Below are 57,671 nucleotides of genomic sequence, written 5' to 3'. Positions count from 1 at the left end.
GTGATGCCGTTTGGATGATAACTTACTGTCGTGGTTAACCAAACTGAGACCAAATCGAGTTACTTTTTCCAGTATACCTCGTTGTGACGGATCATAGCTTGTAAATCAGTCACATAGTCTGAACCTCGCTCAGAATATTTTAGCAAGCCGTTGGTTAGCTCCGTCGCAGATTCAGTGGTTAACAAATCGTCGCCCTGAGTAGCCAGTTTTGCTCGAATCGCTCTTAAATCGGCATAAGCACGATTACGGTTCAAGTTCATGAAGTAACGATGAACCGATTCTTGGCTTGAAGAGAATGTAGCCACTTCATGCGAACTGCCTTCGTTACGTTGTAGCGGAACCAGACCACAACCTTTGGTGTAACACCAATGTCCGAAATAGTTGTTGGCTTTAGTAGCAAAGCGAGATGTACCCCAAGCCGATTCATTAGCAGCCTGTGTTAATACAAGCGCCTCTGGTAGTACGTTTACGCGACTAAGCATTTCCGTAAGCCAAGCTTGATCTAACCCTGAAGATGGCACTGGTAAGCTGTATAACTTCCCTAGCCTTTTCGCATACGACACGTCTTCTGAATCAATATTCGTAATGCCTGACTCAGAGATCTTGGTTAAAAACGCACGCTCTTTGGTAATTCGCTTGTTCTCGATGTTGATGCTAGGACGGAGGTAAGAAAAGAAGGTCTCTTTTTTCTCGTTCACATCTTCAATTGCAGCAAAATTTGGTCGATCTGAAGCTACGGTCAAATCACCAAACTCACTTGATGTATTTGAACTTTGGTCTGCCGAGCGTCGGCGCTCTTCTTCTTGGTAAATGTGAGGGCCAACCAGTGAGATAGAACCCACGATCGCCAGTGCAGTAACCTTTAGCGCAAGAGATTTACTTGCGCTGCCTTTGACATTATTACGCATCGAACACCTGAGGGTTTTTGTTTTTGTTTTTGTTACCATCGTTACTGCTGTTGTCGCCGTTGCTGCTGTCGTTATTATCGTCATCGTTATTTGGTCGATCTGACGCAATAACTTTTAACTTAATACCAAACATTTCGCGGTAAAGAATGCCTTTCACGTGGAAGAAGAATGGTAAAACGAAGATCAAGCCAATGCCGTACATCATCGCAGCGACGATAAACATCAGCATCACTAATAGATAAATAGATGCAACGGTGAAGATTTTCTTATTTACTGCTCGTAGTGAAAGCAACAGTGATTGCATTGGCGGAACTTTCTTATCACAAATCAATAGGATTGAATGGCTGAAAGCCAGTGAAAAGTAGATAGAAAGAAACGGTAATAGCATCCCAGCGATACCTTGCAGCATTAAACTGAACAAAGTCACCAAGATAACCGGTACGGTAAATTGTAAGCCTTTACCAATATGACGAGTTTTGGTGTGCAAACCTGCAGCGTGGCTCATTGCCATTAGGCTGATGCCCGCATAGATAGGTGCACTCACCACTTCATAGCTAAAGTTAGCGATGAAAATCGATTCAACGATTTGTGGGGTAAATGCCTCAGGGTCGATAACAGCATCTAAAATGACTGCAGGATCACCAAGTTGTAATTTCAATGCGATGTAAAAAATAGCCAGTTGCACGAACATCAATGCAACGATCGCAGGAGAAAACGAAAGAAAGTGACTTACCGTATGTTTCCATGCTTCTTGGAATACAGCCGTTGCTTTGAGCTCATAATCGCCGGAAAGTGCACGGTCGATACTACCGCCCAAATTAAAATCTTTTTCGATGTCGTTGTTCATATTGATACCTAGGTGTGTTCAATTGCTTGAAGCCACCTAACTTATTGATAAAAAATTACCTTCATTATACTCATATGTCGGACACAAACTAAAATATGAATCTGTAACAAGGCTTGCTTTTGCGTCTTAATGGTTAATAATTAGACACTTATTAAGGTGTAAACCCAATAAATAACAGTATGGTAAAGGATGTTTACTTTTACCTGCGAAATTTTTTATCTTCGAATGGTAAAAAATGCTTTGAATTCACGTTTTTGGTGATTATCATGCGCGCCTTAAAAGTGTATAGCAACAGGTCTCAAATAGAACCAAGGTGGAGAAAAACAGACGTTGAACGCTAAAAAATCAGTAGGAAAGCCAGTCGTACAGTTAACTGGCATTAGTAAAAGTTTCGATGGTAAGGAAGTCATCGGCAATCTTGATCTAAACGTAAATCATGGTGAGTTTCTCACGATATTAGGCCCGTCCGGTTGTGGTAAAACCACGGTACTAAGAATGATTGCAGGGTTTGAAACGGCAGATAGTGGTGAAATACTATTAGCCCAACAGAATGTAACCCAAGTTCCTGCTGAACAAAGGCATGTTAACACTGTATTCCAAAGCTATGCCCTATTCCCACATATGACCGTTTTCGACAATGTGGCATTTGGTTTACGCATGCAGAAAGTACCAAACACTGAGATTGAACCTCGTGTCATGGATGCTTTGAAAATGGTGCGCCTAGAACAAATGGCACAACGAAAGCCACACCAGCTATCCGGTGGCCAACAGCAACGTATCGCAATCGCTCGTGCTGTCGTTAATAAGCCTAAGGTTCTTTTGTTGGATGAGTCTCTATCTGCTCTTGATTACAAACTACGTAAACAGATGCAAATCGAACTTAAACAACTGCAACGCCAACTTGGTATCACGTTCATTTTTGTAACGCACGACCAAGAAGAAGCATTGTCCATGTCTGATCGTATTATTGTTATGCGTGATGGTGTGATTGAACAAGACGGAACACCAAGAGAAATCTACGAAGAGCCTAAGAACTTATTTGTTGCTCGTTTCATTGGTGAAATTAACGTATTCGAAGCGACAGCGAAATCTCGTCAAGATGAAAAGCGCATTGTTGCGACAATCGAAGGTGAAGAGTCAATTATCTATCACGATAAAGACGTAACACCGGGTCAAAAACTGCAAGTACTACTTCGCCCTGAAGATCTTCGTATCGAAGAAATTAAAGAGTCGGACCAAAGCGGTATTGTTGGCCACATTGTCGAGCGAACCTACAAAGGCATGACATTAGATTCAGTCGTAGAACTTGAATCAGGTATGCGTGTCATGGTTAGCGAATTCTTCAACGAAGATGACCCTGATGTTGATCACTCACTGGGCCAAAAAGTTGCAGTAACTTGGGTTGAGAGCTGGGAAGTGGTGTTAGAAGATGAGCAAGAAGTTTAATTTACAAAACGCGATTGTTGCTTTAATCACAGGTTGGTTAGTGCTGTTCGTGATGATTCCAAACATCATGATCATCGGTACTAGCTTCTTAACTCGTGATGAAGCGAACTTGATCGAGATGACTTTCACTCTCGACAACTACGTGCGTTTGGCTGACCCGCTGTATTTTAAAGTGTTGATGCACTCTTTCTATATGGCAATTGTCGCAACCCTACTTTGTTTAATTATTGGTTACCCGTTCGCTTACATCGTGGCAAAAATGCCAGCGAAGTGGCGTCCAATCATGTTGTTCCTAGTAATTGTACCATTCTGGACTAACTCTTTGATTCGTACTTACGGATTAAAAGTGGTTCTGGGTACTCAAGGTGTGTTGAACAAAGGCTTGTTGGCGTTAGACATTATCGATAAGCCACTTCGTATTATGTATTCCGAAACGGCAGTAATGATAGGTTTAGTGTATATCCTACTTCCGTTCATGATTTTGCCGTTGTACTCAGCGATCGAAAAGCTAGACGATACTTATTTAGAAGCGGCTAAAGATTTAGGAGCGAACAAACTTCAAACGCTATTGAAGGTTGTTTTACCGCTAACGATGCCAGGCATTATCGGCGGTTGTTTACTTGTATTGCTCCCTGCGCTTGGCATGTTCTACATTTCAGACTTGTTGGGCGGTGCCAAGAACCTATTGATCGGTAACGTCATTAAGAGCCAAGTACTCAATGCTCGTGATTGGCCGTTTGGCGCTGCAACCAGTATTGCGCTGACTACCGCCATGGCCGTGATGCTTTATGCCTACTACCGTGCAGGCAAGTTATTGAATAAGAAAGTGGAGCTAGACTAATGGGTCGCACAGTTAAGTTCAGCTTTATGGCGCTGGTATACGCTTTTCTATACCTACCTATTATCGTATTGATTGCGAACTCATTTAATGCCAATAAATTCGGTATGAAATGGGGTGGCTTTACCACCAAGTGGTATGACGCGCTGATTAACAACGACAGCCTAATGCAGGCTGCGTGGCACTCGATCAACGTAGCGGTGTTCTCAGCAACTGCCGCAACGATCGTCGGAAGTCTGACTGCTGTTGCCCTATTCCGTTACCAATTTAAAGGTAAAGGCATCGTCAATGGCATGTTATTCATCGTGATGATGTCACCAGATATCGTAATGGCGATTTCGCTTCTTGCGCTATTCTTGGTAATGGGTGTGCAACTTGGGTTCTTTACCCTACTTGCAGCGCACATTACTTTCTGTCTGCCGTTTGTTGTTGTCACGGTCTACAGTCGCTTGAATGGCTTTGATGTGAAGATGCTAGAAGCCGCAAAAGACTTAGGTGCAAGTGAATGGACGATTCTAAAACAGATCATCCTGCCTCTTGCTAAGCCAGCGGTTGCTGCGGGTTGGTTATTGAGCTTCACTCTGTCTTTGGACGATGTGATCATCAGCTCTTTTGTTACAGGGCCAACCTACGAAATCTTACCACTGAAGATTTACTCGATGGTTAAAGTCGGTATATCTCCAGAGGTCAATGCCCTAGCAACCGTGATGTTAGTGGTGTCGTTAATACTGGTGATTATTTCTCAGTTGTTAGCGAGAGAGAAAATCAAGTAAGTCTCCTACTCTTTACTGAGACGGACTTGATAAGATTCAAGTTTAACAAAAGTGTTAATCATAAACAGAATGGTAAATTGCCATTCTGTTTTTCTATCTACTGCCTTTAGGCAACGTTTAGTTTGGAGCTAACGTCAATGAAAAAATGGGCTACTCTATTAGCTGGTAGTGCATGTGCGCTTTCAATGTTATCTGCACCATCGTTTGCAAAAGATGACAAAGAATTGGTATTCATGAACTGGGGACCTTACATCAATAGTGAGATCTTAGAACAGTTTACTGATGAAACGGGCATCAAAGTGATTTACTCGACTTACGAGTCGAATGAAACTTTGTATGCAAAATTGAAAACGCACAATAAAGGTTACGACCTTGTGGTTCCTTCAACCTACTTCGTGTCTAAAATGCGCGACGAAGGCATGCTTCAAAAGATCGACAAAACTAAGCTAAACAATTTTGCCAATCTAGATACAAACTACCTAGATAAGCCATACGACCCGAATAACGACTACTCTATTCCACACGTAGTTGCTATTACTGGTTTGGCTGTTAACACAGACATGTACGATCCAGAAGATTTCCAAAGCTGGGCAGATTTATGGAAGCCAGAGCTTGAAGGTCAGCTAATGATGATGGACGACACGCGTGAAGTGTTCCACATCGCACTGCGTAAGTTAGGTTACTCAGGTAACACGACGAACGAGAACGAAATCGACGAAGCCTACGCTGAACTGCGTAAGTTGATGCCAAACGTTCTTGTGTTTAACTCAGATAACCCTGGCGCGCCATACATGTCTGGTGAAGTGGGTCTTGGTATGCTTTGGAACGGTTCTGCTGCTGCAGCGCAAAATGAAGGTCTGCCGATTAAACTGGTTTTTCCTAAAGAAGGCGGCATCGGTTGGGTTGATAACTTTGCTATCAGTTCTGGCGCAGTAAACGTAGAAGCGGCTCATAAGATGATCGACTTCCTACTTCGTCCAGAAATCGCAGAGCAAATTTCTCGTGACACCGGCTACCTAACGGCAGTTAAAGCGTCTAACGAGAAGTTCAAAGACAGCCCTGCTTTGTTCCCATCACAAGAAGACCTTGACCGTGTGGAATGGCAAGCTGCGGTTGGCGATAAGACAGTGAAGTACGAAGATTACTTCATGAAGCTTAAAGCCGGTCAGTAAGCGAGTTCGTTATCTAATTGCTCTGGTCAACAGAGGCTAATAAGTAACTGGTTTACTTAACAAGTCTAGTTAGGTAATCAACAAGTTAAAAATAAGAATATCAATGAATAGGCAGCTTAGGCTGCCTATTTTGTTATATCACTGCTATAATTTAGCGCGATTTTTAGAAATCCATTTACTTTGGGTTCAATACCCAGCTCCAAATCAAACAAATGAACGGAACAGTAATGAAAAAAACACTGTATACCGGCGCATTGTGTGCTGCTACTTTACTTTCTACACCCTCTTTCGCAGCTGACCAAGAACTGTATTTTTACAACTGGTCTGAATATATTCCAAATGAAGTACTAGAAGACTTCACAGAAGAGACTGGCATTAAAGTCTATTACTCAACTTATGAGTCTAACGAAAGCATGTACGCTAAGTTAAAAACTCAAGGCACGGGTTACGACTTAGTAGTTCCTTCTACTTACTTCGTTTCTAAGATGCGTAAAGAAGGCATGCTTCAAGAGCTTGATAAAACTAAGCTAAGCCACTTTGCAGATTTGGATACAAATTACTTAGATAAGCCATTTGACCCAAACAACAACTACTCGATCCCATACATCTGGGGCGCAACGGGTATTGGTATCAACTCAGATATGCTAGACAAGTCTTCAATTAAAAACTGGGGCGATCTGTGGGATACACAATGGGAAGGTCAACTGATGATGATGGATGACTCTCGTGAAGTTTTCCATATCGCACTGTCTAAACTGGGTTACTCTCCAAACACAACGAACCCTGAAGAAATCAAAGAAGCGTACGAAGAACTTCGTAAGCTGATGCCAAACGTATTGGTATTTAACTCAGATTTCCCAGCGAACCCTTACCTAGCGGGTGAAGTGTCTCTTGGTATGCTTTGGAATGGCTCTGCTTACATGGCACGCCAAGAAGGAGCAACGATTGACATTATCTGGCCAGAGAAAGGCACTATTTTCTGGATGGACAGCTTAGCGATTCCATCTGGCGCTAAAAATGTTGAAGCGGCACATAAGATGATCGACTTCCTTCTTCGTCCAGAAAATGCAGCGAAGATTGCGCTAGAGATCGGCTACCCAACTCCAGTTAAAACCGCTTACCCTCTTCTGCCTAAAGAATTTGCTGAAGACAAGAACATTTTCCCTCCACAATCAGTGATGGATAATGGCGTTTGGCAAGACGAAGTTGGTGAAGCGAGCGTTATTTATGACGAGTACTTCCAAAAGCTTAAAGTGAACAACTAAGTTATTGTTAGTTTTTCAGTACAATAAATGAATAAAGCGGCGTAAGCCGCTTTATTTTTATCTAAACTTTTTCAGATTCAGATTCAGATTCAGATTCAGATTCAGATTCAGACTCAGATATGCTTCCTCAACATTATGCCTAGGCCGTTAAAGACCCTTTCTCCGTGCACAACAATTCGTCGACTAGTTTCGGCACCTCGATACTCGCTTTGCCATAACGCTTCTCTTCAAACTCACTCTCAACCGCACTTGGCTCTAAGTTAATCTCTATAGTGTGTGCACCATGCATTCTAGCGTCATGCACAAACCCTGCGGCTGGATACACCACTCCGGACGTACCAATCGAGATAAACAAGTCAGCTTCTTCTAATGCAGAATAGATGTCTCCCATCCTTAGTGGCATTTCACCGAACCAGACAATGTGAGGGCGCATCTGAGCTGGGATCTGACAACAATGGCAAAGTTCACCGGTATGAATGTCGTCTTTGTGCTCTAGAACTTGGTTTGATTCACTGCAGCGTGCTTTAAGAAGCTCACCATGCATGTGAATAATATGACTACTCCCGCCTCTCTCATGCAGGTTGTCGATGTTTTGAGTGATAACGGTAACCTTACCATCAAGCTTGTCTTCAAGCTCTCCTAACGCCTTGTGGGCTGAATTTGGCTGGATGCTTTCGTTTTGCAGTCCGTGGCGACGTTTGTTGTAAAACGCTTGTACCAAGTCAGGATCTTTTGCAAAGCCTTCAGGTGTCGCGACATCTTCGATTTTATGGTTTTCCCATAATCCGTCTTGTGCTCGGAATGTTTGAATCCCCGACTCTGCAGAGATGCCAGCGCCAGTAAGAATTACGATATTTCGATATGGGAAATGCATATAACGTCCTTTTAGATATGTCACTTTGTAACAGCTTAGCACTGTTCAAATTCCAACAATAGTTTTAGGGATTAGACCATAGTCTTAGGCAACTGAATTCATTGGCTATTTGTGACATAACTCGCTTGATAGTTGTGCCCGTGCCTACGCAAACTCTCTGTTTTACCATTCATAGAAACAAAAAAGCGACCGAAGCCGCTTAGTTTTGTTTAACTGTTATGTACTCGATGAGTTTAAAACTCATCGTAGCAACCAGAGTTAGTCTTCGTTGATAGAAGAGATCTTATGGATTGAAAGATCCGCACCGTTGAATTCGTCTTCTTCACTTAATCGTAGGCCTGTTAGTTTGCTTAGCACGCCATAAACAATCAATGCGCCAATTAAAGCCACAGCAATACCAGCGAGTGTACCGACAATTTGAGAAGCAAAGCTTACGCCCCCTAGCCCCCAGAATGTTTGCGATCCGAAGATACCCGCAGCAATGCCACCCCAAGCGCCACATACGCCATGCAGAGGCCACACACCAAGTACATCATCGATCTGTGTTTTGTTTTGCATGTAAGTAAATAGGTAAACAAACAGCGCGCCTGCCACGCCGCCAGTCACTAACGCGCCTAATGGGTGCATTAAGTCTGAACCTGCGCAAATCGCTACTAAGCCAGCCAAAGGGCCGTTATGGATAAAACCTGGGTCATTCTTACCTGCAACAAGCGCCGCAAGAATACCGCCAACCATTGCCATCAGTGAGTTCATCGCCACTAGGCCGCTGATGCCATTTATCGCTTGAGCAGACATCACGTTAAAGCCAAACCAACCTACACATAAGATCCAAGAACCTAACGCTAAGAATGGAATGTTTGATGGTGCAAAGTTAGTGTGTTTACCCGCGCGGATGCGACCTTTACGCATACCAAGGAAGTAAACCGCAACCAATGCAATCCAACCGCCAACACCGTGAACCACAACTGAACCTGCGAAGTCATGGAACCCATAGCCAAACTGGCCTTCTAACCAATCTTGGAAGCCAAAATTACCATTCCAAATGATGCCTTCGAAAAATGGGTAGATGAAACCGACCGTAAACAGTGTTGCAATCAAGATTGGGTAGAAACGTGCACGTTCTGCGATACCACCGGATACAATCGCAGGGATTGCTGCGGCAAAGGTCATTAGGAAGAAAAACTTAACCAGCTCGTATCCATTCCCTTGTGACAAGGTTTCTGCGTCGGCAAAAAAGTGCGCGCCGTAAGCGACCCAATAACCGATAAAGAAGTAAGCAATGGCGGAGACTCCAAAGTCCGAGAGGATCTTAACCAACGCATTAACTTGGTTCTTCTTTCTAACTGTACCGACTTCCAAAAATGCAAAACCAGCATGCATTAAGAAGACCATGATCGAGCCTAGTAATAAAAACAGAGTATCCGAACTCTGCGTCAAGCTCTGTACTGCGCTATGAACTTGGTTAACCGTTTGACTCATTAAAGCTCTCTCCCTTAGCTTTGTCTCAATTGCACTAGAACCGTGCGAATTGATGTCGTAATTAATTAAAGACTCAACAGTAAACGCAAGATGCGTTCCAACTTGGTTACACAAAAAACGTGCAACAGAGTTTGATTTTAAGTTATTGATTCTTTGTGGTTAATTTCTTAGGTGCACTTTATTGGTTCTCAAGGAGAGAAAATATTCGATAACTGATTGCACCAATTGAGGGAATTGCACCATATTGATGCGGTCAATGTAGGGCATTAGATCAGTTACCTAGCGACCATACGACAAAAAGCCCAGTGAAATGAATCACTGGGCTTTTAATGTCTTTCGCTGATTAGAGTTAACTCATCGATAAAGGAGCTATTATCGAGTTTGGTAACCCAAACGACTTACATATAAACGCTTAAAGGTTTGGACCTGTTGTCGGGTTTTGCGGTAGGTTTTGACTTAAACGCTGCATGCCTTGATACATACGAATAAACCAAACCACAATCGCCACACCACCGAATAACATGCCTATATATGGAATGTAGTAAGCGATGTCATCGATAATATGGTTTTGATACCAGTAATCGTTCACACCAATTAACACGCCGTTAGAGGTCGCTACCGTGACGATAAGCACAACAAAGAACGTCAGGTTCAAGAAGAACGAGCGAATCAAGCCGTAGTAATGGGTATCCACGACTTCGCCGTCTTCGCCTTTATCTAAACGATAGCCCGCGTAGATAATGGCAATCACACCAGAGAGAAGACAAGTCAATGGTGTAAAGCAGCTTAGGATGTAAGCAATCCAAATACCCTTATGAGGTTTGTTCATTCTTATTCACCCCTTCCGTTTTCTCTGTTGCTACGTTAGCGCTTCGTTCAACGCCGTTTTTCTCTTGTTCCATCACTTCTTTGTACCAAAGGTCATGGTGTTCTTTAGCCCAGGTTTCATCGACTTCGCCTGTTACCATACCTTCTAGTGCGCCTTCCATACCGAACAAGCCAATATAAATGTGGAACACAAAACCACAGATAAGGATCAAAGCAGCAAGCATGTGAACTAAATTCGAAAGCTCCATATCACGTCGTGTTTGGCCAAAGATTGGGAAATCTAACACCAAGCCACTGATCGCAGCGACACTGCCCATAACGATAAGCAGCCAAAATAGCGCTTTCTCACCCGCGTTCGAAAACTCTGCAGATGGATGAGAACCTTTGTGTTTCCCTACCATACCACCCAGTTTCATGAACCACTGGATATCGACCATCTTGAAGATTGACTTGCGCCACCACTTGATAAGAACAGCCATCAACAGCACATAGAAAATCGGGCCGATGTAGTTGTGGTATTGCTTTGCCAATAGAACGATAAAGCCCCAAAGGTCAGTTGGAATGTACGGCTTTAAAAAGTGCTTGCCGTAAACCAACATCAAACCACTGAACGCGAGCGTTAAGAAAGTAAACGCCATGCTCCAGTGCAACGCACGATCCAGTCGAGACCAACGCTTGATCTTACGGCCAGTTCTTGGCGCACTCAGCATTAATGGGCCAATCACAACGTACATTAGAGTAACGAAAGCAATACTGCCAAAGATAGCGACGGCACCGGCTGGCGACATCCACTTCTCTTTCAATATGTACCACGTTTGACCCGGAGTACTGATCAACACACCGTGCTCAGCCGATTGAGATGTGGTGTAACCTTCCTCACCGTTTCTTACTTGTCGCCAAAAATCAGCGCCAGCAAGTTGTGTGATTTCTCTTTCAGCAGAGCTCGATTGAGTTTGTGATGAGTTCGTCTCAGATGCATGACTCAAAGGAGACAGCATTGTTAGTGCTGCCAACATCGGCAGCACAACAAGGAAGAGACGCTTAAACATTGTAAGCATATGTCTCTCCTAACTAGCTCTTCATCGCATCGTAAGAAAGGTCGTTGCCGTCTGTCCAACCAGCACCTTTCGCACCACGTTCTACAACACGCTGACGGAAGATATCAGAGACTTGTTCAGCATCACCTGCAAGCAGCGCTTTTGTTGAACAAAGCGAAGCACACATTGGTAGCTTGCCTTCAGCAATACGGTTCGCACCGTACTTCTGACGCTCTTCCACAGAACCAGGTTCTGTTTCAGGGCCGCCAGCACAGAAGGTACATTTGTCCATTTTACCGCGCTCACCAAAGGCTTCCTGTTTAGGGAATTGAGGTGCGCCAAACGGACAAGCAAACAAGCAGTAACCACAACCGATACATAGATCTTTATTGTGAAGTACGATGCCGTCTTCTGTATGTTCAAAACAGTCTGCTGGGCAAACTGCCATACAAGGGGCATCAGTACAGTGCATACATGCGACTGAGATAGAGTTTTCACCCGGCTCACCATCGTTCAGTGTCACAACGCGGCGACGTTGAATACCCCATTCCAGAGCATCATCATTTTCGTTCTTACATGCAGTGACACAACCGTTACATTCGATACAACGTTTGGTGTCACAAAGAAATTTCATTCTAGCCATTTTAAGACTCCTTACGCTTTACGAATATTACAAAGGGTTACTTTCGTTTCCTGCATCAACGTGACAGGGTCGTAACCATATGTGGTTGCTGTATTGGCTGCTTCGCCAATAACGTAAGGATCAGTGCCTTCTGGGTACTTAGAACGCAAATCTTCGCCTTCGAACTTACCACCGAAGTGGAACGGCAAGAACGCTAAACCCGGTTTAACACGACGAGTAACCATCGCTTTCACCTTGATACGGCCTTTCTCAGCACCTTCAACCCAAACATCATCGCCATCTTTGAAGCCAATGTCGTTTGCGTCTTTCGGGTTCACTTCAACAAACATCTCTTGTTGAAGTTCTGCTAGCCATGGGTTTGAACGTGTCTCTTCACCACCACCTTCGTACTCAACCAGACGACCAGAAGTCAAAATGATTGGGTATTCAGCAGATTTGTCTTGGTCTTGAATTGACTTGTACAACGTAGGAACACGGAAAATCGCTTCTTTATCGTCCCAAGTTGGGTAATCAGCAACAAGATCACGACGTGGCGTGTAAAGTGGCTCACGGTGTAGAGGTACGCGGTCTGGGAATGTCCAAACAATCGCACGCGCTTTCGCATTACCAAACGGGATACAACCATGCTTGATAGCCACACGTTGGATACCGCCAGAAACGTCAGTCTTCCAGTTTTTACCTTCCGCTGAAGCTTTCTCTTCTGCAGTTAGATCGTCCCACCAACCCAGTTGCTTCAGAAGTTTGTCACTGAATTCTGGGTAACCGTCTTTGATTTCGCTGCCTTTCGAGTAGCTGTCTTCCGCCAAAATACTTTGACCTTCGAACTCTACACCGAAACGAGTACGGAAGTTACCGCCGCCCTCTGCTACCGGTTTAGACGTATCGTAAAGGATATGCGTACCCGGGTGTTTCATTTCTGGGTTGCCCCAACATGGCCACGGCAGACCGTAAGTCTCACCATTTGCAGGGCCACCTTCTGCAGCAAGCGTTGTTTTGTGGAACGTGTGCCAGTTCTGTTGGTGTTCTTTCAAACGCTCAGGGCTTTGACCTGTGTAACCGATCGTCCACATACCCTTGTTGAATTCACGAGTAATGTCTTCGATAAGCGGCTCGTTGTTTTCAACACGGATGTTTTTGAACAGCTGATCAGAGAAACCAAGCTTCTTAGAAAGAAGGTACATGATTTCATGGTCAGGTTTAGATTCGAACAGAGGCTCAACCACTTTGTCACGCCACTGTAGAGAACGGTTTGATGCCGTTACACTGCCGTAGGTTTCAAATTGAGTTGTCGCAGGAAGCAAGTAAACGCCGTCAGTACGATCGTTCATTACTGCTGCAACTGTTGGGTATGGGTCAACGATAACCATCATATCCAGCTTCTGCATCGCCTTCTTCATCTCTGGACCACGAGTCTGAGAGTTCACCGCGTGACCCCAGTAGAACATGGCACGGATGTTTTCGCGCTGACGGATGTTGTCTTTGTTTTCAAGTACACCATCAACCCAACGAGATACAGGAATACCTGCACTGTTCATTGGTTTTTGACCGCCGTATGCGTTGTCGTCAAAGCGTCCCTTGACCCAATCAAAGTCAACTTCCCAGACTTTAGACCAGTGGCGCCAAGAACCTTCAGACAAGCCGTAGTAGCCTGGTAGTGTGTCAGACAGTACGCCAAGGTCCGTTGCGCCTTGTACGTTATCGTGTCCACGGAAAATGTTTGCACCGCCGCCTGATTTACCGATGTTACCGAGCGCTAGCTCAAGTACACAGTAAGCACGAGTGTTGTTGTTACCAGTAGTATGTTGAGTACCACCCATACACCAAACAATACAACCCGGACGGTTTTCAGAAAGTAGTTTCGCAGTTTGGTAAACGTCTTCTTCGCTTACACCAGTCACACGCTCAACTTCTGCTGGGTTCCATTTCGCCACTTCTTCACGGATTTCTTCCATGCCGAATACACGTTGGCGAATGAACTCTTTGTCTTCCCATTGGTTTCCAAATACATGCCATAAGATGCCCCAAATGAAGGCAACATCTGAACCCGGACGAAGAGAAACATAGTGATCAGATTTCGCAGCAGTACGCGTACGACGAGGATCCGCAACCACGATCTTACAGTTGTTCTTCTCTTTCGCGATCAGGATGTGTTGCATCGCAACCGGGTGAGCTTCTGCAGGGTTCGAGCCAATGAACAGCATCGACTTACAGTTGTGCATGTCATTGAACGAGTTTGTCATCGCACCGTAACCCCAAGTGTTTGCAACACCCGCTACTGTGGTTGAGTGACAAATACGCGCTTGGTGGTCAACGTTGTTTGTTCCCCACAAAGACGCCATCTTACGGAATGCGTAAGCTTGCTCGTTACTGTGTTTTGCACTACCTAGGAAGTAAACCGAATCAGGGCCAGACTCTTTACGAAGTTCTAGCGCCTTGTTACCGATCTCTTCAATCGCTTGTTCCCAAGAAAGCTTCTTCCACTTACCGCCTTCCAATTTCATTGGGTACTTAAGACGACGTTCACCGTGGCCATGCTCACGCAGTGCTGCACCTTTCGCACAGTGTCCACCAGCGTTAAATGGGTGATCGAAAGCAGGCTCTTGACCCGTCCATACACCATTTTGAACTTCAGCGTAGATACCACAACCTACAGAACAGTGAGAACAGATAGTACGTTTTACTTCTGTTTTCGCTTCTGGGTCGACCGATTTAGCCTGTGCTTTCTTCATCATGCCCGGTGCGAATAGACTTGCGCCTACAACCGCGCCACCAGCAGCAAGTGAAGTGTTTTTCATGAAGGCGCGACGAGACACACCTAGCTGATTGGTTTCTTTGCTCACACTATCGGAGCGTTTGACAAGTTTCATCCGTTATCTCCTAAAGTGTATCGTAGTAATCGCGAATATGTTGCGTTTCACGATAGCCCGTCTTCTTCACGTCTTTTTCAGGCATTTCAACCGTTTCTGAAGCGGTTGCCACTTTGGTTGTACCAGCGACAACGGCACCAGCAACGGCTGCAGTCGTTAAACCTTTGAGTAAGTCTCTACGGCTTGTATCTATTTCTTTATTATCTTTCATCATTGCTTCCTTACCTTGCGGTAGATCTTTTTGGAGGCTTCATGCCCCTCTATCGATATAATCGCGTACTGCTCGATTACTCGTAATCAGTGACGTTTTTCACATCAATCTTTAATTTGTGTTTACTGCTTTTTGTATTCACGCTGAAACGAACCTGCTCCAACGTTAAGAATGCTTCACATAGCTGAGCTGCAGATTTGTAGAAGTTTGCACTCTCTGCTGCTTCAAGCTGACGTGTAAAAGAGTTAAACCAAGGCCCGATATGTTTATTGAAAACGGCTTGTTGTAGCGCGTCTTCTTCATCGGTTAGCATCGCCATTACTTCACAAAGAGCCGCGATATGATCTTCAGGCTCTTTAACCTGCTCATCACGCTCAATGCCAAGCAATTCAAGATCGTGACGGATCTCAGCTAATGGTTTTTCCATCATCGATCCTGTTCTGTGCCAAGATCCAAATGGAACAATCTCTCCGCGGCCAATGCCAATGAAAAGATTCTGATATTCATCTTCTAGTGCTTCGCGGTTTGATTCGGTTGCTGCTTGTTGAATCGCAATCCAAGCCCTTTGCATTGCACTCTCAGACGCTTCAATATCCAGCGTCTTTAGAAAGTCGATCACCTCTTCAGAAGGTGCGCTACGAAACAATGCAGAAAGAACCAGATAGATTTCAGTTCTTAGTGTCTGTTCTTGATCTAAATGAGTATCCAAGTCCAACTCCTAGTATTTCAATTGTTTCAATGGGTCTTGAGCCATTGAATCGAACATGTCTACCACACGGCAGTCTTCACACATCGCAATACGATTAATTGCTGTCTCATCTGAGAAATGAGAGTGACCGCGTAACTTATTTTGTAGCATGTCAATCATAGACTGTGGTGCGAATGGCTTATGACAACGTAAACATTCCGCAGCTTTCTCTTCATGAATCACAACCGCTTGTTGACGCTCTTCTTTCACCCAATTCATACGAGGAGTCAGAGTAAGAACATTCTCAGGACAGGCCTTTTCACACAGACCACATTGAATACAGTCTTGTTCTACAAATTTAAGCGATGGAGACGCACCGTCGGTATGCAGAGCACGTGTTGGACACACAGCCACACAACTCATACACAAAGTACAATCTTTGCTTTCACACGAAACCGTGCCGTATGGCGCATTCGAAGGAAGCTCGACAATGTTTTCAACCGGAATACGAGATGAAGACATCGCATCAAGTGCTGTGAATAAACGTTGACGCTTATTGCCTTGAAGATCGCCAAGTGCAAGGTCGAACGAATCAACACATAGTGTCGGAGGGCCTTCGCGAAGCGATTCTAGGTAAAGGATATCGATGGTTTCTTTCGGAATACCAATCTGGTCAAGAAGCTCTTGAGCGATCCCGACTTCGTTATTCAGAACGCGAATGATGGTTTCTGGCATAAAGCGAGAAGCTGCAAACAGAACCTGAGTCGCGCCATTCACTAGAGCTGCAAACCACGTATCAATACCAATAGATGGTAGTTCTTCCACCACAATCGGAATCACGTTATCTGGCAGTGCTTTAAGTGCCATCACATTGTAGGTTTCATGACGTGAGCTACAGATAAGCACTATAGGATCAAGACCGCCCGCTTGCTCGTAATTCGCTAGCGTACGTTCAATGAATTTTTGGGTATCGTCAGGGTTTGGAAGCGCATAGGTAATTGCTTCTGTAGGACAGCTCGTTGCACAAGTACCCACGCCTTGACATAGATAAGGGTTAATCTCAATCTTGTGACCTGTCTTATCTGAACCTTCACTTGAAAGAGCACCAGCAGGACAAGCGTCAACACAACGCTCACAGCCTTTAACGCCACGAGAACTGTGTGCACATAGGTCAGTGTCTAGACGGAAGAACTTAGGCTTATCGAACGTGCCCATTAGCGTTGGAATCTCTTCTAACGCTTCAGCCAATTTTGGATAACCGCGCCCTACTGGGTAATAACCAGGAACAGGGACTTCTTCAGTCATGCAACTATTCAGGCAAAGGTCTAAAACCACATCGAAACAATCGTGATTAATAGCCACTTTTGCCAAGTTACTTGATGTACCTTTGCTTTCAATCAGAACTTCAAACGTGCCAAGGAAACCGGATACTTGAACCGAATTTGCGAAATACAGTTCTGGGTTAGTTCCCTTTTCTCCATCTGTAGAAAGTAAAGTTAGACTCGTCAGCTGAGGTAGTTGCGCAGCCGCACTCTCAATGATCTTTGTTGGACCAATGATGAGTGTATTTCCCCCGCTCTCATAACTTACTGTCGGTGGAATTAGGTTTGTTAACTCAACTGTATTTTCAAATGCATACAGTCTTGCTTTAGCGTTATTTGAAGTTGCTTGTTCTAATAATTGTTTAAGCATTGCTCAGTTCCATCTTTGGACATGGATAATCTGTTCAATCTTCATTGTAGTTAGCGTTAGAGAACTTGCTGAGTAATCGGTTAACAACTAATGATTTCATTAGCTATTCATTATCTAGTCAACCTTACTCTGGCTATCTACAAAAAAGTCGATAATGAACGATATTTAGCAAATGCCATGCCAATTTAATAATTCATTATTTTCAATGAATTAGCCTGTTTTTTAGTTTGTTAAGCTTACAAAAAAGCCGCTTGGGACATTTTGTCGCAAGCGGCTCATTGAGTGTTTAGTCAAAATGTACCTATTCTTTGTGTGGTATATTTTGTCCCATCTCTTTTAGGTCATCTTCGTTAGTCTCAGTATCACTATTGCTGACCACTGTGTTTTTATACAGTTCTTTTTCTTCCCCCGCAATTTCGTCACTTTTACTAAGTTCTGGTTCGGTTTCTTCGGCTTCATTAATAGAGTCATCAACCTCATCAATCAAAGTTTCTTCTTCATTATCAGCGACTTGTTCAGGTTCGTTTACTGTGTCTTCTTCTGTCTTGTCTTTTACCCAATCGCGAAGAGTTTCTGCAACACCTTCAGAAAGAGTCTTTAAATTACTGTAATCGTCGTCGTAATCGTCTAAGCCATCACGCACGTTAAACTCCTCTGAGAGGAATAATTTACGTAATGCGGCTTTTTTTACGCTTTCTGAGGCTTCCGACACTAATAATTGAGCAACAGACAAATCTTCAGTGGCTTCTGGTTCTGGATCTTGAACGTCAGCAGCGTGAACTTCTTCATTGGTTTCTAAAGCGTCACTCTCTAAAGACTGAGGCGCTGCTGCTTCCATTTCAGACGAAAGATCAGCAGGCGAAATCTCAGAAGATGAAGAATCAGAAGAAGTGAGTTCTGGTGCTTCCAGTGTTTGCTCTACTTCCAAAGGTTCGTCAGTGGATCCATCAAGCTTTCGTTGAGACCAACGGCTAAAGAAGTTAGTTGCCATTTGATCTACCCGCACCTTTACGTTTCTTACGTCTTGCTTCTAGCAACTCACCATGACGGCCGATGAAGGCTTCCATCCAAGCCTGTACGGGCAAAGGAATATCGTAAGACAACACTTGATTGTCTCCATCCATATACTGCCCTGCGACCGACTGAGAAGCTGTCAGCAATTGAATAACGGGCTCAACACCTGAATCAACGTTATCCATCACTAAGAATAGTTTGGGTTGTTGGGAGCTTAAATTGAAACGGTAGTCAGTACGCTCGTCTTTGTGTAATTGAAGTAAACAAACGTCTGGGGCGTCATCTTTTGGCGACAGTTCAAACCCCATCAATTCCCATTGAGTGGTTACCCAGATACCTGTTTTGATCTCTTTCTCTATTCTTTGGACACCTATTGGCCAAGCTGCTTCTGTTTTTTCATATTGTTCTTTGAATTCTTTTATCTCAGACATACTTCACCCAATTGATTTTCTTTGGTCTGAATGTGCTTAGGACATTTTGTACTTAGCTCAATCATATAAGCGCTATAAAGCAATAAACACGCCAATACATGTTAACTTTTACCATCTTACATGATGGCTTTCGTTATTAAGTCGTATCTATAACGGTAGTCGATACACGTAAATTCAGACAACTCCACTCGGTGAACTCTCATATTTTGCGCTATTTTAATCGAATGCTTCATGTTTTCCTGAATACCCGTTATTTTGGAATAAGATTTGCTTTAAGCATGAGTTAAAGAATCGATTAACAGGATCGGCGTTAGACCCTCTTGTTACAACCCTATCTCATTAAGTAGGAAGTGATTGTGGTAAAACCAAACATAATAAAAACTAGCGAAAACCCACTTCAAACAATCGAAGTTGAAGTGTTTGATGAATATGGTGAGAAGCTAACCAAACAGATCGCTTGTGAACGCCCTCTTACCGTCATGTTGAACTGGAAAGAGATCGTAACCCTGATGACGCTCGGCTCACGCCCTGAATCTTTAGTCTTGGGTTATTTGAAGAACCAAAGCTTCCTTTCTGACCCTGAAGCGGTTGAATCTATCATCATTGATTGGGAAACCAGCTCTGCAGCGGTCATCACCAATGAAGATACGAGCCAGCTTGAGCAAGCGCTTAAGAAGAAGACGGTGACCTCTGGCTGTGGTCAGGGCACCATGTTTGGTAACGTGATGAAGCAGTTGGAAGATTACCAAGTGCCTCAAACCAAGATTAAGCAATCTGAAATTTACACCGCTCTAGAAGCACTGACTCATTACAACGACACCTACAAGAAAGCTGGCGCGGTACATGGTTGCGCAGTTTGCAAAGACGACAAAGTTCTATCGTTTGTTGAAGATGTTGGCCGTCACAATGCGGTAGATACGTTGGCTGGTGAGATGTGGCTTAACAAAGAGTCTGGTGAAGATAAGATTTTTTATACTACTGGCCGCCTGACTTCTGAAATGGTCATCAAAGTGGCTCAGATGGGTATTCCTGTTCTGTTATCACGTTCAGGCGTAACGCAAATGGGATTAGATTTGGCTCAGCAATTTGGTATCACAACCATTGCTCGCGCTAAAGGCCTGCGTTTCCAAGTGTTCACTGGCGCAGAGAAGATTGAATTCGATGTAAAAGGTGACCAGTAAACGATCATTCGTTTTAGACATTGGTTATCTATTAGAATTAAGGTGCAAGTGTAAGCTTGCACCTTAATTCCACCTTTCTTCTCGTTCCAAACTCCTAATCTCCCCCCCTATTTCTCAAGTACATTTCCCTTTTCAAAACGACTTCGATCTTTTCGTTTGGTTTTACTGAACGTTATTTTCAAATTAACTAGATATACCGAACGTTAACAATTCTTTATCTTGTGTTCCGTGAACAGGACGAAGCACGCACTTATTGTGCTGCTTGGAAAAAGCTTCACTTCTTTGAATGCTCACTTCGAAGAAAACACATAAGAAACAAATAATTGGATAACAATATGAAACAGCCTTTAAAAGCTCTAGCAATCGCTCTTGGACTGACCTTGGGCGCCAACTGTCACGCAATTGAACTTAAGCCAGTCGATACGGATTTTACGCTACAAATTCTGGGTTCTGGCGGTCCTATCTCGGATGACCTACGTGCATCATCCGGTGAAATCGTATGGTGGAAAGGCAAATCACGAATCATGATTGATGCCGGCGGAGGCGTTTACCTACGTTTTGGTCAAGCGGGTGCAAAACTTGAAGACCTAGATTTCATGGGTATCACTCACTTCCATACCGATCACGTTAATGATTTGCCTGCTCTTCTTAAAGGTGGCTACTTCTTTGAACGTGACAAGGCATTGGAGATTTCAGGTCCAACCGCAGGTTCTGCATTCCCAAGCCTTAACGGTTACTTCGCAGCGAATTTTGACCCAGACCATGGCGCATACGCTTACCTTGCTGGCTTATACGATGGAACCGATGGCCTATTCCCAGTCAATCTTACCGATGTTGACTATCAGTCCACAGAGCCAACCGTCGTTTACGAAAAAGATGGTTTGAAGATCACTGCTCTGGGTATTCCTCATGGTGATGTGCCTTGTCTCGCTTACCGAATCGAAAGTGAAGAAGGCGTGATGGTGATTTCAGCTGACCAAAATGGTAGCAACCCTGCGTTCTTAGACTTCGCTCGTGGCGCCGACATCATGATGATGCCAATGGCGATTCATGAACAAGCCGATGGTGTTTCTACATTCATGCACGCCAAGCCTTCTGTCATCGGTGAAATTGCTAAAGAGATCAATCCAAAAATGTTGGTACTTAACCACTGGATGGGTCTAGGCCTTAAGCGCAAATCTGAATCGATCAAAATCGTACGCGAATACTACGACGGGCCAATCATGTCTGGTCGTGATTTGGCTAGTTTCCCTATGTCTGCTGTAAAGGAGAAATAATATGAACAACAAAATCGCCCTATCAATCGCGATCACGTCTGTGATTAGTCTTAACTCTGCAATGGCGTTTGCTGATGCACCTGCCGAAGCGCCTGTTGAAGCGAAACAATCTTCAGGACACGGAGGTAAATGTGCCGCGGGTAAATGTGGTACAGAAAAACGCTTCGAAAAAGCGGAACTGACAAGCAACCCTCAAGACCGTTTAGTGCGTGCACGTGATGGGAAATGTGGCTTAACGGCTGAAGGTATCTCGCCAAGTAAAGAGCGCATCTTAATGGCGAATAGCAAGGTGACAGGTGGTGTATGTGGCCAGTAGAAACGCATAACACTCATGCTATAAAAACTAAAGCTTTAAAAACTAGAGCTTCAGCATCAAACGACCGAGCTCCTAAAAGCAGAGAGTTAAACCATAAAGTGCGAATGATTCAGAATACAGACAAAGGCATTGGGCTACGCAGTGAGCATATTGAACTGCTCGCTCGTTCCCCAAAGCACCCTGATATCGATTTTCTGGAGTTGGCTCCCGAGAACTGGATGAGCTTAGGCGGACTTAAGCGCGAACAACTACAGGATATAGCGAAGCAATACCCTTTGATCGCACACGGTTTGAGCTTATCCATTGGAGATTGTCAGCCGCTTAATACGAAGTTTGTTCGTCAGGTTGGTCAATTTCTCGATGAACTGAATATTCAGGTATACAGCGAACACTTGAGTTTCTCTCGAGACAGCCAAGGGTATCTGTATGAACTGTTACCTTTGCCACGCCGTGCAGAAAACATCGGCTATCTAGCGGACAGAATCAAGCAAGTCCAAGACATCATTCAACGTCCTTTGGTCATGGAGAACATCTCTTATTACCACAATTACGGAGATGAGATGCCAGAGGGCGATTTTATCGCTGAAATAGCAAAGCGCAGTGGTTGTGAGTTGTTGGTCGATATCAACAATCTTTATGTGAACAGTCAGAACCACCACTTTGATGCGGCTGAAATGCTTAAGGCTTTACCAAGTGATGCTATTCGCTATTACCACATTGCTGGGCATTTGGTTGAGAGTGACAGATCGGTTGCAGGTAACACAGCGATTGAAAGTAACAAGTCGCTACTTGATACCCACGGTATGGAAGTACAGCAAGAGGTTATCGACTTGGCGCGTTATGTGTTCGATCTTCATGGCAGCAAACCGTTGTTACTTGAAAGAGACAACAACGTACCTCCTTTGGTTGTGCTTAGTGAAGAGTTACGAACAGTGCATCGTCAGGTATTGAACGCAGGTGTTGCTCATCGTCCAATGAATCAGGAGTTGGTTTATGCATAACCCTCCTAGCATGATGATCACTCAAACGCAGGCGTTAACCGCATTGATACGTTCGCCACTTGAAGACAACGCAGTGTGTCGATACAGCGAGTTCATTAGAGACAACGTATTTGGTGTATTGAACAACACATTCCCGCTGTTTTGTCAGCAAGTCGACCAAGACCAACTACTGATGTTAGTTGATGAGTTTGTTGTCGTGCATTACGCCTCAGAGCCAGAATTTCATCACATAGCAACTGAGTTTGTCAGCTTTGTTCAACGTCGAACTCAACCAATGTACATCTCTAGCTTAACTGCAGCACATGAACTTACAGACGATCAACTGGCGGTGTTGGAGTACGAATGGTGTGCCTTTTGCGTTGAGATTGATTCTTCAAAGCAAGTTCTGCCTTTGTCGCGGACGCGTGACTTTCACATCGATGAACGACAGCTTCAATTGGGTATGTTAGTCAACAGTACGATGAAGCTCGTGCAGGTACCTTTCATTATTCATGGTGAGTCGCTGACGTTTCTAACACAAAGGCGGTATCCCGTTTATTACGCGATTTATCGCGACTCTGACCAACGCGTCAACACGATAAAACTAAGAGAAATTGATGTTGCGATTATCCAAATAATCCAACAACAACCAAATCGTTCTTTAGCCGATATAAAACAAATAATTGCTCAACAATTGGCGAGATTCGAATTTATTAATTGGGTCGAACACTTCAGTGAAATTGAACTGATTGGCGTTCACTCTTTAGGAGAAAAATTATGATTAAGTCAGCCCTCAGCTGGTACGACGCAATTGTCGACAAATGCAAACAATACGATTACTTAGTACTACTGTCAGTACGTCTCTATTTGATTCCGGTTATTTATGTCGGTGCACGCTCTAAAGTGCTGGGCTTCTCGGGAACTGTGGCATGGTTTGGTGCCTCTGCAGCCGATGGTGGCCTTAATCTTCCCTTCCCAGAGTTATTGGCATTCCTAGCGGCAGCGACCGAAGTATTGGGTTGTATCTGTATCGCGTTAGGTCTGTTTACTCGCTTTATATCAATTCCAATGATTTTCATGATGAGCGTCGCGAGTGCAATGGTTCACTGGAAACACGGTTGGGATGCGATTGCGACTGGCGATATGGAAGCAACCATTCGACTTAATGGCTTCATCGAGTGGCTCTCGGTTAACTTCCCTGGTCGATACAACTACATAACTGAACTTGGCGACCCGGTAATGCTGAACAACGGTATGGAGTTCGCAGGCACCTACTTCGTGATGTTACTGGTATTGCTTGTTTATGGTGGTGGTCGTTACGTGAGTGCAGATTACTGGCTACGTAAACAGTTCTCTAAAAAACAAAACAAAGCACTTCGTTGGTAATAGATTCTTTTCACACAGTTACATGTAAAACCTTTAATTAGTTCTCTCTAATTATCATCTTATTTTCCATTGTCTTACCCGTCACACTCGTGGCGGGAAGGAGTTTTTATGCTTACAGATGTCGTTGATCTGTCGCGGTTTCAATTCGCAAGTACCGCTCTTTATCACTTTATATTCGTCCCCCTAACTATAGGCCTCTCGTTCTTGCTCGCAGTGATGGAATCGCTGTATGTCATGACCAACAAAACCATCTACAAGGACATGACCAAGTTCTGGGGTAAATTGTTTGGTATTAACTTTGCTGTCGGTGTTGCTACCGGCCTAACCATGGAATTCCAGTTCGGCACCAACTGGGCTTATTACTCGCATTACGTAGGCGATATCTTTGGCGCACCGCTTGCCATTGAAGCGCTTGTTGCGTTTTTCTTGGAATCAACCTTAGTGGGTATGTTCTTCTTCGGTTGGGACAAGCTCTCTAAGCGTCAGCACTTATCGGTAACGTGGTTAACAGCGTTGGGTTCGAACTTCTCTGGCCTGTGGATTCTGATGGCCAATGGCTGGATGCAAAACCCAGTGGGCGCAGAGTTTAACTTCGAAACAATGCGTATGGAGATGACAGACTTTGTCGAAGTGATCTTCAACCCAGTGACTCAAGTGAAGTTCGTGCATACCGTTGCGGCAGGTTATACAACCGGCGCGCTATTTATTATGGGTATCAGTGCTTACTACATGCTTAAAGGCCGTGATTTACCGTTCGCTCGTCGTTCATTTGCAGTCGCAAGTGCTTTTGGCATGGCTGCGATTGTGTCGACAGTAATGCTCGGCGATGAATCTGGTTATGAGTTGGGCGATGTTCAGCAGGTGAAGCTAGCGGCTATCGAAGCTGAATGGCAGACCGAAGAAGCCCCTGCCTCATTCACACTGTTCGGTTTCCCAAACCAAGAAACCATGGAGACGGACTACGCGATTAAGATCCCATACGTGATGGGTATTATCGCAACGCGTTCTTTGGATACGCCAGTTGTCGGGATTCATGATTTATTGGCAAAGAATGAAGAACGTGTTCGCAGCGGCATCTTAGCTTATGGACTATTAGAAAAACTGCGTTCTGGTGATAAATCACAACAAAATATCGATGACTTTGAATTGGTTAAACATGATCTTGGTTATGGATTACTGGTTAAGAAATACAGCGACAACGTGGTGGATGCAACAGAACAACAGATCAAACAAGCAGCCAAAGACACAATCCCAACGGTAGCCCCGCTATTCTGGAGTTTCCGCATCATGGTGGTGTGTGGCGTCTTAATGTTCGCCATTATTGGTCTTTCATTCGTACAAATTTGTCGCCGTAAGATTGGTACCAATCGTTGGTTACTGAAAGCAACGATATGCGCGATTCCACTTCCTTGGATTGCTTGTGAAGCCGGTTGGTTTGTTGCGGAATATGGCCGTCAACCATGGGCAATTGGTGAGATTCTACCAGTCAATATGGCGGCTTCTGATCTACCCGCTTCAAGTCTGTGGATCTCTATCGGCTTGGTTTATTTGTTCTACACCGCGTTCTTGATTATAGAAATGTTCTTGATGGTTAAGTTTGCGAAAATGGGCCCGAGCGCACTGAAGACTGGTCGCTATCATCATGAGCGATCAAACCAAGATCTTGCTATTACAGGTGAGCAATGCGCACCGAGCAAGCTAGATAAAACTATCGATCTTCATTAAGGAATTCAGATGTTTGATTACGAAAATCTTCGCCTGTTTACATGGGCAGTTATTGGCGTGTTGTTGATCGGTTTTATCATTACCGATGGATTCGACATGGGCGTTGCGGCGTTGCTCCCAGTTCTAGGAAAGTCAGAAGTTGATCGACGAATCATGATTAACTCGATTGCCCCTCACTGGGACGGTAACCAAGTATGGTTAGTTACCGCGGGTGGCGCTATCTTCGCGATTTGGCCTGCAATCTACGCGGCTGCATTCTCCGGGTTCTATTTAGCCATGATTTTAGTGTTGGCGACCTTGTGGTTAAGACCACTCGGTATGGATTACCGCGCTAAGATCGACAACCCGCAATGGAAGAAAGCCTGTGATATTGCACTTATCGTCAGTGGCTTCATTCCTCCGGTTATCTTTGGTGTTGGTTTCGGTAACTTGATGATTGGTGTTCCGTATGAATTTAACGAATTGCTAATGATGTCATACCAAGGTGGTTTCTGGGATCTATTAACGCCCTTCCCACTGCTATGTGGCTTGGTAAGCTTGGCGATGGTTGTCACGCAAGGCGCGGCATTCCTACAGATGAAAACGACGGGTGATTTAAAACAACGTGCGCAGAAAGTGATCGTATGTATGGCGCTTGTGACTGTAGGTCTGTTTATTGTTGGTGGGCTATACGCATATACACTTCCGGGTTATCTGATTACTAGCCCAGTTGTGACCGATGGTGTTTCAAACCCATTATTAAAGCATGTAGTGAAGTTTGATGACTTACTGCTACATAACTACGAAAACTACCCGATACTTTTGGCAATTCCTGCGCTAGGTATCATCGGAATGCTGAGTTGTGCCGTGATGACTCGACTTAACCGCGCTGGTTTGGCCTTCGCTTCTTCGAGCTTATCAATAGCAAGCATCATAACAACAGCGGGCGTTGCCCTATTCCCAATGATCATGCCGTCTAGCTTGATGCCTTCGCATAGCTTAACGCTGTGGGACGGAACATCGAGTGAGTTAACACTGAGCATTATCTCGGTTGTCGCAGTTATCGTGGTGCCAATTATTTTGGGTTACACAATCTGGTGTTACTACAAAATGTTCGGTCGATTAGATAGCCAATACATTCACGATAACAGTTCGTCACTGTATTAATTAGAGATGAAATAGGAGGATAACCTATGTGGTATTTATGTTGGGTACTGGGCGTATTACTCGCCTGCGCGTTTGGAATTATTAATGCGCTATGGCTAGAACACACCGACTTTCTCGATGAACAAAACTGAACGGTAAATTCAGTAATAAGTGTTAACTAAACAATAAGCTAACTCACTTAAAAGCCTTCATTAAATGCGATGCCTACGATCTCAAAGATCACCGACATTCGTGTTAATGAGGGCTTTCTTATTCATGCCTTGTTCTATATGAGTTCTATGTATCTAAGCTTTTTTGTATCGTAGCCTTTGCTACCAATGAACCTTGCTTTAACAACCTTATAAGCTATTAGTTACATATTCATCATTTTAATGAATCTATTAATTACAAAACAAAGATGAATATTAACGTCACTGGCTTAAAGGGAATTAACCATGAGTAATCCATCGGAACCTCAGCGTCATTCGCTGTCTCTTTCAATACGCAGTAAATTCATTCTAATCAACCTCACCCTGTTTGTTTCAGTCTTTATCTATGCCATCTACGAGCAGTTTAGCTTAGATAAGCTTGAATCTTTGGAACGTGCTGCTACTGAAAATTTGAGGAGCTCTGTTGACCTACTCACGCTGAGGCGACACGAAAAAGATTTCTTATCTCGCCACGATAACAAATACGCAGAACGCTTCGACAAAACCGCCAACACTCTGAATCAACGATTGGTGACTTTGAACCAAACTCTAGCTTCACACGAGCTTCACCTGTCTGACCAAATGGCACAGATTTCGGACACTCTTCATCAATATCAAAAGCAGTTTCACCAAATTGTCGAACAAGTAAATAACATTGAACGTACGACCGCGCCCTTAGGTTTTGTCGCTATGTTAGATGGAAAACGAACCGCGTTAAAATCAGCGATCGAATCTGAATCGAGTTTGGCTTTAGAGCTTGCGCTATTGGAGTTGATTGAAAAAGACTTCCATTATCTCGCTCATATCAATGACCAAACACATATGGCGCTAGATGATGCTCTTAAAGAGTTTGAACCCTACTCTCAAACGTCGGTTGCAACAGAGCAAGCCTATTCGGACTACAAAGCTGCGGTTGAAACGCTCCTATTGGCCAACACCAATTTAGGCTTGTCGGCAGAACTAGGTCTTAGAGGTGCCTTACGTAGCAACGTCCACCAAACAGAACAAGCCATTGAAGCCGTACAAACCGAGATAAGCCAAGCTATCACCGCGGCAAGTACACATACCAAAAACACACTACACCTTTTTGGCGCGGCGATTGTTGCGCTGCTCTCTTTGCTGTTGGTGTTTATTGGTCGCAACATACTTGCGCGAATTAAAGCGATAAACGTGATGATGGAATCAATTGCCAATGGAGATGGCGACTTAACCGTGCGTATGAACGCCAAAGGCAACGATGAACTTGCTCAGTTGGCGCATTCCTTCGATACCTTCATCAATAAACTGCATGGCAATATTAAAGAGCTGTCTGGCGTGATGACGGTGTTGACCGATAGTTCGTGTAGCTCTGAAGAAGCGGCAATCAAAAGTATGAGTAATGCTGAGAAGCAGAAGCAACAATCTGAATCAGTAGCGACGGCAGTTAATGAGCTGGTGATGACCAGTAATGAAGTAACGGCGAACATAGAAAACGCAGCGATGAACGCTGAGAAGATAAAAGACAATGCACATCAGGCGTTGCAAGAAACCCACGCAACTAATGACAGCATTAATGTGCTGGCCGAGAATATTGCTGAGTCACAAAGCCTAATTGTTCAGCTCGAAGATCAGAGTCGCGAAATCAATCAAGTCGTTACTACGATTCAAGGCATTGCGGAACAAACTAACCTACTCGCGCTAAATGCAGCAATAGAAGCTGCGCGAGCTGGCGATCACGGTCGTGGGTTTGCAGTCGTTGCTTCCGAAGTGCGAGAGCTTTCGCTAATGACTAACGATTCAACTCATCAAATTGAATCAACCATTCATGGCCTAACGTCGGGAATAGCAAAAACGGTCGCTAATATGTCAGTGAGCTTAGAGCAAACGGGCTTAGTTAAGCACCAAACCAAAGACGTGGTGAATGCGATTGAAGGTATACACTTTCAAGTCGGGGAAATGTTCGACTTAAACAGCCAAATTGCCACGGCGTCTGAAGAGCAATCCATGGTATCAGCGGAGATTGACCGCAACATCACCGATATCGCACACCTAGCGAGTGATACTCATACAGTGGTATCTGGGTCTGTTCGTTGCAGTGAACAAGTATCGAACGTGAGTGTGAAGCTTGAGAATATTGTGGCGCAGTTCAAGTATTGATTAGCAAAAAGCATTTGAGACCACCGCTCGGCGTATTTGCGATGAAAAAGCTGATATGAAAAACCGAGAGAAAGATAAACAAAAGGCCTCTATCTTGCTAATAAGATAGAGGCCTTTCTAATCATGAATACGTAATAACGTTGTATTACATATTCATGTTTAATGTGTACTAAGCGCGTGCTTTCAAGAACTCAGCGTAAGTACCACGGAAGTCGTTGATCTTACCTTCTTTGATTTCAAGAACACGAGTCGCTAGAGAGTCTACGAATACGCGGTCGTGAGATACGAAGAACAATGTGCCTTTGTAGTTCTCAAGAGCCAAGTTAAGCGCTTCGATAGATTCCATATCCATGTGGTTCGTTGGTTCATCCATTAGAAGGATGTTTGGCTTGTGCATCATGATCTTGCCAAGAAGCATACGACCTTGCTCACCACCAGAGATAACCTTTACAGATTTCTTGATGTCGTCTTGGCCAAACAGCATACGACCTAGGAAGCCACGAACAACTTGCTCGTCTTCGCCTTCTTGACGCCATTGGCTCATCCAATCAAACAGGTTCATGTCTTTTTCAAAATCATGTGCGTGATCTTGAGCGTAGTAACCGATGTTTGAGTTTTCAGACCACTTGTACTCACCTTCGCGCGCTTCTAGAGCACCCGCTAGTGTGTTAAGAAGCGTTGTTTTACCTACGCCATTCTCACCGATGATAGCAACACGCTCACCAACTTCGAAAATCGCATCGAACTTGTTGTATAGGTCTTCTTCAAAGCCTTGAGCTAGGTTTTCAACCACAAGTGCGTTACGGAATAGTTCTTTAGACTGTTCGAAACGGATGAATGGGTTTTGACGGCTAGACGCTTTAACTTCGTCTAGTTGAATCTTGTCGATCTGTTTAGCACGAGACGTTGCTTGTTTCGCTTTAGATGCGTTAGCAGAGAAACGAGAAACGAACGTTTGAAGTTCAGCAATTTGTGCTTTCTTCTTAGCGTTATCAGAAAGTAGACGTTCACGAGCTTGTGTCGCTGCTGTCATGTACTCATCGTAGTTACCTGGGAACAGACGAAGTGCGCCGTAATCAAGGTCAGCCATGTGTGTACAAACTGAGTTTAGGAAGTGACGGTCATGCGAAATGATGATCATTGTGCAGTTACGTTGGTTAAGCGTATCTTCCAACCACTTGATGGTGTCCATGTCCAGGTTGTTCGTTGGTTCGTCAAGAAGCATGATATGCGGGTCTGCAAACAGTACTTGAGACAATAGAACACGAAGTTTCCAACCCGGTGCTACTTCGCTCATTAGACCGAAGTGCAGTGATTCTTCAATACCTACAGCAAGAAGAAGCTCACCGGCTTTTGCTTCTGCCATGTAACCGTCCATTTCAGCGAACTGAACTTCAAGGTCAGCTACCTTCATGCCGTCTTCTTCGCTCATTTCAGGCAAAGAGTAAATGCGGTCACGCTCTTGCTTAATAGCCCAAAGCTCTTTGTGACCCATGATAACCGTATCGATTACCGTGAATTCTTCGTAAGCAAATTGGTCTTGGTTTAGTTTAGCTACGCGCTCGTTTGGATCGTAGCTTACGTTACCAGCACTTGGTTCAAGTTCACCTGATAGGATCTTCATGAACGTCGATTTACCACAGCCATTCGCGCCGATTAAACCGTAACGGTTACCTTCGCCGAACTTAACTGAAATATTTTCGAAAAGTGGCTTAGCGCCGAATTGTTGAGTGATATTTGCTGTGGAGATCAATGCCTTTACCTTTTTAATGTGAAAAACGCCGCAACGTTACTTCTTCGGGGCTTTAACTTCAAGTATTGATTGCAATTACAGGCCATTAAGTGAGTGATAACCTAGCCAAATCATAATTTGAGCTGACTCACACTTTTGATTTTCTATTTGTGTTCATTAAAACGCCACAATGAGGAAAATACAAAATAGCGAACAGCCGCCGATAATAGGGTTTATATAACGCCTTAAATCCCACGGATAATTGAATATATCGCACGGCGCATCGTTACAACCTAACCTACTTTCCCCTATTTATTCACGGTACTGGCTGATGCTCAAATACTAGCCCAAACCCTGACAATTTCATGACAAAGATGAAAGAAACAGGAATAAAGTACTCGCCCCCGAAAAAGGGTTAGATTTCACAAAGCACCATTATCTAACTATAGTAATCCTAACCTCATAATTCTAAGAGAGTTTTATGCGTTCATTATCACGCTTCTTATTGTTCACTTTGGCCATGATCTCTTGGCCTAGTCATGCCAACTTGGAATATGACTTACAGTCACGTCCTCAGGTGTCTGACATTGCCCAAGATCTGGATCAACGCATTAATGCACTCCCGGCCCTCTGTTTATGGAAGCGGCTGACAAACGTAAGGTCAATGTTTTATTGGCTGAAGTGCTTCGTGTCCAAAACCAACAAATCGCAACCTTTGATCAACAGCTTCTGGATTATCGAAAAAACAGCGATGCGGATCTGTGGTTTGACGTTGAATCGAGCTACGTAACATTAAACAGTTTAAATGTGAGTAAGCAGCACTTACTTGAGCAAACTACCACCGCGAACAAAGAGCGCCTAACGGGTTTTGGCCCTTATGGTGTCACGCAGTTTAAGCAAGAGTGGCGACTGACTAAGCTCAACGTTGAATATCTGGTGTATTTCCAAACTCGTAGCTTCAAAGCGTTGATAAAAGACATCTTCATTTCACCCGTTCCTGTGATTGGCGCGTCTCTGAAAGTGCTGTTTATTTACTTCGGTTTAGTGTGGTGGCTATCAAACAGCACGCGTCTGATTGAATTGTTCCGAGTTAATTTCCTAGAAGCGAAACAGAACCCTCCATTCTTGGTGCGTTTGATTTGGTACGAGAGTCGTGCCCATCGAGCGATAGCGTGGTTAATCGCGATTACTATTTCGTTGCGTATTCTCTCAAGCATACCGAGCTTACAACACTTGATTTTCCTCGAGATCTTTACGTGGTGGATTCTCGGTGGCTCGATAGCAATCAGCTTTATTCTTGAGTTTGCTTACCGATTAGGTCGTACATCAAACCAAGAAATCATTGCGTTGCGCCTCTCGACCATTCGTCGTTACGTATGGAGCTTCATTGTCGCGGGTGTGATTCTGCAGATTTCGATTCGTACGCTAGGTAAAGGCACGATCTACAGCTGGATCTACAGTGCTCTGTTCTTCTGGTTTGTTCTTGTGACCATCTCAGTATTGAGGCTATGGCGCGCAAAAGTGTTTGATGCGCTACAACATATTTCAGATCGCCCTGTATGGGTGAACTGGGCTGTGAATCGCCAAGACACATTTATTCTGAATATACTGGCAACCGCAATTGGTATTGTATGGCTATCCGTTTATACCTTCCAGCATCGTATTATGGCGCTGTTATCCGGTTATACCCTGTTTAGTCAGGCGCTTGCTTATCTATTTAGAATTGAAGTTGCAAAACAGTCCGACCTTGATAAGAACCAACAGAACCTCGTGAGAATCAAAGGCGATCAAACCTTTGAATACGTTCTGCCAGGCTCAATCGATAGCACCTTGATTGACTATGCGGGCGACGAAGTTAAACAACTTAACCGTTATCTGATGTCTGACAGCCCAGCGATTTGTATTGTGTCTGGTGAGCGTGGCGTGGTTTCAACAACGCTGCTCTACACATTGCTACATAAAGTCACCAACGCTGAACCTGCCCTTATGCGGGTTACAAAGAGTTTCTTTGCCACTTAGCTGTAAGCATCGGACTGGAAGAAGAAGCGACTGAAATTCAGATTCTGGCTCACCTACGTAAAAGTGAAACCACTTACCTGATCGCGATCGACAATGCACAACGACTTGTTAAGCCGATGGTTGGCGGGTTGTCTGATCTGATTCGCTTAACTAACTTACTGCGCCGTTCTAAAAAGAATCACCGTGTAGTGATGTCGATTGCTAAATCAAGCTGGCGATTTGTCGATAGAGCTCGTGGTGAGCGTCTATTGTTTGATTTCGTGTGTTTCCTACCTCGTTGGACTGAGAAGCAAATCGGCGAGCTACTAACAAGCCGTATCAATACCGAATTAGAAAAGCCGTTGTCGTTTGATGGCTTGGTGGTTCCTAAACAGTGGGACCAAGATGAGATGACAGAAGAAGAACGTGCTCGCCAAGGCTTCTATCGAATTCTATGGCATTACTCTGATGGTAACCCTACAGTGGCGCTGCGCTTCTTCCGTTTATCTCTCAATAGAAACAAAGACACCGACCAAGCTGTCGTCAGGCTGTTCCATGTGCCTGAAGCGCAAGAATTAGAGAACATGCCCAAACCCATGTTGGCCGTGCTTCGATCGATTGTTCAGCTAGAGATAGCCTCTCCTGAAGTTCTGTCTGACTGTACTCAACTGAGTATTGCTGAGATTACGGGCATTTTGCGCTACTTCGAAAGTCGAGGTTACATTGGTTGGAGTGAAGAGAAGGCAAAAATTTCCGATCACTGGTTCCGCCACATTACTAACGTTCTCGACCGTCAACATCTATTGGTGAAGTAAAATGAAGAAATTATTTATCCTATTACTTGTTGGCCTTGCGACTACTGTGAGTTTTCCGACCTTAGCGACGGAAGAGTTGGCCAACGTAGAAAACATCTCGAAGATTGCGAGTTTAGTGCGATGGAGTGGCGTGTTTTTCTCCGCTATCGTAGGCTATTGCTCAAATTCATCAACTCCTTGGTAACGAGCTTTGGTAGCCAATTTGTGCAATATCGGATGCTATTGCAAAAGCTTCAATCGTTTATGCAGTTCTTCATCTATGTGAGCACGGGGTTAATTGTGTTTATGATGAGCTTTCGTATCAACGACCAAATACTCGCTCTGATTGGTGGTACCCTCGCCGTGTCCGTGTCCGTGTCCGTTGGCTTTGCGCTTAAAGACTTGGTGGCCTCTTTCATTGCTGGTATCACGGTGATGATCGATAGACCCTTTCAATTTGGTGACCGCGTCACGTTTGAAGGTAACTACGGCGATATTATCACCATCGGTTTGCGTTCTGTTCGTATGAGAACGCTGAACGATGACATCATCACGATCCCGAACAACAAGTTCTTGAATGAAGTGACGACGAGCGGTAACTATGGCGCATTGGATATGCAAGTGGTGATCCCCTTCTATGTCAGCATGGACGAAGACATCACCCTAGCCCGTGACTTAATTCAAGAGGCAGCGTCTTCAAGTCGTTATATCCACTTGCCTAAGCCTGTTACGGTTCTGGTTAAACAGACGATTACGGATAACTACCTAGCAATACAGTTAACTTGTAAGGCTTATGTGGTCGATACGGCTTATGAGAAATTGTTTGAAACCGACATTACCTTGCGTGTGATGAAAGAGTTTAAGAAGCATAACATTAACCCACCGAAGATTTCAGTGACGGCACATTAACAAGATTGGCTTAACGCTCTCCTTTTGCTGAGCGAATGAGCTAATTAGTCATCTACAAACGAAAACACCTCCAAACTTATCTCAAGTGTGGAGGTGTTTTTTTATGAGGTTTTAGCTTAGCTTTTACTCGGCTAAACCTAGGTTGGGATTAAACTTTAAAGTACTTCAACTGATCGGTAAGGTGTTCTGTGGTGTTGGCCATTTTCTGGCTGTCTTCTGCGAGTGACTGTGAAGCTTGCAGTACTTCGTTTGCCGCCAGGTGAATCCCAGTGACACTTTCACTCATTTCGGTTGCTACCGTGCTCTGTTGCTCCGAGGCTGCTGCAATTTGAGCTACCATGTCGTTGGCGTTGTGTAATTCATTCACAATCACATCCAGTTGTTGACGGGTTTCATTCGAGTCCACGACACTGTGATCCACTTTCTCGTTGCTGCTTTGCATCGCTTTAAAAGTACGCTCGGCTTGCTGAGTCAGTTTCTCAATCGTCGATTGCACTTCATTGGTTGAGTTCTGAGTGCGACTAGCAAGGTTACGAACTTCGTCTGCCACAACTGCGAACCCTCTTCCTTGTTCACCTGCACGTGCCGCTTCTATCGCCGCGTTGAGCGCTAATAAGTTAGTTTGCTCTGATACATCACGGATCACGCTGACCACTTGGCTTATTTCGCTAACACCGGATCGTAGGTCTCTTACCAACTCGTTTGCCGTAGAGATGTTTTCTGAAACTTGAGAGATCGTCTTAGACGTGACCTGCATGTTCTTATCGTTTTGATTGGCATGATCGACGACTTTATTGGTACTCGCCGCCGTGTTCTCTGCATTAACCGCGACATCTGAAATGGTGGCGCTCATTTCTGTCATCGCAGTTGACAATAACTCAAGCTGAGCGTGTTGCGAATTGACACTGGTCGCCGCCTCTTCACTCGCTTGAGCAATGTGGCTTGCCATGTTACTGGACAGATCCGCAGATTCATTGGCGGTACGCAGCGTGCTTTGCAATTTATCGAGCATGGTGTCGATCTGTTGGCTCATATCGCCTAGCTCATCTTTACGCGTCATATTCATACGTACACGAAGGTCGCCATCGGCAATCTTATGGGTGTTATCGATAAGCTTGTTAAGCGGCACAAGGATGTTATTGGATATCGCGTAGCCCATCGCAAACAACAGACCAGACAACACAACCGCAACCATCCCTTCTTTAATCGCCAACGCATAGAACGCATCTTGAATATCAGCGACCAAAATTCCAGACCCTAGTACCCAGTTCCATTCAGGGAACAGTTGTACGTATGAGATCTTGTCTTTCAACTCTCCATTCGGGCTCTTCCATTGGTAGTCAAGAAAGCCTTTCTGTTGCGCTGTTTGAGAGATGGTGACCATCTCACGCCAGTGATGCTTGCCTGCGCCATCTCTTAAGTTACCCGCATTTTTGCCATTGAGTTCTGGCTTGAGTGGATGACTAATGATGTTGAGTTGTTGGTTTAAGATCCAAAAATAGTTGGTGCTGTCATAGCGAAGCGTTTCAATAGCTTGCAGTGCTTGTTTCTTTGCTGTCTCTTCGCCAAGAACATTTCGTTGGGCATAATAGTGTTGAGCTAGGCTGACCGCTGTTTCTACTTGTGCACTGAGTTTATCTTGCCGCTCTTCCATGGAGCTAGCGCGCTGTTGCATTAGATTAAAAGTGGATGCCATTACCAATAGAACAACCGATAAAATGACGATGGATACGAGTTTTGATTTGATAGATAAGTTACTTAATTTCATAGCTGACTAACTTTATTATTTGTTTTGATTATGGATTTTCGACCAAGTTATCAAAATTTCGTACAGTTCAGATAATATGCATCAAGATCGAAAGATATACACCATGTTACATATCTAAAAGGAGGTACTCGTCAAACGGGCAGAGGTTGAGATTTAGTTGGCGATAGTTTAGTAGTGCGGAATTTTCGTGCTTGGGCTGAAACGTTCATATAACCGCCCAAGCGAAATAGAAATATTATCAGGTGATAATATGGTTGGATTCGATCTTAAAGCTAAAACTTATAGGTTTGAGACCAACAACTGTGGTGTCGCTTTTTGCTGAAGGTAGATACTAAAGCGGCTTCCCTTGCCTACTTCTGATTTGACACGTATCTCGCCACCTGTTTGACTCAAGATACTTTGAGATACTGACAAACCTAAACCTGTACCGTCTCGTTTGGTGGTATAGAAAGGCGAGAAAATACGTTTCAGTTGCTCTTCTTTGATACCACAGCCTTCGTCTTCAACATGAACAATAGCCCCATGAGACACGCCATTTTCAACCCAGTCTTCACTTGAAATAGTCAATGTGCCCTTTCCATCCATCGCGTGAATTGCGTTCATCTGTAGGTTAACCAGAATCTGTAGCAATTGGTTGCGGTTCACTTCGACAGACGTTTTCGCGTGCAGTTGTGAGACATACACAATGCCTTTCTTCTTAGCGCCTGTTTTGACAAGTGTAATACTCTCGTCGACGATTGGATTGATGTGTTGCCAAGTGATTTCGTCTTGTACGCCGCCATGTCGGCTGTATTGAAGTAGGCTTCGTGTAATATTTCGGATTCGGTCAATCTGCTCCATGATTGCGTGGACTTCCTCGTCTACACGGGCCACTTCGTCACCAAGCTCAAACTTCATCAACTCGACATTGCCAAGAATCACAGCCGTTGGGTTATTAATCTCATGGGCAATACCTGCGGTTAACTCACCTAATGCGGCTAATTTCTCGTTGACCACCAGCTTATCTCTAGCTTGGTTGAGAAGCTGGATATGAAGTTCGAGTTCTTCGGTTTTCTCTTTCAAACTGGCAGTACGAGAATGAACCTTACATTCGAGCTCAGACGCGGCTTGTTGAATTTCTTGATTGCGTTCGTGGAGCAAATCCAACATTTTATCGAATTGTTTAGCCAGCAAAGTGAGTTCGTGTTGAGCATCTAAACCAAGTGTACCTATTCGCTTGTCTTGCCCCATCTGGACGAGCTTCACGACCTTATGGATGCGTTCGATTGGGTTGAAAAGATCACGCGCGCCGCGGTGAACGATCCAGCCGGAGATCAAGAGTAATAGCACAATGGTGATGCTGATTTCACCAAGGTTGGTTAAGTATGTTTCCACTAGTGGCCAAATCAAATAACCGGTATAGAGCATGCCGATAACGTTATCGAACTGGTCATGAATCGGTTGATATGCTGTGATGTACCAAGCGTCGTAAACGTAAGCACGATCCAACCACTCTTTGCCTTCATTTAAGACTTTTGAGTGAACCTCATGCGAAACACGAGTACCGATTGCACGCCCTGCACTCTCTTCACTGCTCAGCGGTACATTCGTACTCACACGTAGCTCATCAAGGAAAACCGTGACGGTACCGATACGACGATTGAAACCATCGCGCTGCGGATAGATTAGGTTGCTGATCTGATCAACTAACTGCGTGCTGTTGTTCAGTAAGATCCCGCCATCAAGAAAGCCAATGACGTGATCATTCTTGTCTCGAATCGACACAACGGTGCGGCTAACCAAACCACGAGTTTCAACATTTCGGCTATTAAGCATTGGGACTTCGGCTTGCCTTGCAAGATTTTGGTCTAAATCGTTGAGTTCGCTTTGACTTAATACACTAAAGAAAGATGCTTTGTGTGTCAGGTTGAGGTATTCAAGTTTTTTCTCCATGCTCTCGACGCTACGCCAGCGCAGAAAATCGAGTTCATAGCGAGATTTGTTTTCTGAAACCCAACGTGTGAGCTCTTTTTTTGAAATATCACTCTTGAGTTTGATTCGGAAGTTGTAAGACTCAGCAAAGGCTTGAACGTTATAGGCCTGTTGGCTTTGAATCAGCTGAATACTGTTGTCTGCAACATCCAACCGCTCATCAACGTCAATCAATGCGCCCTGCCATGTGTAGTGAACAGACCAATACAAAGTGATCGCAACCAGAGCACATAGAGTTAAGATGATCGGAGCAGACGTTAAAAATAACAGACGGTACCGCACCATGGTTTTGAATCGGAACGCCCACTTTGACCACCAATGACGTCTAATCGGCATATTCAGAGCCTTCTGTATTCCATTCTTTGTATTTACGCTCTAACGTTTTACGAGCAACGCCAAGATCCCTAGATGCTGCCGACTTGTTCCCATCATGAAAACTCACCAACTGTTCTATATGTGCTTTCTCAACATCTTTGAGTGTCCAAGTGTTTGGGTAACCTTCAACGGCATCATTGTTATCCAAATTAGGCAACTCGGCGCCATGTGACACCGTCACTGAAATGCTAGTGGGTGCTGGATCACCGTTAATCTCACGCCAATAATGTGCTGGTGGCTTGTCTAACAAGATGCAACGTTCGACTAAATTTTTAAGTTCGCGGATATTCCCCGGCCATTCATACTCGTTCATTGCCAAGATGTCTTCATGCGCCCAGTTTGGAACCGGTACACAAAGCTCGCTCGATAGTAAACGGGTAAAGTAAGGAACGAGCTCAATAAGATCGGATGGACGTTCTCTTAGTGGGACAACGTCAATCTTAAGAACATTAAGTCGGTAAAACAGGTCACGGCGGAAATGTCCTTTATCGACCTCTTCTTGAAGATTACGGTTTGTCGCTGCGACCACACGAACATCGACAGCGATCTCTTTCTCACTGCCAACAGGTCGAATCGTTCGTTGTTCTAAAACGCGTAACAGTGCCGCTTGCATTGGCAGTGGCATCTCACCGATTTCATCAAGGAACAGTGTGCCGCCACTTGCGACTCTAAACAGGCCTTCTCTATTTTTCTTAGCACCAGTAAAGGCACCAGACGTATGGCCAAACAATTCACTTTCTAAAAGCTCAGGAGCTATCGCTCCACAGTTGATTGGCACAAATGGCCCTGTTCGTTTGCTGGCTTCGTGCACGCCACGAGCAACCAACTCTTTACCCGTTCCCGACTCGCCTTCGATTAACACCGATGCTCTTGATGGTGCGAATTGACTGATGAGTTGCTTAAGTTGTTTGGTTTTATCTGAGTTGCCGATCAGTTCCGTTTTGATATGACGGCTAACATCGCGCTTCAACGCGTATTGCATTCTTTGGTCTAGGCGCTTGTCCATGCAGCGAAGTACTGCTTTTATCATCTGTTCTAAGTTGAAAGGCTTCAAAATGAAATCAGAGGCGCCAAGCTTAAGTGCAGATATGGTCATTTCGAGATCAGCGTAACCCGTCATGAAAATTACGTCGGCGCGTTTGTCTGCGTCGTTGAATACCTCTTCCCATTCAATACCAGAGCGACCTGGGAGATTGATATCAAGCACGATTAAATCGAAGTGTTCGTTGCAACGTAGAACTTCAGCTTCTTCTACAGAACCGGCACTGGATACCTTGCCAAAATACTTACCTAGTGCTTTCTTAAGAATAGCCTGCATACCAATTTCATCGTCAACCACCAAGACAGAAAATGCCTGATATTGAGTCAATGTGTTGGAGTTGAGGTTAGAAGCGCTTGAACTAGGTAAAGACATAATGATCAGCCGATAGGGAAAGTTGGGACAGAGTGTACCAATTAACCTTTTACGCAACAGGGTCAATGTGCGACATTTTGTCCTAGCTCATGTTTTGTTTTAATTTATGGGGTCAAATGACGCAGTTTCGTTCGAAATAACAGCAATTTAATGAGATCTGATGCATGATTTATTGGCACTAACATTGCTTATAAGGTGATGATTTCTAATTACAAAAATTAGCACTCATGAACATGACCTTCTTTGAGCCCTTTGAAGTTGAAGGCGTGTCATTCATTTATAACAGAATGGACATAATAATAATGAAAGCAATTCCCTTAACTATTGCCGCTCTATCTATCGTCAGTTACTCAGCTAGCAGCGCAGAAGACACCACGCACATCAAACTTGCGACAACAACAAGCACGTATCACTCTGGCCTACTAGACTACCTATTACCTGAGTTCGAAAAAGACTCTGGTATTAAAGTTGACGTTCTAGCTGCAGGCACGGGTAAATCACTTCGTATGGGTGAGAACGGCGATGTCGATTTGGTGATGACTCACGCACCAAAAGCAGAAGCGAATTTCGTCGAACAAGGCTACGGCGTTCTACCTCGTAAACTGATGTATAACGACTTTGTTATTGTGGGTCCACAAAGTGATCCTGCGAAAATTGAATCTCAAAAAGCAGTGGCTGATGTGTTCAAAGCGATTGCAACGAACAACGTGACGTTCGTTTCTCGTGGTGACGATTCTGGTACTCATAAGAAAGAAATGGGTATCTGGGCACAAACCAAAATGGAACCAAACTTCGGTGGTTACCGCAGTGTTGGTCAAGGCATGGGCCCTACTCTGAACATGGCGTCAGAGATGCAAGGCTACACCATGACAGACCGTGGTACTTGGTTGGCTTACCAAAACAAATTGGATCTTAAAATCCTTTTCCAAGGTGACAAGAACCTATTTAACCCTTACCAAGTGATTCTTGTTAACCCTGAGCGCTACCCGACCATCAACTACCAAGCAGCGAAAGTATTCAGTGATTGGTTGGTTAACCCTAAAGGTCAGAAACTGATTAACGACTTTAAACTGCACGGCAAACAACTGTTTGTTGCAAGCGCAGAATAGTCGTCATTGCACTATTCTTACAGGGTGAATAGTGAACTCGAAAAGAATGAATAGCTGACTCACCCTGTTTCGCTAATCCAAAGTCAGCTATTACCAAAATATCAGCATTACTTTTTAAGACTTATTGTCGCTTTAAACGAGATACTTCATGACCCTATGGCAAACAACGCTTGATGCAATGAATCTACTGGTGAGTTTTGACCACGAACTGTGGAAAATCGTCGCGGTATCTTTCAGCGTTTCATTGTCCGCCATTTCATTGGTGATTGTTCCTGCAATCATCATGGCTTTCTTATTGGCTTACACCGAATTCCCCGGTAAATGGGCGCTGCTTTCGGTGATCAACACCTTACAAGCGATACCGACCGTGGTAATTGGCTTGTTGATGTACATGATGCTCTCTCGTTCTGGCCCTTTGGGTGACTGGCAATTGCTGTTCACGCAAAAGGCGATGATTCTCGGTCAAATGCTGATCTGTTTCCCAATTCTGGTTGCTATGATGCATGGCGCGCTGCAAGCCAGCGATCGCCGAGCAGTAGAAACAGCGCGTACCCTTGGAGTCTCAACCACTCGAGTCGCGTGTACTTTAATTTGGGAAACACGATTCCCTCTGTTGGCAGCCACCATTGCTGCATTCTCACGTATCGTGACCGAAGTTGGTTGTTCGATGATGGTGGGTGGCAACATTATGGGAATGACACGAAATATCCCTACGGCTATTGCTATGGAAAGTCACAAAGGCGCATTTGCTCAAGGTGTGGCACTTGGTATGGTTTTATTAGCATTGGCATTAGCCCTTAACTTTTTCCTTTCCAGTGTGAGAGGAAAAGGCTACTTGAGAACTTAGGAACGCTGTCATGAGTATAAAAATAACAACGCAGCAAATTTCAATGCGCTACAAAGAGCGTGTTTTGTTCCACATCCCCGAATTGTCGATCGGCCCCAACGATGCTATTTATCTCAAAGGCGATAACGGCGTTGGCAAAACGACCCTACTTAAAATTTTATCAGGATTGATCAAGCCGAGCTCTGGCCGTATTCAGTCTCCGACACAAAGCTGGCAACATAGCCTGTTTCCTCGGTTAAAATTCAAAGACATCATCTATCTCCACCAAACCCCTTACCTTTTTGATGGCTCGGTGTACCAAAATGTCGCTTATGGCATTCGCTTTAACAAAGAGAGCCAAAAAGATAAGCGAGCTCAAATAATTAATGCGTTGAGGATGGTAGGTTTAGAAACCCTAGCAGATGAGCACATTTTTGTTTTGTCTGGTGGTGAGCGTCAACGCGTGGCAATGGCACGAGCTTGGATTCTCAAGCCTTCAATTTTGCTGATGGACGAACCAAGTGCTTCTTTAGACAAAGAATCTATTGAAAGATTGGTCATTATGGCCGAAGATCTTCTTCAGAGAGGTGCGAGTTTAGTCATTACAAGTCACCAAACTAACGCGTTAACCGATTTATGTAAGAAGCAGTGGTGGATCAAGGACAACACTTTGACCGAATCACCGCTTCTTCAAGTTATTAAAAAGAACAAAGCACAAGAGAATATTTATGCTGCTTCCAACGCAAACTAGTTGGGTTATTTTGGCTGGCGGTCAAGCCAGCCGTATGGGCGGAAAAGATAAAGGACTCGTTGAGCTCAACGGTTCTCCGCTTATTCAATACGTTATAGACAAGCTGTCTCAACAAGATGTCAGCATTACCATCAATGCCAACCGTAACCTAGACAGTTACCAAGCATTTGCACCGGTTGTTTCCGATTCTTTCCCTGACTACCCAGGCCCTTTGGGTGGGATTCACGCTGGCCTTAAAAACGCGATCACAGATTGGGTAGGCTTTGTTCCTTGCGACAGCCCTCAAATCAGTGACGACCTTGTTGAGCGTTTTTGTGCAGCAGTAAAAGAAGACAGCGACATTCTTGTGGCTCACGATGGCGAATTTAAGCAACCTGTATTCACCCTGTTCCACAAACGTGTTCTGCCAAAGTTAGAAGCGTTTTTAGAGCGTGGCGACCGCAAGATCATCTTGTTGTACAAAGAGTGTGTGACTGAGTACGTCGACTTTAGCGACGCGCCGAACTGCTTTGTTAATCTCAATACGCCAGAAGAACTCACCCAATTTGGAACGCTTCAATAATGAAAGATTCAAAACAACGCCCTAACCTTCCTTTATTGGGCTTTGCGGCTTACAGCGGCACAGGCAAAACAACCGTACTTGAAGCGTTGTTGCCTCTGCTGACGAATGCGGGTTTAAAAGTGAGTGTTCTTAAACACGCTCACCACGATTTCGATGTCGATAAGCCGGGTAAAGACAGCTACCGCCTACGTAAAGCGGGCGCAAATCAAATGCTGATCGCTTCGCGTAACCGTCACGTGATGATGACAGAAACACCAGAAGCCGAAGCTGACTTTGATTACCTTCTGACACGCTTTGATACCAACACGCTGGACTTGATTCTGGTTGAAGGCTGTAAGAACATCGCCTTCCCAAAAATTGAACTGCACAGAGACGAAGTCGGTAAGCCTTGGCTATATCCAAACGATGACAACATTATTGCTATTGCTGCAGACAGCCAAGTTGAATCAGACTTGCCACAAATGGCGATCAGCGACTTAGAATCGATTCGTGATTTCATCATCGAGTATGCTCAGTCATTCGACCCTTCTTCGACAACAAGCAAAATAGCGTCGTGTTCATCTTCAAAAGACGATTCACCTGTTGTGTGTTGTGACTCCTTCTCTCCTGCTGGCCTAAGCGTTACGCAAGGTCAACAAAAGATCGTCGATAGCATTGATGCGCTCGACCTCACTGAGAGTGTTGAATTACTACAAGGCTACGGGCGTGTGCTGGCTGAAGATGTTATTTCACCAATCAATGTGCCTCAAAACACCAACTCTGCGATGGATGGCTACGCAATCCGCAGTGAAGATTTAGAACTGGATAGCTACAACATCGTTGCTGAAGTCATGGCAGGTCACAGCTACGATAAAACCGTTCAACAAGGTGAGGCCGTTAAGATCATGACGGGCGCTCCAATGCCTGAAGGCGTTGATGTCGTCGTGATGCGCGAACAAGCCGTTCAAGAAGGCGACACAGTTAGCTTCCCAGACGCTAAAATCTCGGTTGGACAAAATGTCCGTATGGCGGGCGAAGATCTAGAAATCGGCCAACCTGTCTTTATTCGTGGCACACGAATCGAAGCACCAGAAATGGGCATGATGGCATCACTAGGTTTTGGCAACTGCCCTGTTTTACGTAAAGTTAAAGTCGGTGTGTTCTCTACAGGTGATGAAGTTCAAGCGCCGGGTAGTGAGCAGAAGCCGAACTCTATCTATGATTCGAACCGTTTTACTATTATCGGTATGCTTCAAAAGCTAGGTTGCGACATCGTTGATTACGGTATTATCGAAGATGACGAACAAAAGATGATGGATGTACTTCATGCTGCGTCGTTAGAGACCGACATGGTTCTGACTTCAGGTGGCGTGTCTGTTGGCGATGCTGACTACATCAAACTCGCGTTAGATAAGTTGGGTGAGATTAACTTCTGGCGTATCAACATGCGTCCAGGTCGCCCTCTTGCTTACGGCAAAATTGGAGACAAACCTTTTTTCGGTTTACCTGGCAACCCAGTAGCCGTGATGGTGTCGTTCATTAACTTTGTAGAACCTGCAATCCGCAAGCTACAAGGTCAAACTAACTGGACACCAGTGAAAGCGAACGCGATAGCAACTGAGCAATTACGTTCTCGTCAAGGTCGTACTGAGTTTAGCCGTGGAGTGTTCTCAATGAACGAATCAGGCGTACTTGAAGTGAAAACAACCGGTAAGCAAGGTTCAGGTATTCTACGTTCAATGAGCGAAGCGAACTGCTTAATTGAAATCTCGCCAGCGGTTGATACCGTGAAAGTCGGCGAGACAGTGACGATCATACCTCTGCAAGGTCGTGTTTAATTGAAGGTTCAATGACCTAAATTGACTTAGAAGCTCTTTGCTAAAACATAGATGAAGCCCCTTCTATCGAGCTTTCGATGTAACGGGGCTTTCTTTTCTTTTCGTTTCGTAAAAGACAACCTGTTCGTTCCTTAAAAGACAGAAAGCTTAAATAGCGATAAGCCTGAAGAACGATAATCTTAAGATTTTTTATCATAACCTTGAGCCACGTACTGTTTTTATGTAGAGTGCGCGCAAAGTAATAATTCTATTGGAGAGCATCATGGCTCGTACCATTCTGTACACTTACAAAGACGAAGACAAAGAGTTACTGTTTTCGAAACAAGAACACCGCACGATCCAAGAAGCTGTCGCTGCAGCCGAAGGTATCGACATCACTGAGTATCTAAAAACTGAGCAACAGCTTGAGTTTATTTCTGATACTAAAGCGGTTCGTAACTACCAAGACAACTATTTCCGTAAGCTAGGCTTTACTAAGCTTACGTTGAAGCAAAAAGACAACCTTGGCGTTGGTAAAAAGAAGAAGTAAGCCCTCTGGCTCTTTTTCTTGATATGTCGCTTCTAGCTTTTCGTTTAGCCTTACAGAAACGAAAACACTGAACAATAAAAAATGCCGCAACCTCTTTCGAGATTGCGGCATTTTTATTTATGCTTTTTAACTATCTAACCTTAGCAAGCTTAACGTTAAGTTGCGATTACTTAATGTTAAGGAATGCAGCGCCACGTACACCGCCTGAATCACCGTGTTTCGCTTTGATGATCTTAGGACACTTCGCTACAGACAGTAGGTACTTAGGTATGCGCTTTGGCATTTCTTCGTAGATAAGTTCGAAGTTTGAAAGACCACCACCCAGTGCAACAACATGTGGGTCAAGACCCGTAAACAGGTTCGCAAAACAGATAGCCAATAGCTCCATAAAGCGATCTACGTGCTCAGCCGCTTTTGCTTCACCTTCGTTGTATGCTTGGATGATTTCAATCGCTTTCTTCTTCTCACCGAAGTAGTGCTCATAAATCAATTCGAAGCCACGACCAGATAAGTAGCTGTCTAAACAACCTTTCTTGCCACAACCACAACCTAATAGCGGTGCGTTGTCGCCAAGGTGGAACCATGCATCAATAGGAAGACGCATATGGCCTAGTTCGCCTGCAACGTGGTTACGACCAGAGAACACTTTGCCTTCATAAACTAAACCACCACCGAAGCCAGTACCTAGAATTAGGCCAGCAACTGATGGTTCATCTTTAAGTTCGTCATCCCATGCTTCTGAAAGCGCAAAACAGTTCGCATCGTTCTCGATTTTTACACTACGACCAATAAGCGCTTCTAAATCTTTACGCAGTGGCTTACCTGTTGAAGCTGGTACGTTAACAACAAGCATTGTGCCGTCGTCTGCGTTTTCCATGCCAGGAAGACCAAGGCCAATTTTGCCTTCGCAAGAGAATTCGCTGTCGTATTTTTTAACCAAACCAGCAATCGTATCAAGCAGTAATTGATAATCGTCTGTTGGAGTTGGAACACGCTCTGTTGCTACTCGTTCAAGTTTCTCATTGAATGCACCAAACTCAATTTTTGTGCCGCCAACATCGAAGCCGTAATACATGAAATCTCTCCAATTTTTCCCTAAATTAGGGCAAATAAAATTTTTAAATTAAACAACTAAGGAGCATTATCCATAACACTCCCCCTACAAACCGTGATAGATAACAAACTTATCTCGTGATCGAGTCTGTTTGAACAACAAGTCAGCACAAAGCGGTTAAAGGTTAGAGTGACGTCTCACTTTTGGTGTGCTCTATGAAAGCGTTCAGGCTTGGTTTGGTCGGATCGGACTTATAACGCGTCTTACTTAGCATGTAGCTTTCACGAAATGCTTCAAACCATAGTTGTAAAGTCTTTGCGCCCTGCTCTTCACCCGCTTGCTTTAATACTAAGCTCGCAACTTCTGCAGTAGAAAGGTGTTGTTCGTTGTCTGACTTACGCATCATGTATTGAGAAACCGATTCAGGCTCAATCGACAACACAGGTAAATCTTGCAGATACTCTGAACGACGGAAGATACGTCGCGCTTCGCGCCAGCTGCCATCTATGAAAATCAGCAATAGTGTTTTGTTTGGGTCACGCATTTGTGGCAGGTCTTGAACCACGCGCGTTTTGTCGTCGGTATAGTCTTCTGGGAACACGATCACAGGTTGGTATTTGTCGTCTTTTAGAACATCCAACATCTCTTGATTTGGCTCAGTACGATGCCAAAGGTAGGCGTAACTGTCTTTTACCGTATCAACAATCAAACGACCGGTGTTACTTGGTTTTAAGATTTCGTTGTCTGACAAGATCAACATAGTCGCGACGTTCGTATCAATGTTAGGTTGATGCTCGCAGATACAGCTGTCTTGTTTTATTTTACAGAACTCACATCGCACTACTTTACACCCGCGCGCATTAAACGGCTTAGTAGCAATGGATAAACGGTGTTGGTATAAACGGTGAAAAGCGTGGATTCTCATGGACAATAACGATAGATCTAGAAAAGTGGCACGATTGTACTTACAGTGACCCTAGAATGATAGAAGGAATTCCCATGCAAGACCCATCCCTGCTTCGCCTTGTTTGTTTTATTGTCGTTTTTGGATTGTGTGCTCTTTGGGAGTACCGCTTTCCACGTAAAACGCTGACTCAGAGTAAATGGTTTCGTTGGGGAAACAACTTTGCGTTAGTCGCTCTTAATAGCTTTCTGCTAGCGACGTTAATCCCTATTGCAGCGTTCCAAGCAGCGGTTATCGCACAAGATAACCAATGGGGCTTGTTTAATACCCTGTCACTTCCCAAAGAACTCAGCATTGTGGTTTGTGTATTGTTGTTAGATTTCGCTATTTACCTACAGCATTTGGTGTTTCACCGCGTTCCTTGGCTTTGGAAGCTGCACCGAGTTCATCACGCTGATCTCGATATCGATGTCACAACGGGCACCCGCTTTCACCCAATAGAAATGATTCTTTCAATGCTGATTAAAGTGGGCTTGGTCATAGCACTTGGTGTTCCAGTGATTGCTGTTGTCATCTTCGAAATTTTGTTGAATGCCAGCGCCATGTTTAACCACAGTAATGCTCGCCTTCCGTTGTGGTTTGATAAACGATTAAGAAAAGCGATCGTTACGCCCGACATGCATCGCGTCCATCACTCAGTCATTGTTAAAGAAACACACTCTAACTTTGGTTTCTTCTTATCGGTGTGGGATATTTGGTTTAGGACATATCATGACCAGCCCAAGCTTGGTCATGATAACGTTCATATCGGTGTACCAGAGATACAAGATGGAAAAGAACAGAGGCTGGATAAACTGATCACCCAGCCATTTAGATACAACCAGAAAAGTTAAAAACTAGACAACAAACACGAACCAAACGTTACGCTTTTAACTCACGTAGATAGCGGTAAATGGTGTGGATAGAGATATCGAGCCCTTTTGCTGCTATTTGCGCACTGTCTTTCAAATCGAAAATGCCCATTTCATGCAATCGCGTCACAATCTCACGACTCTTCTTCGATGGCGCTATTTCAGGATCACTCGTCACCTGTTCTCGCACGGTTTCAATTGAGCTGTGCATCATCTCTTCATTGCTGCGGGCAAAAGTTTCAGGTGTGGTTTGAAGTCTTTCAAAATGCGGTAACAAACAAGGAACCAGTGAATGCATCACCTCTTGGAATGGCGCATCGAGGTTGGTGTTGATACAGAGCAAACCGATGGCTTTCTGTTGAGGATTTCGAATTATCGTCGTCATAGAACGTAAGGTTTTGCCATCGGGACATTTTGTCATATACGCGCCCGACACATCTTTACCTTGAGTAAGCTTCATCAGCGCTAAGTTGGTAATAGGTGCGCCTAAGTCTCGACCAGTGACATGACTGTTCGCAATTTTGATAATTGAAGGGTTGCGAACATCTAAACTGTGCAATAACACTTCCGTATGCTCGCCATACATTGCAGCAATCCCGTCAACGATGTTTTCGATTGAGTGCAAAATATCATAATCACTTTGAGCTAATTCAAACACTGAGTCCTTCCTCTTCTGGCGAAAAAACCGCTAAGTAAAAATACCAAGCGGTTTGTTTTATTCTAAAACGTTTGATTACGCTGACATTATATCAATAATCGTTGAGTCTGTAACACTCATACCTGCGGTAACCAATTTTCCAATATTGCGAATACTGGTCTCGACATCATTAGCTACAATGCCTTGGTTGTGGGCTTCATTACAGCGCATCGCCATTAAGAATCCGTTAGCCGCTGCACTGGTTGAGGTTTTCACTTTCATCGCACATGTCGACTTAGCACCATCACAAACCATTCCAGAACAATCACTTAATACATTCTGAATTGCGTAACAGCTCTGTTCAAAAGAACCTTTCGCAAGATACACCATCGCCATCGCCGCCGCGGCACTGGTTACCGTATTACCACAAAAAGCAGAAAGCGGTGGATAGTATGATTTGATATAAATCGCACCAAGGTGACTCATGATAAGCGCTCGTGCCAATTGTTCTTGAGACGACTTAAAATGCTCGGCGATAATTGCAACAGGAATTGTTGCAGCGATCCCTTGATTACCACTGCCGAAATTACTCATTGCAGGCAAGGTTGCCCCACCCATACGAGCGTCGGACGCTGCGGCAGTTTGCATTATGATCTTATTCATTAGATCTTCGGTCATCAGGCCTAATTGGATACCTTGTTCCATGGTACGGCCAACTTCAAGCCCGTATGCATGTGCTAACCCTTCTTGTGACAACTTACTGTTGAGTTCTGACGCCTCTAGAATAAACTGAATGTCTTCAAATTCAGCTCCAGTGGCGTAATTGTAGATACCACCGATATCAATATCGATACCATCACAAATCGATCCTGTTGACACCGTTTGGTCACAATCTTGACTGAATAAAACCGTACCATTTAACGTTTTTTTAATGATCTGAGTATGACCGCCGCTGATTTCAACGATAGCAATTTGACCTTCAGATTCAACTTCAGCACAGCAATAGATGAATTCATCTACGTCTTTTCGATGTGCGCTCACCTGCCCTGCATCAATAAGTGCCTGAGCTTTATCGACATCTTGTGCGGTGATCTTAGCCAAAACCTCTAAACCAGCGTGTGGATCCCCACCAATTGCACCAACAGCAGCAGCAATGGGTAAGCCGATTTTTCCTGTTCCCGGAACAAACACGCCCATCGAGTTTTTGTATAAATTATCCGACACATACACGCGAACTTTGTCGGGTGTACCCACCAGCATCTTGGCCGCGACTGAACAAGCGTAAGCTGCGGAGATGGGTTCTGTGCACCCAAGAGCCGGTTTAACGACGGTATTTAAAATCTCTTTATACTGTTGCCATTGTTGTTTCATAGTAAGGACCTCAAACTATTCTTCGATTATTTACGAGCAGCTACTTACGACCAGCAATTGCTTCAATTTCGATTTTCACGCCTAAAGGAAGATCCTTCACTGCAAAGCAGCTACGAGCAGGACAATCCGTTTCAAAGAACTCTTTATAAGCTTCATTAAAAGCCGCGAAATCATTAATGTCTGATAAGTAACACGTTGTTTTTAGTACCGCGTCTAGGTCACTGCCCGCCGCTTGTAATACATATTGAAGGTTTAGTAACGATTGACGAGATTGTTCACTCACACCACCTTCTACTACACCGCCTTTTTCTCTGCACACTGGTAATTGACCTGATGTGAAAACGAGGTTTCCAAATGCGTTGCCGTGTGAGTATGGGCCGATAGCTTCTGGTGCTCTGTCTGCTGTGATGACTTCTTTCATGATTATTCCTGTTCTGGGTTACTAAATATTTCAACTACATTTTAAACACTGAAACAACCAAAGTGCAAAAATAGTTGCAATATTTATCTTAAAATACCGTCAATCAAAGATCTCAAAAATGGAATCTAATTTAAGTGATTGAATTTGAACAACTTAAGTGTGAACCCTTTTTCTTTCGAAGTCATAATACCGATCTAAATCAAATAAATTTTAATCTGAATTTGAAAAACAAACGAATCAGCAATACGATTCCCACCATAATTTGCAAATAAATTTGAATTTTTTAATTTAGGGTGAGCAGTCATGAATAAACAACAGATACAGGCAGGGCTACGTGCCATCTTGCCGTTATGCGTAGGTGCATTTCCATTTTCATTTATCGTCGGAGCAATCAGTATCACTGCCGGGATGAGTGTTACTCAAAGTACTTTGTGGTCATTTACTGTGTTTGCTGGTTCATCGCAAATGGTCGCATTAGGCTTGGTTCAATCGTCTGCGAGTATCGTAGTCATCATGTTTACTACTTTCATTATCAACCTGCGTCACATGCTCTACAGCGCATCAATGTCCGAACACATGAAAGAGTACCCTCTTCATATGCGCATATTGATGTCTTACGGATTAACAGACGAGGTATACGCAGTAACGATCAATGAAATGAAGGAAGAAAAACAAGGTCGTCATTGGTTCTATTTGGCGGCGATGGGCGGATTTTGGGTTAACTGGGTCGTGGCTGATTTTCTGGGTGCTTTGATAGGGGCATCTTTCCCTGAAATCGCAAACTATGGTTTAGATTTCGCGATGGTTGCTGCATTTATCGCTATCGTAATCCCACAAGTAAAAAGTCGCGAATGTATTGTGGCGGCAATCGTTGCGACATTCACAGGCGTTCAACTGGCTGAACTCCCCTACTCACTTGGTCTTGTTATCGCAGCGGTTGTGGGCGTTTACGCGGGGTATCGTATGGATCTCTCGACAGAGAAAGCAGAACAAGAAGCAACACAAACTGGTTTATTAATCGCAGAAAGCGGAGTGGCATAACCATGAATACAACGACTTTTATTCTTATTACCTTAGCGATGGCGGCGGCAACCTTCATCATTCGTTTTTCTGTGATTGGTATGGCGGGAAAGTTTGAGATGTCGGAGCGTTTTAAAAAGACGCTGCGCTTTGTTCCCGTTACGGTTTTACCTGCGATCATTGCTGTGGAGATTTTAGGTGCGGGGCCTGAAATGGAATTCGATCTTCACAACCCAAAGGTTTTGGCTGCGATTGTTTGTACGCTTGTTAGCCTTCGTTTTGATTTGATTTGATTTGGGTTGTGATTAGTGGTGTTGCCTCGCTTATCTTTTTCCAACAAATCATGCCAATGTTGCCGATGTAGAGAAGCTCAAATAGACAGGTAAATAGCGTTAAAAAAGAAAAGGCAGAGTCTCGTACTCTGCCTTTTGCATAAATCCTATCTCGCTTGGTAGTTAATCAATATTTATCAACAAATAGCAACGAACGTGTCTACTTTTCAGCTTGCAACTGGTACTTGTGAAGCATGGCTTGTTGATGCCCTGCAATTTCGGCGACTTGTTCTGAGCTTTCAATCATAGATTCTAACTGCAATTTGGTATCTTCACCCTGCTCTGATACACGGGTGATTGAATGTGTAACATCAACAGTGGCGCGAGCCTGCTGCTCAGTCGCCACCATGATTTGCTCGACTCGTCCTTTAATCTGACTCACTGCAACTTCAATTTTTTCAAAAGCTTGCTTAACATCACCACTGGTTTGCATCGCATTGGCCATTTCGCTTCGAGATTCAGTTACCGCCGAGCGAGATCGTCCAGCTGCTGCGACCAACTCATTCATCATATTGCGAATATTAGTCGTTTGCTGAGAAGTACCGCTGGCTAGTTTCCTTACCTCATCGGCAACTACGGCAAAGCCTCGGCCTTGTTCACCGGCTCGCGCAGCTTCGATGGCGGCGTTTAACGCCAGCAAGTTGGTGTTTTCTGCAATGCCGCTGATCACATCGACCATTTCACGGATCTGTTTAACGCGTCCGTCGAGGTCGGTCATCGACTCTTCGTTCAAACTCAAAGAGTGTTCTAAAGCTTGCAGGCGTTGCTGATTGAGCCCGACAACTTGGCTGCCGGTTACCGATTCGTTTTCAGCAAGTAGCGCGTCGTCATTTGATGCATTCGAAATACGTGCAATTTCACCAATTGAGGCTTCAAGCTCAGTAATCGTTGTAATCATGTTCTGCAATGATTCGTTCTGCTCATTCAGACTCGAATTAGTTTGTTCCGCTGCATCATGGCTTACTTCTGCAGTTTGGTAAAGCGTTTCGCAGTTACGTGTCACCAAGCGCACGGAATCCGCTGTTGAATCGACCACGGTATTCAGTTTTGAAGCAATCACTTGTAACTCTAAAGGACCAACCAATGCGCTTTGTTTTGAGAAATCATGATCTGCAAGCAAGCTCAGTTGTTGCGTAATATTTTTAAGGCCTTTGTTGACCCAGCGACGTAACACTAACCATGAAAGCACGATGATTATGGCGATCACTAGGCCGCTGATAAACAACACTCGGTCAATATTGGTAATGGTCTGATTAACAACGAGCTCGCTCTCATCAATCAATTGAGAAGCGGTAAAAGATAATTGGTTCAGTGTGTTGATGACAGTGTTCGCTAAAGAGATCACTTCAGCGAGATCTTGCTCTTGTTGTTGAACTAACTCTAATTTCGATAGTAGTTGCTTGATAACGCCTTGTTCTGTGAAGCCTTCTTTTACCATTTCATAAGGTGCGGTTAGGCTTGCGAATTCAGCAATGTCAGGATGCCAATCTGCAAAGTCACTGTAAGCCAAGTTCAGGCCCGCAATTCGGTTTCTTAATTGGCGATATTCGTCTTGTGCTTTCTCGATGTCAGATTGCATCATTAACATCAAGAAGGTATTTGCCATTGCAGAAGCACTTGAAGTGAAACGATTCGCTGCATCACTGGCTTCTGGATTATCTTCCACCAAAAACGAACTGATACGGTTCATTTCGGGTCCGATTGAACCAACACCGTAACGGAACTCGCTCATTTTGCTATCGATCAGGTTTTGCTTATTTTGAATCTCAATCTGGGCGAGCAGAACCGTGTTGGTCATGGTTTTCAGTTGTGCCATATCATCGATAAGGTTCTGTTGTTGTTCTAGAGAGATCGCATCAGGAAAAGATTGGGAGATAAAAAGGAGTTCCTCTAGCGTTGCGTTACTCTCGGAAGCGAGTTGGTCAATCGATCCTCGTGTTGCATTCAGTGTATCTAAGTCGGTTGATTGGGTGCTGTAAGTAAGAAGTTTGACTTGTTCTAATACGCTCTGAGTTAATTCTGCGTTGTGCAACGCAAGCGGTAAAGCCTGCTCCGATAGCGTATCGAAATATCCGCCTACTCGCTCAACACCTCTTATGCTGACCATTGATAAAAAGCTGACAAGTAAAAGAATGGAAATAAAGACAGCACTAACGGTTTGGATGAGCGAGAATGTATAACGTGAGGGTTTTATTGATAAATTTGTGTCGGGCATGTGAAATCCAGTTTGACTACGAAAAGAGATATCCTTAAGTTAGTTCGTATACTAGAAGTCCTTGATGACGTTTTTATTTCATTTTGTTTTCAGAAGAGTTACGTATGAAATTCAGGAAAATGCTTGCAGTTACAATAACTTTCGCAACATTAGCTGCATGTAGCTCGACACCACCTCCCTCTCACTTCAGTCAAACCGCACAGAAACCCTTATCAAAATCAGAACAATTGACTGTTAATGCTTATATGAGCGTGTATGACCAGTGGAAAGGTGTGCCTTATCACTTTGGTGGCACGTCATTTAGAGGTGTTGATTGCTCTGCATTTGTTCAAATTGCAGTACAAAATGCGACCCAGCAAGCACTGCCAAGGACGACAAAAGATCAGAGTCAACAAGGGAAAGAAATCGCATATGAGCAAGCGATAAGCGGTGATCTGGTCTTTTTCAAAACCTCACCAAAGGTTCGACATGTAGGTGTTTATCTGGGAAACAAACAGTTCCTACATGCGTCTACGTCTAAAGGCGTGATTATCTCAAGGCTTGATAACCCCTACTGGGCTTCAAAATTCTGGCACTTTAGACGTATATAGTTTGAAGTTTATCTGACTTTAAATGCATTTATTTAATGTCAGCAGCAACTGATCTTAGTCGTATTTAGCCACAGCAGTATCAAACAAATTCTTCACTAATGCGATGTATTCGTCAAGAAAAACAATCTGCTCGTTCGTCGCTTTCTTAGCCCAAACACCTGCTAATACTTCACCTAAATCAGCGACAACAGCATCGGCCTCTTTCAACAATTGAAAACGAACGCTGGCATGCAATTCTGGGTTTTGCTCGAAAATAGCCATGATGTTGCTTGAAATCATGTCCGTTACGATGTCTTCGACACTTTCAGTGCCAGTATCACCGGTACCTTTGGTGAATACATCCAGGTTGAATGATAGGTGCTCGATTAAAGCTAAGTAGCCATCGGTTTCTACAACCACAATAAATCTCCGTTTTAAGCTCAAAAGTAGATTAATACGTACTTGGCTAATACTATGTAAATTAGGTCATTTGTCATCATTTTATTATTAAAAGTCGCATTTAAATGATCTTTGTTAGCATTTGAGCTCAAATTTAAATCAACCTCTCAAGTATCAAACAAGCCATCGAACTAATCAGGTGAAAAGACCAGCGACAAAAGGATTTAATACCTTACTGACATTCTACCTATTGTCTTATGAGCGCTAACCATCTTATTAGAACCAAATAAGGTAACGTGTAGACGATACCAATCCGCCCCTTCTTTTCCACTTAACGGGGATCTTATCTGGCTCAGATGTGATACCTGTTCCAAACCGTTGACGACCTAACAAAGTATGATTTCTTTCGGTATATCAACGGCATTGAGACAGTTCGAGTTCACAAATTCTATAATTGATGCATATCGAACGGAATAAGAGCTAAGAACATTGACCAGAACGTCTATAAATTGCTCAGATTTATCCTAAACTATTGCTATTAAACTATTTGTATTTAGTATTTCAAATCAACAGTTCTGTGAGGATTTCCTATGTGGCAGGCCATTTCTCAACAGCTTTCAGACACCCTTTTATTCAACTTTCAGATTACTGAACGTACTAAGGTGCCTGGTGGTGACATTAACGATTGCTATATGATCAGTGATGGTAATGAACGTTACTTTGTAAAAGTGAATCAGCGGGAATTTCTCCCAAAATTTGAAATTGAAGCTGAGAACCTGCGCTTACTAAGAAATACTTCTACAGTCTACGTCCCAGAGTTGGTACTGATTGGTAAAACCAAAGAGTGCTCGTTCATTATTCTTAATTACCTACCAACCAAGCCTTTAGAAACAGGCAATAATAGTTATGATTTTGGCGTTCAACTGGCACAACTGCATAGCTGGGGCGAACAAAAAGAGTTTGGTTGCGACCAAGATAACTATATAGGCAGTACCCTTCAGCCCAATCCGTGGCATAAAAAATGGGGCCGTTTTTTCTCAGAGCAGCGTATAGGTTTTCAGCTGCAGCTTCTGAAAGAAAAAGGCATCGAATTTGGTGACATCGACGATATCGTCGACGTGGTCAATATGCGACTTGCGGGCCACAATCCCCGCCCTTCGTTACTTCACGGTGATCTTTGGAACGGAAATGTTGCCAATTCTGCTTTTGGCCCAATTTGTTACGACCCTGCTTGTTACTGGGGTGACCATGAGTGCGATTTAGCGCTAACCGAATTGTTCGAAGGCTTCCCTGAAGAGTTTTATGACGGCTATCAAAGCGTCATGCCACTAGACGTTGGTTATACTGATCGAAAAGACATTTACAACTTGTACCATCTTCTAAATCACTGCAATCAATTTGGCGGTGAGTATTTAGCGCAAACCGAAGCGTGTATTCAGAAGATTCAGGCCGTTTAATACCAGTAACAACGGTTGACCAAGAACCATACAAGCAGCTGTGTTCGATACAAGCTACTAGGATCGACATAAGCTAGCACGTTCGATATAAGTAACTACAATTGAGAAAAACGATCACGTTCGATAAAGCGACTGCAATTGATAAAAGTTACAATGAGGAGAAATCGCCATGCATAAATACACCGAGAAACATGTCTCTTGCCCTCATTGTGGGCACGCCATCAGCATAACGCTCGATGCTTCTAATGGTAGTCAAGACTTCTACGACGATTGTCCAGCGTGTTGCAATGCCATCCACCTCGACATGCAGGTAGATGAAGTGAGAGACAGAATTAATCTCTCGATTGATGCAGACGATGAACAGGTTTTCTGACCAATCATTTTTCGGTTCAGCCCAGATCAAAAAAGAGTACCTGATGTGTAATGCCGTTCACTTAAGAGTGACGGCATTTTTGTTCTTAGCATACCGTTGTGGTCT

General features: G+C 44.1%; 50 protein-coding genes and 3 pseudogenes. 29 read left to right on the top strand and 24 right to left on the bottom strand.

Features of this window, described 5'->3' with window-relative positions; translation table 11 throughout:
- Positions 1-59: 59 nt before the first annotated feature.
- On the bottom strand, positions 60-908 hold the full coding sequence (locus ED652_RS11090) for a glucosaminidase domain-containing protein (RefSeq protein WP_122054776.1): 849 nt from the start codon (positions 906-908) through the stop codon (positions 60-62).
- On the bottom strand, positions 901-1,755 hold the full coding sequence (locus tag ED652_RS11085; protein ID WP_122054775.1) for a hypothetical protein: 855 nt from the start codon (positions 1,753-1,755) through the stop codon (positions 901-903). The genes ED652_RS11090 and ED652_RS11085 overlap by 8 nt, the downstream gene beginning before the upstream one ends.
- Before the next feature lie 330 nt (positions 1,756-2,085).
- Here ED652_RS11085 and potA point away from each other — a divergent pair, with 330 nt between their 5' ends.
- From potA to ED652_RS11060, 5 genes are all read left to right on the top strand, one after another.
- A complete protein-coding gene (gene potA, locus ED652_RS11080; RefSeq protein ID WP_017107110.1) occupies positions 2,086-3,201 on the top strand; it encodes a spermidine/putrescine ABC transporter ATP-binding protein PotA in 1,116 nt (371 codons plus the stop codon).
- Positions 3,185-4,042, top strand: a complete 858-nt coding sequence (gene potB / locus ED652_RS11075; RefSeq protein WP_060467661.1) for a spermidine/putrescine ABC transporter permease PotB — start codon at positions 3,185-3,187, stop codon at positions 4,040-4,042. The genes potA and potB overlap by 17 nt, the downstream gene beginning before the upstream one ends.
- The gene (gene potC / locus ED652_RS11070) at positions 4,042-4,812 is read left to right on the top strand and encodes a spermidine/putrescine ABC transporter permease PotC (protein WP_004733706.1); all 771 of its coding nucleotides are present in this window, start codon (positions 4,042-4,044) and stop codon (positions 4,810-4,812) included. The genes potB and potC overlap by 1 nt, the downstream gene beginning before the upstream one ends.
- Before the next feature lie 137 nt (positions 4,813-4,949).
- Positions 4,950-5,984, top strand: a complete 1,035-nt coding sequence (locus ED652_RS11065) for an extracellular solute-binding protein (RefSeq protein ID WP_122054773.1) — start codon at positions 4,950-4,952, stop codon at positions 5,982-5,984.
- A 227-nt stretch (positions 5,985-6,211) separates the two neighbouring features.
- On the top strand, positions 6,212-7,249 hold the full coding sequence (locus tag ED652_RS11060; RefSeq protein ID WP_122054770.1) for an extracellular solute-binding protein: 1,038 nt from the start codon (positions 6,212-6,214) through the stop codon (positions 7,247-7,249).
- A 139-nt stretch (positions 7,250-7,388) separates the two neighbouring features.
- Here ED652_RS11060 and cobB read toward each other — a convergent pair whose 3' ends face one another.
- The 11 genes from cobB to ED652_RS11005 all read right to left on the bottom strand — a co-directional run bounded on the left by cobB (position 7,389) and on the right by ED652_RS11005 (position 19,013).
- Positions 7,389-8,123 (bottom strand): Sir2 family NAD+-dependent deacetylase, encoded by a 735-nt coding sequence (gene cobB / locus ED652_RS11055; protein WP_122054769.1) that lies wholly within the window; start codon positions 8,121-8,123, stop codon positions 7,389-7,391.
- Positions 8,124-8,381: 258 nt separating this feature from the next.
- A complete protein-coding gene (locus tag ED652_RS11050) occupies positions 8,382-9,602 on the bottom strand; it encodes an ammonium transporter (protein ID WP_122054767.1) in 1,221 nt (406 codons plus the stop codon).
- 412 nt (positions 9,603-10,014) lie between these two features.
- Positions 10,015-10,431: a hypothetical protein gene (locus ED652_RS11045; protein ID WP_102327404.1), complete on the bottom strand. Its 417-nt coding sequence runs from the start codon at positions 10,429-10,431 to the stop codon at positions 10,015-10,017.
- Complete coding sequence (locus ED652_RS11040; protein WP_122054765.1) at positions 10,415-11,488, bottom strand: formate dehydrogenase subunit gamma; 1,074 nt, start codon at positions 11,486-11,488, stop codon at positions 10,415-10,417. Before ED652_RS11040 ends, ED652_RS11045 begins: the two co-directional genes overlap by 17 nt.
- Positions 11,489-11,501: 13 nt before the next feature.
- On the bottom strand, positions 11,502-12,110 hold the full coding sequence (gene fdh3B / locus ED652_RS11035) for a formate dehydrogenase FDH3 subunit beta (protein WP_010440854.1): 609 nt from the start codon (positions 12,108-12,110) through the stop codon (positions 11,502-11,504).
- A gap of 11 nt (positions 12,111-12,121) precedes the next feature.
- Positions 12,122-14,977, bottom strand: a complete 2,856-nt coding sequence (locus ED652_RS11030; RefSeq protein ID WP_065103416.1) for a formate dehydrogenase subunit alpha — start codon at positions 14,975-14,977, stop codon at positions 12,122-12,124.
- Positions 14,978-14,987: 10 nt separating this feature from the next.
- Positions 14,988-15,188 carry a twin-arginine translocation signal domain-containing protein gene (locus tag ED652_RS11025; protein ID WP_029225905.1) on the bottom strand — a complete coding sequence of 67 codons (201 nt, stop codon included), beginning with the start codon at positions 15,186-15,188 and terminating at the stop codon, positions 14,988-14,990.
- Between the two features lie 76 nt (positions 15,189-15,264).
- Positions 15,265-15,897, bottom strand: coding sequence for a molecular chaperone (locus tag ED652_RS11020; RefSeq protein WP_122054763.1), 633 nt, complete (start codon positions 15,895-15,897; stop codon positions 15,265-15,267).
- 9 nt (positions 15,898-15,906) lie between these two features.
- Positions 15,907-17,568, bottom strand: coding sequence for a 4Fe-4S dicluster domain-containing protein (locus ED652_RS11015; RefSeq protein ID WP_102352939.1), 1,662 nt, complete (start codon positions 17,566-17,568; stop codon positions 15,907-15,909).
- A 301-nt stretch (positions 17,569-17,869) separates the two neighbouring features.
- Positions 17,870-18,559: a DUF3306 domain-containing protein gene (locus ED652_RS11010; protein WP_122054761.1), complete on the bottom strand. Its 690-nt coding sequence runs from the start codon at positions 18,557-18,559 to the stop codon at positions 17,870-17,872.
- A complete protein-coding gene (locus ED652_RS11005; protein ID WP_122054760.1) occupies positions 18,549-19,013 on the bottom strand; it encodes a DUF3305 domain-containing protein in 465 nt (154 codons plus the stop codon). The genes ED652_RS11010 and ED652_RS11005 overlap by 11 nt, the downstream gene beginning before the upstream one ends.
- 356 nt (positions 19,014-19,369) lie before the next feature.
- On the opposite strand from ED652_RS11005, the gene fdhD reads away from it, so the two are divergent.
- The 10 genes from fdhD to ED652_RS10955 all read left to right on the top strand — a co-directional run bounded on the left by fdhD (position 19,370) and on the right by ED652_RS10955 (position 29,348).
- The gene (fdhD, locus tag ED652_RS11000; RefSeq protein ID WP_017107095.1) at positions 19,370-20,194 is read left to right on the top strand and encodes a formate dehydrogenase accessory sulfurtransferase FdhD; all 825 of its coding nucleotides are present in this window, start codon (positions 19,370-19,372) and stop codon (positions 20,192-20,194) included.
- 335 nt (positions 20,195-20,529) lie between these two features.
- Positions 20,530-21,471 (top strand): MBL fold metallo-hydrolase, encoded by a 942-nt coding sequence (locus tag ED652_RS10995; RefSeq protein WP_065112603.1) that lies wholly within the window; start codon positions 20,530-20,532, stop codon positions 21,469-21,471.
- Between the two features lies 1 nt (position 21,472).
- Positions 21,473-21,787 (top strand): hypothetical protein, encoded by a 315-nt coding sequence (locus ED652_RS10990; protein WP_017112074.1) that lies wholly within the window; start codon positions 21,473-21,475, stop codon positions 21,785-21,787.
- A 98-nt stretch (positions 21,788-21,885) separates the two neighbouring features.
- Positions 21,886-22,788, top strand: a complete 903-nt coding sequence (locus tag ED652_RS10985) for a DUF692 domain-containing protein (RefSeq protein WP_122054786.1) — start codon at positions 21,886-21,888, stop codon at positions 22,786-22,788.
- On the top strand, positions 22,781-23,548 hold the full coding sequence (locus ED652_RS10980) for a putative DNA-binding domain-containing protein (protein WP_122054758.1): 768 nt from the start codon (positions 22,781-22,783) through the stop codon (positions 23,546-23,548). The genes ED652_RS10985 and ED652_RS10980 overlap by 8 nt, the downstream gene beginning before the upstream one ends.
- Positions 23,545-24,153, top strand: coding sequence for a DoxX family protein (locus ED652_RS10975; protein ID WP_065112601.1), 609 nt, complete (start codon positions 23,545-23,547; stop codon positions 24,151-24,153). Before ED652_RS10980 ends, ED652_RS10975 begins: the two co-directional genes overlap by 4 nt.
- Before the next feature lie 108 nt (positions 24,154-24,261).
- Positions 24,262-25,878: a cytochrome ubiquinol oxidase subunit I gene (locus ED652_RS10970; RefSeq protein ID WP_122054756.1), complete on the top strand. Its 1,617-nt coding sequence runs from the start codon at positions 24,262-24,264 to the stop codon at positions 25,876-25,878.
- 9 nt (positions 25,879-25,887) lie between these two features.
- A complete protein-coding gene (cydB, locus tag ED652_RS10965) occupies positions 25,888-27,024 on the top strand; it encodes a cytochrome d ubiquinol oxidase subunit II (protein ID WP_122054754.1) in 1,137 nt (378 codons plus the stop codon).
- A gap of 26 nt (positions 27,025-27,050) precedes the next feature.
- Positions 27,051-27,155, top strand: coding sequence for a cytochrome bd-I oxidase subunit CydX (gene cydX, locus ED652_RS10960; RefSeq protein ID WP_080585223.1), 105 nt, complete (start codon positions 27,051-27,053; stop codon positions 27,153-27,155).
- 303 nt (positions 27,156-27,458) lie between these two features.
- Complete coding sequence (locus ED652_RS10955; protein WP_122054752.1) at positions 27,459-29,348, top strand: methyl-accepting chemotaxis protein; 1,890 nt, start codon at positions 27,459-27,461, stop codon at positions 29,346-29,348.
- A gap of 169 nt (positions 29,349-29,517) precedes the next feature.
- Here the strand turns inward: ED652_RS10955 and ED652_RS10950 are convergent, their stop codons facing one another.
- A complete protein-coding gene (locus ED652_RS10950; RefSeq protein ID WP_102344574.1) occupies positions 29,518-31,101 on the bottom strand; it encodes an ABC-F family ATPase in 1,584 nt (527 codons plus the stop codon).
- Between the two features lie 460 nt (positions 31,102-31,561).
- Between ED652_RS10950 and ED652_RS10940 the strand changes: the two are divergent.
- A pseudogene (locus ED652_RS10940) lies at positions 31,562-33,893 on the top strand (ATP-binding protein).
- A 1-nt stretch (position 33,894) separates the two neighbouring features.
- A pseudogene (locus ED652_RS10935) lies at positions 33,895-34,781 on the top strand (mechanosensitive ion channel family protein).
- A gap of 148 nt (positions 34,782-34,929) precedes the next feature.
- Here the strand turns inward: ED652_RS10935 and ED652_RS10930 are convergent.
- The 3 genes from ED652_RS10930 to ED652_RS10920 form a co-directional block, all read right to left on the bottom strand.
- The gene (locus ED652_RS10930; protein WP_122054750.1) at positions 34,930-36,549 is read right to left on the bottom strand and encodes a methyl-accepting chemotaxis protein; all 1,620 of its coding nucleotides are present in this window, start codon (positions 36,547-36,549) and stop codon (positions 34,930-34,932) included.
- A 279-nt stretch (positions 36,550-36,828) separates the two neighbouring features.
- Positions 36,829-38,856 (bottom strand): cache domain-containing protein, encoded by a 2,028-nt coding sequence (locus tag ED652_RS10925; protein ID WP_122054748.1) that lies wholly within the window; start codon positions 38,854-38,856, stop codon positions 36,829-36,831.
- On the bottom strand, positions 38,846-40,309 hold the full coding sequence (locus tag ED652_RS10920) for a sigma-54 dependent transcriptional regulator (RefSeq protein ID WP_032501258.1): 1,464 nt from the start codon (positions 40,307-40,309) through the stop codon (positions 38,846-38,848). Before ED652_RS10920 ends, ED652_RS10925 begins: the two co-directional genes overlap by 11 nt.
- A 302-nt stretch (positions 40,310-40,611) precedes the next feature.
- On the opposite strand from ED652_RS10920, the gene ED652_RS10915 reads away from it, so the two are divergent.
- The 6 genes from ED652_RS10915 (at position 40,612) to ED652_RS10890 (ending at position 45,903) form a co-directional block, all read left to right on the top strand.
- Positions 40,612-41,418 (top strand): substrate-binding domain-containing protein, encoded by an 807-nt coding sequence (locus ED652_RS10915; protein ID WP_029223695.1) that lies wholly within the window; start codon positions 40,612-40,614, stop codon positions 41,416-41,418.
- 148 nt (positions 41,419-41,566) lie between these two features.
- Positions 41,567-42,265: an ABC transporter permease gene (locus ED652_RS10910; protein ID WP_017107083.1), complete on the top strand. Its 699-nt coding sequence runs from the start codon at positions 41,567-41,569 to the stop codon at positions 42,263-42,265.
- A 10-nt stretch (positions 42,266-42,275) separates the two neighbouring features.
- Complete coding sequence (locus ED652_RS10905) at positions 42,276-42,995, top strand: energy-coupling factor ABC transporter ATP-binding protein (RefSeq protein ID WP_122054746.1); 720 nt, start codon at positions 42,276-42,278, stop codon at positions 42,993-42,995.
- On the top strand, positions 42,973-43,557 hold the full coding sequence (mobA, locus tag ED652_RS10900) for a molybdenum cofactor guanylyltransferase MobA (RefSeq protein ID WP_102327415.1): 585 nt from the start codon (positions 42,973-42,975) through the stop codon (positions 43,555-43,557). Before ED652_RS10905 ends, mobA begins: the two co-directional genes overlap by 23 nt.
- Positions 43,557-45,374: a bifunctional molybdopterin-guanine dinucleotide biosynthesis adaptor protein MobB/molybdopterin molybdotransferase MoeA gene (locus ED652_RS10895; RefSeq protein ID WP_122054744.1), complete on the top strand. Its 1,818-nt coding sequence runs from the start codon at positions 43,557-43,559 to the stop codon at positions 45,372-45,374. The genes mobA and ED652_RS10895 overlap by 1 nt, the downstream gene beginning before the upstream one ends.
- A 262-nt stretch (positions 45,375-45,636) precedes the next feature.
- The gene (locus ED652_RS10890) at positions 45,637-45,903 is read left to right on the top strand and encodes a DUF2960 family protein (protein WP_004733780.1); all 267 of its coding nucleotides are present in this window, start codon (positions 45,637-45,639) and stop codon (positions 45,901-45,903) included.
- 166 nt (positions 45,904-46,069) lie between these two features.
- Here the strand turns inward: ED652_RS10890 and nagK are convergent, their stop codons facing one another.
- Together nagK and ED652_RS10880 are read right to left on the bottom strand one after the other, a co-directional pair.
- A complete protein-coding gene (gene nagK / locus ED652_RS10885) occupies positions 46,070-46,978 on the bottom strand; it encodes an N-acetylglucosamine kinase (RefSeq protein WP_017112058.1) in 909 nt (302 codons plus the stop codon).
- 163 nt (positions 46,979-47,141) lie between these two features.
- Positions 47,142-47,888 (bottom strand): tRNA-uridine aminocarboxypropyltransferase, encoded by a 747-nt coding sequence (locus tag ED652_RS10880; protein ID WP_076672039.1) that lies wholly within the window; start codon positions 47,886-47,888, stop codon positions 47,142-47,144.
- Between the two features lie 68 nt (positions 47,889-47,956).
- Between ED652_RS10880 and ED652_RS10875 the strand changes: the two genes are divergently transcribed.
- Entirely contained in the window at positions 47,957-48,754 is a 798-nt protein-coding gene (locus ED652_RS10875) for a sterol desaturase family protein (protein ID WP_122054743.1), read from the top strand.
- Between the two features lie 28 nt (positions 48,755-48,782).
- Here the strand turns inward: ED652_RS10875 and ED652_RS10870 are convergent, their stop codons facing one another.
- The 3 genes from ED652_RS10870 to ED652_RS10860 all read right to left on the bottom strand — a co-directional run bounded on the left by ED652_RS10870 (position 48,783) and on the right by ED652_RS10860 (position 51,201).
- A complete protein-coding gene (locus tag ED652_RS10870) occupies positions 48,783-49,430 on the bottom strand; it encodes a transcriptional regulator (RefSeq protein WP_122054741.1) in 648 nt (215 codons plus the stop codon).
- Between the two features lie 75 nt (positions 49,431-49,505).
- On the bottom strand, positions 49,506-50,780 hold the full coding sequence (locus tag ED652_RS10865) for a serine dehydratase subunit alpha family protein (RefSeq protein WP_122054739.1): 1,275 nt from the start codon (positions 50,778-50,780) through the stop codon (positions 49,506-49,508).
- Positions 50,781-50,820: 40 nt separating this feature from the next.
- Complete coding sequence (locus ED652_RS10860) at positions 50,821-51,201, bottom strand: RidA family protein (RefSeq protein WP_122054737.1); 381 nt, start codon at positions 51,199-51,201, stop codon at positions 50,821-50,823.
- A 303-nt stretch (positions 51,202-51,504) separates the two neighbouring features.
- Here ED652_RS10860 and ED652_RS10855 point away from each other — a divergent pair, with 303 nt between their 5' ends.
- Together ED652_RS10855 and ED652_RS10850 are read left to right on the top strand one after the other, a co-directional pair.
- Positions 51,505-52,242 (top strand): AzlC family ABC transporter permease, encoded by a 738-nt coding sequence (locus tag ED652_RS10855; RefSeq protein ID WP_122054735.1) that lies wholly within the window; start codon positions 51,505-51,507, stop codon positions 52,240-52,242.
- 2 nt (positions 52,243-52,244) lie between these two features.
- Positions 52,245-52,585 (top strand): annotated as a pseudogene (locus ED652_RS10850) (AzlD domain-containing protein).
- Positions 52,586-52,713: 128 nt separating this feature from the next.
- Here ED652_RS10850 and ED652_RS10845 read toward each other — a convergent pair.
- On the bottom strand, positions 52,714-54,768 hold the full coding sequence (locus ED652_RS10845; RefSeq protein WP_122054734.1) for a methyl-accepting chemotaxis protein: 2,055 nt from the start codon (positions 54,766-54,768) through the stop codon (positions 52,714-52,716).
- Between the two features lie 104 nt (positions 54,769-54,872).
- Here ED652_RS10845 and ED652_RS10840 point away from each other — a divergent pair, with 104 nt between their 5' ends.
- On the top strand, positions 54,873-55,358 hold the full coding sequence (locus ED652_RS10840) for a C40 family peptidase (RefSeq protein WP_065103438.1): 486 nt from the start codon (positions 54,873-54,875) through the stop codon (positions 55,356-55,358).
- Positions 55,359-55,412: 54 nt separating this feature from the next.
- Here the strand turns inward: ED652_RS10840 and ED652_RS10835 are convergent, their stop codons facing one another.
- A complete protein-coding gene (locus ED652_RS10835) occupies positions 55,413-55,757 on the bottom strand; it encodes a DUF3802 family protein (protein ID WP_017112048.1) in 345 nt (114 codons plus the stop codon).
- Between the two features lie 569 nt (positions 55,758-56,326).
- Between ED652_RS10835 and ED652_RS10830 the strand changes: the two genes are divergently transcribed.
- Complete coding sequence (locus tag ED652_RS10830) at positions 56,327-57,193, top strand: fructosamine kinase family protein (RefSeq protein WP_017107077.1); 867 nt, start codon at positions 56,327-56,329, stop codon at positions 57,191-57,193.
- A 169-nt stretch (positions 57,194-57,362) separates the two neighbouring features.
- Positions 57,363-57,566, top strand: coding sequence for a CPXCG motif-containing cysteine-rich protein (locus tag ED652_RS10825; protein WP_004733789.1), 204 nt, complete (start codon positions 57,363-57,365; stop codon positions 57,564-57,566).
- Positions 57,567-57,671: the final 105 nt, after the last annotated feature.

It is taken from the genome of Vibrio sp. Evd11 (assembly GCF_900382755.1).
GTDB lineage: Bacteria > Pseudomonadota > Gammaproteobacteria > Enterobacterales > Vibrionaceae > Vibrio > Vibrio lentus.
The sequence above is the reverse complement of the archived record's forward strand: the minus strand, read 5'-3'. Positions and strand labels throughout refer to the sequence as shown.

What these genes read in the sequence shown, in the direction of transcription:
- ED652_RS11090 (WP_122054776.1), bottom strand. Translation starts at nt 908, where the DNA reads ATGCGTAATAATGTCAAAGGCAGCGCAAGTAAATCTCTTGCGCTAAAG.
- ED652_RS11085 (WP_122054775.1), bottom strand. Translation starts at nt 1,755, where the DNA reads ATGAACAACGACATCGAAAAAGATTTTAATTTGGGCGGTAGTATCGAC.
- potB (WP_060467661.1), top strand. Translation starts at nt 3,185, where the DNA reads ATGAGCAAGAAGTTTAATTTACAAAACGCGATTGTTGCTTTAATCACA.
- potC (WP_004733706.1), top strand. Translation starts at nt 4,042, where the DNA reads ATGGGTCGCACAGTTAAGTTCAGCTTTATGGCGCTGGTATACGCTTTT.
- ED652_RS11065 (WP_122054773.1), top strand. Translation starts at nt 4,950, where the DNA reads ATGAAAAAATGGGCTACTCTATTAGCTGGTAGTGCATGTGCGCTTTCA.
- ED652_RS11060 (WP_122054770.1), top strand. Translation starts at nt 6,212, where the DNA reads ATGAAAAAAACACTGTATACCGGCGCATTGTGTGCTGCTACTTTACTT.
- cobB (WP_122054769.1), bottom strand. Translation starts at nt 8,123, where the DNA reads ATGCATTTCCCATATCGAAATATCGTAATTCTTACTGGCGCTGGCATC.
- ED652_RS11050 (WP_122054767.1), bottom strand. Translation starts at nt 9,602, where the DNA reads ATGAGTCAAACGGTTAACCAAGTTCATAGCGCAGTACAGAGCTTGACG.
- ED652_RS11045 (WP_102327404.1), bottom strand. Translation starts at nt 10,431, where the DNA reads ATGAACAAACCTCATAAGGGTATTTGGATTGCTTACATCCTAAGCTGC.
- ED652_RS11040 (WP_122054765.1), bottom strand. Translation starts at nt 11,488, where the DNA reads ATGCTTACAATGTTTAAGCGTCTCTTCCTTGTTGTGCTGCCGATGTTG.
- fdh3B (WP_010440854.1), bottom strand. Translation starts at nt 12,110, where the DNA reads ATGGCTAGAATGAAATTTCTTTGTGACACCAAACGTTGTATCGAATGT.
- ED652_RS11030 (WP_065103416.1), bottom strand. Translation starts at nt 14,977, where the DNA reads ATGAAACTTGTCAAACGCTCCGATAGTGTGAGCAAAGAAACCAATCAG.
- ED652_RS11025 (WP_029225905.1), bottom strand. Translation starts at nt 15,188, where the DNA reads ATGAAAGATAATAAAGAAATAGATACAAGCCGTAGAGACTTACTCAAA.
- ED652_RS11015 (WP_102352939.1), bottom strand. Translation starts at nt 17,568, where the DNA reads ATGCTTAAACAATTATTAGAACAAGCAACTTCAAATAACGCTAAAGCA.
- ED652_RS11010 (WP_122054761.1), bottom strand. Translation starts at nt 18,559, where the DNA reads ATGGCAACTAACTTCTTTAGCCGTTGGTCTCAACGAAAGCTTGATGGA.
- ED652_RS11005 (WP_122054760.1), bottom strand. Translation starts at nt 19,013, where the DNA reads ATGTCTGAGATAAAAGAATTCAAAGAACAATATGAAAAAACAGAAGCA.
- ED652_RS10995 (WP_065112603.1), top strand. Translation starts at nt 20,530, where the DNA reads ATGAAACAGCCTTTAAAAGCTCTAGCAATCGCTCTTGGACTGACCTTG.
- ED652_RS10990 (WP_017112074.1), top strand. Translation starts at nt 21,473, where the DNA reads ATGAACAACAAAATCGCCCTATCAATCGCGATCACGTCTGTGATTAGT.
- ED652_RS10980 (WP_122054758.1), top strand. Translation starts at nt 22,781, where the DNA reads ATGCATAACCCTCCTAGCATGATGATCACTCAAACGCAGGCGTTAACC.
- ED652_RS10975 (WP_065112601.1), top strand. Translation starts at nt 23,545, where the DNA reads ATGATTAAGTCAGCCCTCAGCTGGTACGACGCAATTGTCGACAAATGC.
- ED652_RS10970 (WP_122054756.1), top strand. Translation starts at nt 24,262, where the DNA reads ATGCTTACAGATGTCGTTGATCTGTCGCGGTTTCAATTCGCAAGTACC.
- cydB (WP_122054754.1), top strand. Translation starts at nt 25,888, where the DNA reads ATGTTTGATTACGAAAATCTTCGCCTGTTTACATGGGCAGTTATTGGC.
- cydX (WP_080585223.1), top strand. Translation starts at nt 27,051, where the DNA reads ATGTGGTATTTATGTTGGGTACTGGGCGTATTACTCGCCTGCGCGTTT.
- ED652_RS10955 (WP_122054752.1), top strand. Translation starts at nt 27,459, where the DNA reads ATGAGTAATCCATCGGAACCTCAGCGTCATTCGCTGTCTCTTTCAATA.
- ED652_RS10930 (WP_122054750.1), bottom strand. Translation starts at nt 36,549, where the DNA reads ATGAAATTAAGTAACTTATCTATCAAATCAAAACTCGTATCCATCGTC.
- ED652_RS10925 (WP_122054748.1), bottom strand. Translation starts at nt 38,856, where the DNA reads ATGCCGATTAGACGTCATTGGTGGTCAAAGTGGGCGTTCCGATTCAAA.
- ED652_RS10920 (WP_032501258.1), bottom strand. Translation starts at nt 40,309, where the DNA reads ATGTCTTTACCTAGTTCAAGCGCTTCTAACCTCAACTCCAACACATTG.
- ED652_RS10915 (WP_029223695.1), top strand. Translation starts at nt 40,612, where the DNA reads ATGAAAGCAATTCCCTTAACTATTGCCGCTCTATCTATCGTCAGTTAC.
- ED652_RS10910 (WP_017107083.1), top strand. Translation starts at nt 41,567, where the DNA reads ATGACCCTATGGCAAACAACGCTTGATGCAATGAATCTACTGGTGAGT.
- ED652_RS10905 (WP_122054746.1), top strand. Translation starts at nt 42,276, where the DNA reads ATGAGTATAAAAATAACAACGCAGCAAATTTCAATGCGCTACAAAGAG.
- mobA (WP_102327415.1), top strand. Translation starts at nt 42,973, where the DNA reads ATGCTGCTTCCAACGCAAACTAGTTGGGTTATTTTGGCTGGCGGTCAA.
- ED652_RS10895 (WP_122054744.1), top strand. Translation starts at nt 43,557, where the DNA reads ATGAAAGATTCAAAACAACGCCCTAACCTTCCTTTATTGGGCTTTGCG.
- ED652_RS10890 (WP_004733780.1), top strand. Translation starts at nt 45,637, where the DNA reads ATGGCTCGTACCATTCTGTACACTTACAAAGACGAAGACAAAGAGTTA.
- nagK (WP_017112058.1), bottom strand. Translation starts at nt 46,978, where the DNA reads ATGTATTACGGCTTCGATGTTGGCGGCACAAAAATTGAGTTTGGTGCA.
- ED652_RS10875 (WP_122054743.1), top strand. Translation starts at nt 47,957, where the DNA reads ATGCAAGACCCATCCCTGCTTCGCCTTGTTTGTTTTATTGTCGTTTTT.
- ED652_RS10865 (WP_122054739.1), bottom strand. Translation starts at nt 50,780, where the DNA reads ATGAAACAACAATGGCAACAGTATAAAGAGATTTTAAATACCGTCGTT.
- ED652_RS10860 (WP_122054737.1), bottom strand. Translation starts at nt 51,201, where the DNA reads ATGAAAGAAGTCATCACAGCAGACAGAGCACCAGAAGCTATCGGCCCA.
- ED652_RS10855 (WP_122054735.1), top strand. Translation starts at nt 51,505, where the DNA reads ATGAATAAACAACAGATACAGGCAGGGCTACGTGCCATCTTGCCGTTA.
- ED652_RS10845 (WP_122054734.1), bottom strand. Translation starts at nt 54,768, where the DNA reads ATGCCCGACACAAATTTATCAATAAAACCCTCACGTTATACATTCTCG.
- ED652_RS10840 (WP_065103438.1), top strand. Translation starts at nt 54,873, where the DNA reads ATGAAATTCAGGAAAATGCTTGCAGTTACAATAACTTTCGCAACATTA.
- ED652_RS10830 (WP_017107077.1), top strand. Translation starts at nt 56,327, where the DNA reads ATGTGGCAGGCCATTTCTCAACAGCTTTCAGACACCCTTTTATTCAAC.
- ED652_RS10825 (WP_004733789.1), top strand. Translation starts at nt 57,363, where the DNA reads ATGCATAAATACACCGAGAAACATGTCTCTTGCCCTCATTGTGGGCAC.